This is a genomic window from Alphaproteobacteria bacterium (assembly GCA_030739735.1).
Lineage (GTDB): Bacteria > Pseudomonadota > Alphaproteobacteria > UBA7887 > UBA7887 > UBA7887.
In genome coordinates this window covers 1-57,671 of record JASLYQ010000007.1, presented here as the reverse complement: position 1 = coordinate 57,671, position 57,671 = coordinate 1, and the positions used below count along the sequence as shown (strand labels likewise).

Below are 57,671 nucleotides of genomic sequence, written 5' to 3'. Positions count from 1 at the left end.
TTAACCGCGTAGTGCCAAAGGCGCTGGATGCACTGGGCTACGACGAGGGCCAGATCGGGACTATCACTGACTACGTGGTAGGCAAGGGCACGCTCGACGGCGCGCCCCACATCAATCACCAGACGCTCGCCACTAAGGGCTTCGACGGCGCCGCGATCGAGCGTATCGAAGGCGCACTCACAGATGCTTTCGATATCCGCTTCGTCTTCAACAAGTGGACGCTCGGCGAGGACTACTGCCGCAATGCGCTCGAACTCGACGAGGCCTCGCTGGCCGACCCCGCCTTCGACATTCTTGCCGCGCTCGGCTTCACCAAGGGGCAGATCGAGGCTGCCAACACCTATTGCTGCGGCGCCATGACTGTCGAGGGCGCGCCGGAGTTGGACCCGACACATCTGTCCGTATTCGACTGCGCTAATCCCTGCGGGCGCACGGGCACCCGCGCGCTCTCCTGGACCAGCCATATCCACATGATGGCAGCAGCCCAGCCTTTCATCTCGGGAGCTATCTCCAAAACCATAAACATGCCGAACGCGGCCACAATCACAGACTGTCAAGAAGCCTATCAGCTGTCATGGCAACTAGGTCTCAAAGCGACAGCTCTTTACCGCGACAGCTCGAAGCTAAGCCAGCCACTTAGCGCACTGGTCAGTGAAGACGAGGTCGAGGAAAAGCAAGTCGAAGAAGCGGCGGTGCCAGCAAGCGCTATTGCCGAGCGTGTGGTCGAGGCCGTGGCCCGCGAGGCGCATGAGCGCGAACGCCTACCCCATCGACGCAAAGGCTACACTCAGAAAGCCGTGGTTGGCGGCCACAAGGTCTATCTGCGCACAGGCGAGTACGATGACGGCCGCCTCGGCGAAATGTTTATCGACATGCACAAGGAGGGCGCAGCCTTCCGCAGCCTGATGAACAACTTTGCCATCGCGGTCTCCATTGGCTTGCAATACGGCGTGCCACTGGAAGAGTTTGTCGAGGCATTCACCTTCACTCGCTTCGAGCCGAGTGGTCTGGTCGAAGGTAACGACACCATTCGCATGTCAACATCGATCCTCGATTACGTCTTTCGCGAGCTGGCAATCTCCTATCTTGATCGCAACGATCTGGCCCACGTCAAGCCGGAAGACCTGCGCCCCGACTCCGTCGGCAAGGGCGAACGCCAAAGCGAGATCATGGCCGCTGCGACACCTGACGCAGAGCGCGCTGCAGGCCTACAGGCGCTGGTCAGCCCCGGTTTCGTGCGTGGCCGCCTGAGAGTGCTCGACGGCGGTGCCGCAGCGGCGACGGCGACAGTCACTGCTGAAGCGATACCGGAAGCCGACATGGCGCTGCCGGCCGCGAGCGGAGCGGGACAGGCCGGGGTCTCGGTTGGTGTGGCGCTCAGCGCCGAAGACGGCCGCCGGGCCCAGGTCGTGGAGGCCCGCATCAAAGGCTATGAAGGAGATCCCTGTTCGGAATGTGGAAACTTTACTCTGGTCCGCAACGGTACATGCCTCAAATGCGATACTTGTGGCGGCACCAGCGGCTGCTCGTGACGGTCCGAGCACGCCATGGCGAAGCCCGCGACGGGTGACGCAAGGGCCCCGGAGGCCTAAACCGCCCACCTCGGTGGGACAACTCCTCCTGTAGACTGAGGGGCGCGGAGAGGCAGCCGCGCCCCCCCCTTTTCTTTACCTTATAAAGGCATGTCCATCAGCGACGTCCGCTCGGGAGAGACATAGAAATTTCAGATATTCGGCAGGATGCCCTCAAGCGTAACGTCGTGTTGAGCCCAAACTACATGGCAAACTCGGCTGCATACTCGTTGACGGAGACCCCCGGGATGAGCCGGTCGCAACCGATTTCTGGGTCGTTGTCCGACGAACAGACGATGTCACTAAAATTCACGCCAATACAGAAATACATTTGCCGATTCTCGGGCAGCGCGTCGTTACGTCCAGCTAAGATAGCCTAAATCTCGACCGCAGCCTCCACCACCTCGACAACGATAACGAAAATAGCGAGCACGCTGTCGCCCGTGATAGCCACTACGCAGCCGTTACAGGCTGCGATGCGCTTGGCAAAAACCTGACGGTACTCGGTAAGCACTCATACCGTGGCGCGCTCGACATCCACCATCAGATAGCTGGAGCCCGCCACGTCTCTTTTCCTCGTCAGCAACCATGCCGATCCCCGAACGGGGCAGAAATAGGGGCTATTGCACGGGTTACAAACCACAACCACCCCCAGATTAACGCCGCTAATACGTGATCACGCTCCGGATGCTCTCACCAGCTTGCATTAGGTCGAAGGCAGTGTTGATGTCGTCGAGCGGCATGGTGTGGGTGATCAGGGGATCGATCTTGATCTTACCGTCCATATACCAATCGACGATGCGCGGCACCTGGGTGCGACCCTTGGCGCCGCCGAACGCGGTGCCGCGCCAGACGCGGCCGGTGACGAGTTGAAAAGGACGTGTCTTGACCTCCTGGCCGGCACCGGCGACGCCGATGATAACCGATTCGCCCCAGCCTTTGTGGGCACATTCGAGGGCTTGGCGCATGACGTCCACATTGCCAATACACTCAAAGGAGTAGTCCGCGCCGCCACCCGTCAGAGCGACGAGATAGGGCACCAGGTCGCCCCTGACTTCGGTCGGATTGACAAAGTGTGTCATGCCAAAGCACTCGGCCAGTGACTTCTTGGCGGGGTTGGTATCGACGCCGACGATCTTGTCTGCGCCCACCAGCCGCAGCCCTTGAATAACGTTGAGCCCGATGCCGCCGAGGCCAAATACGACACAGTTGGCGCCCGCCTCGACCTTGGCCGTATTCATCACCGCGCCGATGCCCGTGGTCACACCGCAGCCGATATAGCAGACCTTGTCAAAGGGCGCATCCTCACGGATTTTCGCCAACGCAATCTCCGGTACCACAGTGAAATTAGAGAAGGTCGAAGTGCCCATGTAGTGCAGCACCTTCTTCCCACCGAGAGCAAAGCGACTGGAGCCGTCGGGCATCACGCCCTGGCCCTGTGTCTCGCGGATAGCTTGGCAGAGATTGGTCTTGCCAGATGTGCAATATTCGCACTCGCGACATTCCGGCGTGTAGAGCGGGATCACATGATCGCCTGTCTTAAGAGACTGCACGCCAGCCCCAGCATCCACCACCACACCCGCGCCCTCATGGCCAAGGATGGCTGGGAAGGCACCCTCTGGGTCCTTGCCGGACAGCGTGAACTCATCGGTATGGCAGACACCCGTCGCCTTAATCTCAACCAGGCACTCGCCCGCCCGTGGCCCCTCAACTTCGACTGTCTCGATGCTAAGCGGTGCCCCCGCCTGATGCGCTACCGCGGCCCTTGATCGCACGATTCGTTGTCCCTCCCGAGTCAGTTAGCGCTATTTGTCCACGTAAAGTGTCGACCTCGCAAGCGGAACGTGTCCGTGCATGCGGCCCATGCCATAAATCGAGGTATTTAAAGATCAGAAGATATTTTCACCCCATCGCCAGCGCCAGCGTGCGGCTGATCTCACTCAAGGACCGGCCGGATTCTGCCGCCCAGGCGTTGAAGGCCTCCTGTACGGCCGCTAGCTCTTTCTTGGCAGTGGGCTTGCGGGTGACGACTTCGGCCTCAATCAGGGCCATGGTGACGTCAGGCGTGATCATGAAGGTGTCTTTGCCGACCCAGCGCAGGAAATAGGGTGACGAGGCACCGCCCATCTGGGTGAAGCGCTTGCCGATATCCGCCCACAGCCCCACCGTATCGTCAACAGGCCAGGCGGTGACCCACTTGCCAAAGGAGCCGGTATCGGCCGTCACCTCGATCATGGCCCGCGCATTTGCCGGCACGCTCTTGATCTTCGGCCAATGACGGATCAGACGACGGTCCTGCATTAACGCCTCGACGTCTTCCTCGGGCATATTGGCAACACGCGCCGGCACAAACGCGAGAAAAGCTTCCTCGAAGGCGGGCCATTTCTTGGCCACCATATCGTGCTTGAGCCCGGCCGAGAACACGCGCTGGCTCATGCGCGAGAGATACCGGTCATCCTTGATGGCGCAGAGCGCCCGTGCCGATTTGACTTCGGGCATCCTCTCGACCAGCGCCTCTTCGGAGCCGCAATTGGCCAGCGCGCGCTTGCGATAGCTGTCGAAACTCTTCATGGCGCCATCTTTCCAAGCGCATTCCGCCTTGGCAAGTCGACAAACCCGATTAGGCTCTAAGACTTAGAGGAGACTATGGCTCGAAAACACCAGCTACGCGGCGTCGACATCCTGAACGACGCCAGGAAACTCAATAAGCCTACTGCCTTCACCGAAGAGGAGAGTCGACAGGCTTCACCTGCGCGAACTGCTGCCAATGGCAACCCTGCCGGAGCCGGTGCAGTTCGACCGCATCATGGCCAATCTGCAGCGCAAGTTCTCGGATATAGAGCAATACATCAAACTTAAGGGGCTACGGAGATGCAATGAGAGCCTGTTCTACCGCACTTTGGTCGGCTACACCGAAGAGCCGCTGCCGCCGGTCCATACGCCCACTGTCGGCGATCAACGGACTTGTCTGGAAGCTAGCGCTGATCCCAGTCTGGTAGGTCCAACGCTGCACAAGCGTGGCAACACTCTCGCGGTTGACCTGGTCGAGCCCCGAAAAGCGCTGGTTGTCATAGCCATTACCGTAAGTAACCCAGTCGTTGTGCTTGGCCGCATCGCCGACTAAGCGGCTATCGTCCACCGGTGCCGCTATCGCCACGCCAGCCAACGCAATTGTCATCACTCCCAAAGCCAGTGCTCATATTGCTGATCCCTTTCGCTCGATAAGATTTCGGCGCGAACCATGAAACGCATTGCCAAACCTGTCCACCGAGTTGGTAGACTCACGCCATGCTCGGAGACTGGTCACGCACAGCCGACAGCCTGCCGCGAAAGCCCGGCGCCTATGCCCTACTCATCATGCTCGTGCGAGAAACAGCAGAGTTCGCACCTGGCCGCTACGCCTATCTCGGCAGCGCCCGCGGGCCAGGAGGCATCCGCGCCCGCTGCGCCAGGCATTTGCGCAAGGATAAGGCGTTGCGCTGGCACGTAGATCGGCTGACCGTGGCGGGCCATGTCGCGGCTTTACCTGTACCGGAAGGCGACGAATGTGCGCTGACGGCGACGCTGCTTGCCCATGGCGCGACAGTGCCCGTACCCGGCTTCGGCAGCAGCGACTGCCGCTCCTGCTCGGCGCACCTGGTAGCACTCCCCTACTCGTTGAACGACACAGAACTGGCTGCGCTTCTCCGCTAGTGCTACCGTCTCCGCACGAGACGGAGGGGAAAACATGGCCAAAACGCACAAATTCAGCCTGACGCAGGAGATCCTTATCGCCATGGTGGCGGGTGCCATCCTGGGAGTGCTGCTCAACCAACTTTTCCCAGAGACCGCTTTCGTTGGCGATATCGTGGTCGGTGGCTTCTTTGCCACCATCGGCAAGCTGTTCGTCTCGGGCCTCAAAATGCTGGTGGTGCCGCTGGTCTTCGTCTCGCTGTTCTGCGGCGTCACCGCGCTTGGCGATATTGCAGCACTGGGGCGCATCGGGCTGAAAGCGATTCTGCTCTACCTCTTCACCACGGCTACCGCAATCACCATCGCATTGACCGTCGCCGTCGTCGTCTCGCCCGGCGAGGACTTCATCGTCGAGGGTGACGTGGCGTTCACGGGCCGCGAGGCACCACCGCTCAGCGAGGTCATCGCCAACCTCGTTCCGAGCAACCCAGTAGCGGCGCTTGCTGATGGCAACATGCTGCAGATCATCGTCTTCGCCATCCTACTGGGCATCGCCGCGACCCTTGCCGGCGAGCGCGGTGAACACGTGCGCTCGCTGTTCACGGACCTCAACGAGGTCATCATGAAGATGGTCGGTATTGTCATGCGTCTGGCGCCAATCGGTGTCTTCTGCCTCATCGGCAAGACCTTCGCAACGCAGGGGTTCGACGTGATTCTGCCGCTCGCCAGCTATTTCCTTTGCGTCGTCGTGGCGCTACTGCTGCATGCGTGCGGCGTCTTCACCTTTTTGCTGGTCTTCCTCGGCCGCACCAATCCGCTAATGTTCTTTCGCAAGATGCGCGCAGCGCTGGTCTTTGCCTTCTCGACCGCCAGCAGCAACGCGACCATTCCCGTAACGCTGGACACGGTCGAGCACCGCATGGGCGTGAAGAACGCGGTTGCCTCGTTCACCGTGCCGCTGGGAGCCACCATCAACATGGACGGCACGGCGATCATGCAGGGCGTGGCAACAGTGTTCATCAGCCACGTCTACGCCGTCGACCTTGGCATGACCGAATACCTGACGGTGATCCTCACCGCCACCCTGGCCTCGATCGGTACCGCCGGCGTTCCTGGCGTCGGGTTGATCATGCTCTCGATGGTGCTGATCCAGGTTGGCCTTCCGGTTGAGGCCATCGGCCTGATTATCGGTGTCGACCGCTTGCTCGACATGATGCGCACGGCCGTCAACGTCACGGGCGACGCCATGGTGACATTGCTCATCGCCAAGAGCGAGAAGGCCTTCAACGAGACCACCTTTGCCGATCCAGAAGCGGGCGTTATCGAAAGCGATGCCTGAGGCGTGCTTCATCGACTGCCCAGCGTTTCTCGCCGAACTTATCACGCCGGAGATGCGCGCGCTCGTGCCCGACCTCAACGTAGTGGTCACCGACCCCAGCGAAGACGAGGTCCGCACTATGGTGGTAGGCTGTCGGGTGGTGGTGAACGATCACACTTGGATGGGCGAGAGCCTGCTCGCCGCCTGCCCCGACCTGCACACTATCGTCTTCATGGGCACCGGCGCCTCGTCCTATATCGACTTGGAAGCAGCTGAACGCCACGGCATCGCTGTCAAGACCATCAGCGGCTATGGCAACCAAAGCGTAGCCGAACATGCCGTCGCCCTGATGTTCGCCGCCGCGCGCAAGCTCGCCGCCATGGACAGGTCCTTGCGCGCCGGCCAATGGTCAACCCTCGATAGCATCGAGCTTTCAGGCAAGACATTAGGTGTCGTCGGCACCGGCGGCATCGGCCGCGCCATGGTGCGGCTCGGCGCAGGGCTAGGGATGTCCGTGATCGCCTGGAACCGCAGCGGCGTGCCCAGTGACTTGCCATGTACGGCGCGCAAACTCCACGACTTGCTGGCCGAGGCTGACGTTGTCTCACTGCACGTCTCGCTGACCAACGAGACCGCAGGCATCCTCGACGCCCGCCGTTTGGCCCTCCTCAAGCCCAGCACCATCCTCGTCAACACTGCTCGCGGCGGCCTCGTCGACGAAGCCGCCCTGGTGTCAACATTACAAGAGGGCCGCATCGCCCACGCCGCCCTAGATACCTTCGCCGAAGAGCCGCTGACTCCTGACCACCCGTTGACAAAACTCAACAACGTTACTCTAACCAGCCACGCTGGCTTTATGACCCGCGAAGCCGCGACCCGGCTACTGCAGAGCGCGTATGAGCTGACCACTGAGGCGCTGGCGAAGACATAGAGTAATCTCATACAAAACTGCGGAACCGCGGAGAAAGCGTGACATTCCCGTACCCTATAAACCGTGACAACCAGTTGAAACAACAAAGAAGTCTGATGTGGAGTTCGTTTCGTAATTTACCACTCAGGAACGCGATAAAATAGTAATAGTTATCTAACAATTACGGTATTTATGGAAGATGTTTCTATCGACCATTTCCTGTCGACTTCTTGTATTATCGGAATCATGAAAGAACTTTTTGAAAAATAAGTAACTATTGCTAAATATTATCTTGCACTCGGGGTGAATTTGCCAAGTCCCGCACCATCTGCGCTGCCAGCGCCGAAACCGCGCGGCGGCGGTATTGGGGTTGGATGAGGCTGGTACGGACGGGGCTAACGACTTTTTGGATTTGTATTTCTAGATCCGTGGCAGAGCTCCCGGTGTCTCCGCCGGGGAGTTCGACGAGGAGGGGGGCAGAGTTCGTGCCGGTTATACCAGCGCGAACGGTATTGACAGTATCTCCCTCCGCGACAAGGCCGACGGCGACGCCGGCCAGCGAGAAGTCAATCGAGCCGCGCACGCGCAGCTCGCGATAGGCGCTGCAAAAGGACTCGGACTGTGGCGGCAGATGCACGGCGACAACCAATTCGCCATCTTGGAGTGCCAGGTAGTCCATACCGTCGTCACGCAGCAGCGCGTCGAGCGGAATGCTGCGCCGACCCTCGGCGCCAGCGATCTCAACATCGGCGCCGTAGAGTATCAGCGCCGCCGCGAGATCGCCGCTATAGACGGCGTAGCAGCGCTTGCTCGTAGGCACCACATGGCAAATTTCGCCACCATATTTGAGACAATAATCGTTACTCTTACGCCACCATTCACTCTGGTTATAAAAGATACAACGAGTATCGAGACAAAGATTGCCGCCGACTGTCGCAACTCCACGATGGGTCGGCCCCGCAACCGCCGCGGCGGCTTGAGCCAGGGCAGGATAATTTTCGCAGTTCGTAGCGAGCGTCTCTAGCGTCACCATGGCACCTATATGCCCGCCGTCGAGGGTGCGCAACTCATCGCAACCACTCAGATCAATTACCGTACCGGTCTCGACCAGGCCGCGACGCATATTGGGCAGAAGATCAGTGCCACCGGCAAGAATACGCGCACCAAGATGAGCACCACGCGCCGCCACCGCCTCCTCGACACTCGTTGGGCGCAGCAGCGTGAAGTCGGACAGATGCTCCATCAGCCCGCCTTCCTTTTCGCCAACGCCTTGAATAGCATATCCGGCGTCATAGGGCAGTCTAGCGGGCGATAGCCCGTAGCGTCGGCGATGGCGCCAGCGAGCGCCGGCAAAAAGCCCGAGAGCGAGCCCTCGCCCGCCTCTTTGGCACCGAAGGGGCCATTGGGGTCGTTGCTCTCGACAATCTCGACGGCAATGTCGGGAGAATCGACAAAGGTCGGCACGCGGTAGTCAATCAGGTTAGCGTGCACGGGTAAGCCGTCGTGATAGCGGTTCTCCTCGCACAAGGCCTGGCCCAAGCCCATCCACACCGAGCCCTGCACCTGGCCTTCAACGGCGAGCGGGTTGAGAGCCTTACCGCAATCATGCGCCACCCAGACCTTCTCAACGGTGACCTGCGCGGTAACGGGATCTACTAAAACCTCCACCGCCTGCGCCGCATAGCTGAAGGCCATGGTCGAGCCCACGGCGGCACCACGATATGCGTGCCCGCCCTGCGCCTCCTTCGGTGTCGAGAAATGGCCGCTCACAGTAAGCGTACCGTTCTCCGCCAGGGCGGCCGTGACAATCTCGCTGTATTCCAGACCTTTGTCCTGCGAGCCTGCCACGCGATAGACCTCGCCCAGCACTTCGATTTCGTCCGGCGCCGCTTCAAGCTTGTCAGCCGCCACCTTGACCAGAACCGTCTTCAACGATTCGGCCGCCTGGATCGCCGCGTTGCCAACCATGAAGGTGACGCGCGAGGAATACGACCCGTTATCCTTGGGCGTCACGGCACTGTCGCCGGCGATAACGCGCAGGCGCTCGATGCCCAAGCCCAGCACCTCGCCGACGCATTGTGCGACCATGGTCGAGGAGCCCTGGCCGATCTCGGCAGCGCCAGTGAGCACGGTGACCACGCCGTCCCAATCGAGCTTGAGCACCACGGTGGCGTGGGGCTCGCCGGTCCAGTGCACGGGCTTAGCGGCTCCGCTGACATAATGCGAACACGCCATGCCGATGCCGCGGCCCGGTGGCAGCTTGCCGTGCTTGTCGGCCCAGCCAGACGCGCGCTCGACCTTATCGAGACATTCTGGCACGCCGTAGCTGTTGACCATCAAATCGTTGACCGTAAAACCGAGCTTCCGCAGCAGGTTGGCACGACGCACAGCAAAAGGGTCGAGCCCCAACTCGTCCGCCATGGCATCGAGTAGATTCTCGAAGGCAAAGCGCACATTGACCGTGCCGTGACCGCGCATGGCGCCGCAAGGTGGCGTGTTGGTGAGCACGCGGACGCCGTGATACTTCACCGTCGGCAGCTCGTAGAGCCCGTAGAGCAGCGAGCCCGCGTAAAGGATGGTGACGATGCCGTAGCCGCTATAGGCACCGCCGCGCTGGATGGTCTCGCATTCCACCGCCGTTATGCTACCGTCCTTCTTGAGGCCAATCTTCATGCGCGTCTCAGTCTCCGGCCGGCCGCGATGGCAGAGAAAAGTCTCCTCGCGGCTCAACACCAGCGACACGGTACCGCCCGCAGCACGAGCCAGCAGTCCAGCGATCACTTCGAAGCCGAGCGCTTCCGTGCGCGCACCGAAGCCACCGCCTATGTGCGGCTTGACCACGCGCACCCTACCTTCGTCGAGGCCCAAGCATCTGGCCACGGTGCGGTGCACGTAATAAGGCACCTGGGTGCAGGTGTGCAGCGTCAACCGGCCATCAGTTTCGTCCCAGCTCGCCAGCGAGGCATTGGGCTCCATGTGCACATGGTTGATCTCGGCACAATGGAAGGTCTCCTCGCGCACGAGATTCGCGTCAGCGAACCCGGCGACCGTGTCACCGAGTTCGAACGTCACCTCGCGCTCGACATTACCGGGACGCTTTTCGTGCAGTTGCACGGCGCCTTCGGCGAGCGCAGCCTGCACGTCGTGATAGCCCGGTAGCGGCTCGGCGCGCACTTTGATCAGATCGAGCGCTGCGAGCGCCGTCTTCTCGTCCACCGCGGCGAGGGCGGCAATGGGCTCGCCGCGATAGCGTACTCGGTCGCGCGCCAGCGGGTACTCGGTCTCGGCGATGGGCAGCACACCAAAGGGCACGTCGCAGGCCTCGCCTGTAATCACCGCCGCGACACCGGGCAGTGCCCGTGCTTTTTCGACATCGACGCCGAGGAGGCCCGCATGGCTCCAGGAGCTGCGTAGAATCTTGCCGACCAGCGCGCCGGCGGGCGCCATGTCGGCCGTAAACAGCGCCTTGCCCGAGACCTTCTCCGGCCCGTCGACCAGCGGTAGCGGTGCGCCGATGCGTCCGATGCGGCTCATGGCTTGCGCTCGTCCACAGCCAGATGCACCGCCTTGAGGATCTTCACATAGCCCGTACAGCGACAAATGTTTCCAGCCAGCGCCAAGCGGATCTCGCTATCAGCCGGCTCCGCGTTCCTCCGCAGAAGGCCCTCCGCCGCCATGATCATGCCCGGTGTGCAATAGCCGCACTGCGCGCCCAGCGCCTCGTTGAATGCGCTTTGCAGGGGCGACAGCCTGCTGCCGTCGGCCAGGCCCTCGACCGTCTCGACCTCACTGCCGGTGCAAGCCTGGGCCAGTGTGATGCATGAAAGCCGCGGCTGGCCGTCGATCAGCACGGTACAGGCCCCGCACTCGCCGCCGTCGCAGCCCATCTTGGTGCCAGTCAGCCCGACGACCTCCCGCAAATAATCGACCAGCAGCAGATTGTCCGCTGCCGCGTCATCGCGCGCAACGCCGTTGACCGTGAGGGAGAGGATGGATTTCATTACCTGCCTACCGTCCTGTGAAATTTCCCGGCCGGCGCTCGATGAAAGCCCTGACACCTTCCTGCAAATCCTCGGTGGCGGCAAGGCGGGTCTGCACATCGTAGATTTTAGCGATAGCGGCGGCCGGCCCCTGCTCGAAAGCGAGACGCGCATTGAGAAGCGAGGCGCGCACCGCCAGCGGCGCCTGGGCGGCAATGCGCTCGGCGACCTCACGGGCGCGGACGCGGGCCTGACCAGTAGGTGTCAACTCCTGCACAAAACCAAGGCGCAGCGCCTCGTCGGCCTCGAACACATCGCCCGTGAGTAGCCAGCGCATGGCATTGCCCCAACCCGCCCGCTCGGCCATGCGGATGGTGGCGCCACCCGAAGCCATCAACCCGCGCTGCACCTCAATCTGGGTGAAGCGAGCAGTCTCTTCGGCAATCACGATATCGGCCGCCAGCATAACCTCGATTCCGAGGGTCAGGCACCAGCCCTGCACCGCCACCACCATGGGCTTAGTCAGGCGCGGTTCGCGCAAGCCAAAGGGATCGATGAGACTTTCCGGCACCAACCTCTCTCCACGCTGCATGATCGGTGCCATTTTTGGCAGATCGAGGCCGCCAGTGAAATGCTCACCCTCGGCCCAGAGCAGGCCCACCCGCGCTTCATCGTCGGCCTCGAAGGCAGTGTAAGCCTCGGCCAGAGCGCGCATCATGTGTGGCGTAAAACCGTTGCGCTTAGTCGGCCGATCGATGCCAATCTCGAATATGGCGCCCTCGTGAACGCTGTGGATGCGGCCTTCGTCGCTCATTCTGTGATCTCCCATCAGACTGTCGTGGCAGCGTCTTCGCCAAATCCAGCCGCCTCGTCAAGGACCTACAGCCACGCGACGCGCGGCAGCCTAAAGGGCCATTCTTGACGAGGCGATTGGATTTGGCACCCTGGTCACCATGATAACCAGGGCGGATTATGGCGGATTGCATTCACGAGAGGAGTAAAGCATGAGCGGCAGTTTCGACCTCAACGGCAAGGCGGCGTTGATTACCGGCGGCAATTCTGGCATCGGCCTCGCCATGGCAGAGGCCTTGGCGGAAGCCGGCGCCTCAGTGGCGATCTGGGGCAGCAATCCAAACAAGACCGGAGCCGCGGCTGAAAAGCTGAAAATACACGGTGGGCAGGTCTTGGCCCAAATCTGTGACGTCACCGACGAAGCCGCCAGTGAGGACGCCTTCGCCACCGCGGTGGCCGAATTCGGCGGTATCGACGCCTGTTTTGCCAATGCCGGCGTGAGCGGCCGAGGCGGGCCATTCATCGAGATGACCACCGAGGAATGGCACCGCGTGCTGTCGGTCAATCTCGACGGTGCCTTCTATACCCTGCGCGCAGCCGCACGGCATATGGTCGAGCGCGGCGAGGGCGGCTCTCTGGTGGGAACCGCCAGCCTGGCTGCGATCCATGGCCAGGCCCGCGGCCAGCACTACGGCGCCTCGAAAGGGGCGATGATATCGATGATTCGTGCGCTCGCCGTCGAACTCGGCCGCTACAAGATTCGCGCGAACGCCATCCTGCCCGGCTGGATCAAGACTGCCATGACGCGCGACTGGATGGCCCAGGAGGTGGTGCAGGATCGGGTGCTTAAACGCGTACCAACGCGCCGCTGGGGCCAACCCGAAGATTTTAGCGCCATCGCCGTCTACCTCACGGCCGACGCTAGCCAGTATCACACCGGAGATACCTTCCTGATCGACGGTGCCTATTCGCTCTTTTAGGAGAGGCGTGAGCGCGCCAGATCGGTTCCTGCAACAAGCGCCTGCAGCTTGGCAAAAGAGATTTCGCGGGCGATATATTTGAAGCCGCAGTCCGGCGCCGGGATGATGCGCTCGGGCGGCACGTGGGGATAAGCGCGCTCGATTCGCTCCGCCACGGTCTCAGGTGCTTCGATCGCCATGTCATTCATGTTGATAACGCCGAGGATGATGTTCTTGCCCGACAGCTCAGCAAGCACGGAGAGATCAAGGTCGGGCTGCGCCGTCTCCAGCGAAATCTGATCAACCGTGCACTCGGCCAACTCCGTCAAGAAGTGATATGCGTCGTAGCGCTGCTTGATCATCGCCGCGTAGCCCATGCAGAGATGTAGCGCCGTCGTGCCCTTGATACCTTCCAGCGCCTTGTCGATGGCGGGGATGGCATAGGCCCTGGCATTGTCGGGGCGCGCCTGCACGAAAGGCTCGTCTATCTGCACCACGTCGGCACCAGCGGCAAAGAGGTCGCGCATTTCCGCATTCACCGCCTCCGCATAGGCCATGGCGAGCGCTTCCGGATCCTTGTAATAGGCGTCCTCGGCCTGCTCGGACATGGTGAAGGGACCGGGCAGCGTCGCCTTGATCTGACGGTCGGTGTTGGCGCGCAGAAACTCGACGTCGCGCACGCCGATAGGCTTGCAGCGCTTGATGGGCCCGCTCACCAACGGCACGTCGTTGGGAGTACCTTTGCGCGAGGTGGCTGTGCCGACACGCTCGGTATCGATGCCGTCGAGCGCCGTCGAGAAGCGGTTAGAATAACTCTCGCGGCGCGTCTCGCCATCCGTGATGATATCGATGCCGGCGCGCTCCTGGTCGCGGATGGCAATGATCGTGGCGTCGTCCTGTGCCTCTTCCAGGAATTTCGGCTCGACACGCCAAAGCCCCTTGCGCCGCACGCGCGGCGGCGAGCCAGCGGCAAGCGCCTCACGATCGATCAACCAGTCCGGCTGAGCGTAGGAGCCAACGCCGGAGGTCGGAAGAAGCTTATTCGCCATAGAATCCTCCCGTTGTGCTCATGCTTATCGCAAACGGTTTGTACGCCACCTGCGGACCTCAGCCAAGTGCGCCAAGCAACGCCTTGTCGTTTTTCAGATGCGGTGTCTCGAAGTCTGCGGTGAACCAGCCATGTGCGTCATCAGTATATTTGGGACATGGGAGCCAGTTTTCTGACGGAGGCTCTAGCTCATCTCAGGTTTCATTATAGGCACTGGCCTTGAGGATACGCTCGCGTAGGCAGAGCGGCAGGTCGAGGGCGGTAAACTCCCTGCCATCGAGGCTGGCTAGATCCTCTGGCTTGATCTTCTCGCGCTCGCAGACCCCGGCGTAGCGGGTCGGTCCAATGGCATCGAGCCTGTCCCGAACAGCGCTTATCTCATGTCCCCAGCAGCAGCGGTGCCGGCGCGGGTGCAGGTCTAGCCTGTCCAGGGCTCTCCCAGCGCAGGCTGTCGACGGCACCACACGCAGGACATTGCAACGACCACTCAGCATGGCTGCCATAGCAACGGCCGCAGATCCAGGTCGTATCAGGCGGCGCCGCACTGGCACGGCGCCACCAATCCCGTGAAGCATCACTCGGTCCGTTCTCACCTTCCTCGACTAGGGCCATCAGGCGCAAAGCCGTGGTCGTTGGCAGCGATTCGATGACGCGGTTTAGATGCGACCGCGCCGACCCCCATAACCTAGCGGCAAGTGCGGCTTCTGCGAGCGCTAGGTGCCCGGCCGACGAATCGTCACGGGCCGCCACCAGTGTTTCAAGCGCCTTGACCCGGGCCAAAGCTTCACCGTCAGCCATCTTCGCGTAGGCGTCGGCTAGATCGGGGTGGGGCGACAGCGCCCAAGTCCGTTCGGCCAGGCGGCGAGCTTCGCGCGTGCGATCGCTGTCCTTCAACAGCCCAATTGCCAATACCGCCGCTGGCACGAAATTAGGCGCCTTGTCGAGCGCGGCGCGGGCTTCACTCAGCGCTTCCTTAAAGCGGCCCTCATTGGCAGCAACCTTGGCGCGCTGGTATGCGAACAGTGCCCGCTTGCGTTTACCTTCGGCGCGGCTCAACCGTTGTGCGCGTACGACCTTGTTGAGCGCCAGCTCCGCACCCCGCCAATTGCCGCCGGCAACCTCAAGTTCAACGAGATTATCGAGCACCCAGCCAGCGTCCGGATTGATCTCGAAGGCACGCCGCACTAGCGCTAACGCGGTTTCGCTGTCGCCCTTACGCACCGCCCGCACCAACAGGCCACGCAAGCCCAGAAACTCCGTCTCCTCGTGCTCTAGCATGCGCCGGAACGCGGTCGCCGCGGCCTGTTGGTCGCCATCGAGTTGCGCCGCCTGGGCGGTCAACAGCAGTGTTATCGGTGGCTCGCCAAGCAGGACCTCCGCCTCTTCTGCGGCTTTTCTGGCACCGGGAGAATCGCCGCCCGCGACGGCGACGAGCCCTCGCGTCAGCGCCCGCCAGCCACGCCGGTGGCGACGCTCCTCTCTGACTCGGAGAAAGCGTCGTGGACTTACGATCAGCCAGCGATAGAGTAGGATAAATCCGGTAAGGGTTACTGCCACAATAGCCAGCATGGCGGCAAACACAGCCACCGAGCTATCGATTTGCCAGCCCTGCCAGACAAGCGTCACACTGCCCGGCCGCTCAGCGATCCATGCGCCTACCGCGCTGAGCGCGGCGAGAAACGCGAAATAAGCGAGGACGCGGACCATGCCCGCCTCAGCCGCCCTCGCCGACCCGCGCCAACACGACGCTGCTGACCGCATCGAGGGCGGCACGCGCCGCCAGCGTCGCCCGCGCGTCGCCAAGCCAGTCCTCGGTCGCCTCGCTCTCGCCCAGGCTTTCGACCAGGGACACTGCCTCCACCAGCTTGCCGGCGCCAAGACGCACCTCGGTACGCGCCAACACCGCCTCGGCTTCGTCGCCCGGAATTTCACCGATTCGGCGTACCGAGATTAAGTCTTTGACCTCGGCCAGGGTCTCGTCCAGCCAGTCTGGATCCTCGAGCGTGGTCAGGCTCTGCAAGACCGCCTGCGCCAGCGCCGGAAAGCGCGCCAACAAAGCGGCCTCGTCGACCAGGCCAGCCTCCGACGCGGCCTCAAGCGACGGCAGAAAATTGGCAATATCGTCGTCGTCGTCCGCCAGGACGGCAAGCGTCGCAAGAGGCTCGACGAACGGCACGCCGCGCGCCATGACCGCACGAAGCTGGCCAACCGCGAGCAACAGCGCACCGCTGCGGAAGGCGCCCTCGTCGGTTCTGGCAATCTGATTTTCTAGCCTTGCAAGGCGCTCGCCGAGCGCCGAAAGCTGGGTCGCAAAAGCGTGGTTCTCGTGGCGCAGCGTGTCGCTTTCGACGGTGAAGCTTGTTGCCAGAGCAGCCAGGGCATCGGCGGTCACCGCCTCGGGGGCACGTGCAAGAAGGGTTTCCAGCATGCCCACACGAGATTCCATGGCATCGACGCGCGGGTCTCTCGTATAGACCGCCGGGGGCATTAGCCGCGCCGGCGCCGGCTCCGCCTCCAGCTGCGGCGCGACGATGGAAGGCGAGAGCAAGGGCAGCTCTTGCGAAACCCGCGCGCCAGCATAGGCGACCGCCAGAACCAGGACGCCGACCAAGCCCCAGGCACCGTAGCGCATCAAAGCCGACGTGCGGGCATGCTTCGCAGGCACTGCATCGAGCAGAGCCAGAAACGACTCGGTGTCCGGCGCCATGGCAACGGCGACCCGGCGCCAGCCTTCACCGGCCGCCTTGGCAACGGCATCGCTCAGGCAATAAGCCGTCATACGCCTCGGTGCCTCGCCGAGTTCCGCGGCCGCAAGGAGTTCGCGCAGTACGCGCGCGCTACGCGGTGAATAGAGTATCACACCGTCGAGCGCGCCTTCCGACAACGCCGTTCTCGCAACCTTCGACAAGGTCTCCGCCGAGCGCGCCTCGTAGAGTGTCACGCTGCGGTAGGAGAGCCCGGCAGCAGTGAGTTTTCCTTCCATATCGCCGGCCACATGACCGCCGGTGATGTGCAGCACGCCGCCGTTCTCGCTACCGGCTCGATCGACAGCCAGGCGGATCAGAGCATCCGAATCCCTTGCCGCGGAGGTCACGTCGCTAAAGCCCGCGGCACGCGCCGTTTCAGCCGTGACGTCGCCGACTGCAAGCAAGCGAAAATCGCGGCGCTCGCTGGCACGAGCCAGCGAGCGAGCACCGTTGGCGCTGGTCAGCAGTACGGTCTCGTTCTCGCCGAGCTCGGGCAGGTCAGCGGACAGCGGCGCAATCTGTAACACCGGCGCTATCAGGGTCTCGATACCCATCTTAGAAAGGCGCGCGGCCAGGGCCTCAGAATCCCGGCGTGGGCGGGTGAGTAAAAGACGCATCAGCCGGCTCCAATCACGAAGCCAGGGCCGGCCTGATCGAGCAGGGTCTCGGCGACGCGCTCACCAAGCAGCACGGCATCGGTGACGACCGCGCTGTCGCGCGCCTCGTGCACAGCCGTACCGTCCGGTGTGGCCACCAGGCCACGCATAATGAGGATCTCGCCTTCGACTTCCGCCAAGGCAGCGACCGGCGTGCGGCAGGAGCCCTCAAGGCGCGCCAGCATGGCGCGCTCGGCAACAACGGCGTGGTGGCTCGGCGCGTGATCAAGATCGGTGAGACGCGCTAGCATGGCATCGTCGTCCGCGCGGCAAGCGATGCCGATGGCACCCTGGGCCACTGCCGGCAGCATGTCCTCAGTGGCCAGAACTGTGCTTGCCGCGTCGGCACGCCCGAGACGCCTGAGCCCGGCCAGCGCCAGCAATGTCGCATCTATCTCGCCGCGGCCGACCTTGTCGAGGCGCGTGCCGATATTGCCACGCAGGGGCACCACCATCACGTCGGGGCGACGATGCAGCACCTGGGCACCGCGACGCAGCGAAGCGGTGCCGACCACAGCGCCTGAGGGAAGGCCTTCGAGGCCGCCGCCATGGCGCGAGATCCAGGCGTCGCGCGGATCCTCGCGCTCGAGCACACAAGAAATTACCGTGCCGGATGCGACCTCCGTCGGCACGTCCTTCATTGAGTGCACCGCGAGATCGATGCGACCGTCGAGCAGAGCCATGTCAATCTCCTTGGTGAACAAGCCCTTGCCGCCGATCTCCGCAAGGGACCGATCGAGGATAGCATCGCCCGTAGTCCGGATAACCTCGACCTCAAGCACCAAAGCGGCATCGACTGCGCTGAGGCGGTCGCGCACCTCTTCGCTCTGAGCCAGCGCGAGAGGGCTGCCGCGCGTGCCGATACGCAAGGAAGGCTTGGTCATGGGCGCATGCCGGTCTATTGGTTCCCACAAGAACGTTCCTGCGTAGCTTATACTAGCGCGAGAGCTAATGCTGGTACTGGGAATTGAAACGAGTTGCGACGAGACCGCCGCCGCCATTGTGGACAGCGAGGGGGAGATTTGCGCCAATCTGGTACTGTCGCAACTCGCCGACCATGCACCCTATGGCGGCGTGGTGCCGGAGATTGCGGCGCGCAGCCATATCAACCATCTCGACGGTCTGGTGCGTCGCGCCCTCGCCGAAGCTGACGTGGATTTTGCCGCTCTCGACGGTGTCGCGGCAACTGCCGGTCCCGGCCTGATCGGCGGCGTCATGGTGGGGTTGATGACCGCCAAAGCCATCGCCGCGGTACACGGGCTCGCCTTCGCCGCGGTCAACCATCTCGAAGCGCACGCACTCTCAGCGCGCCTCGTTGAGCCGGTACCGTTTCCCTATCTTCTGCTGTTGATCTCCGGCGGCCATTGCCAACTGCTGATCGTCGAAGGCGTTGACCACTACCGGCGTCTCGGCACCACTCTCGACGATGCGCTTGGCGAGGCTTTCGACAAGGCGGCACGTTGCCTCGGGCTCGGCTATCCTGGCGGCCCGGCGTTGGAACGCGTGGCACTGAACGGCACCGCCGGAAGCTACCCCCTGCCCCGACCCATGCTCGGCCGGCCGGGCTGTGATTTTTCGTTTTCCGGACTCAAGACGGCGTTGGCACGGCAAGTCGACAGCTTCGGCCACGAGCCAGATACGACTGAGATTGCGGATCTGGCTGCCGCCTTCCAGGAGACTGTGGCAGTGGTGCTGGAAGACCGTCTGCGCAATGCCGCAGCCCACTTTCGGGGTTCTGGCGACACGCTAGTCGTGGCCGGCGGCGTCGCTGCAAACCGGTATTTGCGTACCCGCCTCGGCGAGGTGGCCAAGACCTTCGGCCTGCATCTGGTGGCGCCACCGGCAGCGCTTTGTACGGATAATGGCGCAATGGTTGCCTGGGCCGGGATCGAGCGTTTGCGCATGGGCCTGGCCGACGACTTGGCGTCGCCGGCTAGGGCACGCTGGCCGCTCGACGATGCCGCGCCGGCCGTCCTTGGTGCAGGAGTGAAAGCATGAAGGTCGGTGTATTCGGCGCCGGCGCCTGGGGCACCGCGCTGGCAGTGCTTGCCGCCCGCCGCGGCCACCAGGTCGCGTTGTGGACGCGCAAGGCAGAGCTTGCAGAAACCCTGGCGATACAGCGAGAGAATACCGCATACCTGCCGGGCGTCAGCCTTGGGCCGGCGATCGCGCCCACGGCGAGCCTACTGGAAGCGAGTGGCGAGGTGATGTTATTGGCGGTGCCGGCACAGCATATCCGCACGCTGTGCATGCATCTTCGCGATATTCCCGGCGCGCCGGTGATCTGTGCCAAGGGCATCGAGATTGGGAGTGGCGCCCTGATGAGCGACGTGGTCGGCGACACCCTGCCAGAACGGCCCGTAGCCGTGCTCACGGGACCCACCTTTGCCGCCGAGGTGGCGCGCGATCTGCCCGCAGCGGCGACCGTGGCCGCGAGCACGCCCGAGCTTGGCGAGGCGGTAGTGGCGGTGCTTGGCGGGCCAACTTTTCGACCATATGTCAGCGACGACGTGGTCGGCGCACAAATCGGTGGCGCGCTCAAGAACGTGCTCGCCATCGCCTGCGGCATCACGATGGGCCGCGGCTTTGGCGACAGTGCCCGCGCCGCACTCATCACCCGCGGCCTGGTTGAAATTTCGCGTCTGGCGGTGGCGCTGGGCGGACGCGGTGAGACGGTCATGGGCCTGTCGGGCGTCGGCGACGTCAGCCTCACCTGCACCAGCACCCGGTCACGGAATTATGCGCTCGGACTGGCGCTCGGCAGCGGTGAGACATTAGAATCGCTGATGCGCGGCTGTATTACCGTTGCTGAGGGCGTTGCCACAGCGCGTGCCGTGACGCAGCTCGCAGCGCGCTTGAGGGTTGATATGCCGATCGCGACGGCGACCCACGCATTGTTGCACGAAGGCGCGGATCTGGAAAGCACGATCGGGGCAGTTTTGTCCCGTCCATTCCGCGGCGAGGCAGAGGGGGAGAGGCGATGAGTCCGGATGCGAACGGCGTTCATAGCAGCAATGTAACCATCGTCAACAAGCGCGGCCTGCACGCGCGCGCGGCCGCGCACTTCGTCAAGCTGGCCAAAGATTACGACGCGGAAATCAGCGTGCGCCGCGACAGCCAGACCGTGTCCGGCCTCTCTATCATGGGCCTGATGATGCTGGCGGCTGCACCGGGTTGCGAGATCGAGGTGCTGGCGAGCGGCGCCGAGGCAGAAGCGGCAGTGGTGGCGCTTTGCCGCTTCGTCGAGTCCCGATTCGATGAAGATTGAGCGCCACCGCCGGGGCGAGCGGTGCCTCTCGGGCATCGGAGTATCCGGCGGCATCGCGCTGGGGCCGGCACATGTGGTAGCCGGCGGCGGCATGGACGTGCCCGAGCGCCACCTACCGGCACGCGCCGTAGCCGACGAACAGACGCGCTTCGGCGGCGCTGTAGAGGCGGCCCGCGATGAGTTGACGACACTTATTGCAAAAGCGGAACGGCTACCTGGCGCAGCACGCGACGAGATGACTTTTCTACTCGATGCCCATTTGCAGATGCTGACTGGCTCGCGCTTGGTGCGCGGCGTCTACCGCCGCATCGACGATACGCGAATCAACGCCGAAGCCGCAGTCAAAGCCGAACTCAGTGCCATCGCCGATGCCTTCGCAGCGATGGACGATACCTATCTGGCGCAGCGCGCCCAGGACGTGCGCGACGTGGCCGGGCGGCTGATCCGTCACCTCACAGAGGCACCGGTGGATGCCTTTTCAGGCCTTGCTGCCGGTACCGTACTGATCGCCCAGGAGCTGTCGCCCGCCGATATAGCCCTCCTCGATCCCAATCGCATCGGCGGTTTCGCCACTGAGTTCGGCGGACCGCAGGGACACACCGCGATCATGGCTCGCTCGCTGGGTCTGCCAGCAGTCGTTGGCATCGCGGAGCTTAGCACGCGCGTGAAAGAGGGCGACAGCGTTATCGTCGATGGCGCTAGCGGCAGCCTGACCGTAGCGCCGAAGGCCGAAACCGTGGCGACGGCAAAGCGTCGGCGCACCACGCTGCGACGCGAGCGCCGCGCCTTGACGAAGCTGCGGGACATGCCGGCCGTGACCCGCGACGGGGTTTCGGTGTGCTTACGCGCCAATCTCGAGCTACCTGGCGAGCTTGGGGCAGCGCTCGAAAGCGGGGCCCAGGGCATTGGCCTGCTGCGCACCGAGTTCCTTTACATGAATCGCGACGACCCACCCGATGCCGACGCCCAATTCGCGGTCCTGCGCGACATGGTCGAGGGCATGGGTGGCAGCCCGGTGGTTGCGCGCACGCTCGATATCGGCACAGACAAGCTCGCATATGCCCTTGAAGAAAATGTTGCAGCACAGGTCGGAACCAATCCGGCCCTCGGTCTGCGAGCGATCCGCCTCTCGTTGAGCGACCGACAGCTCCTGGAGACGCAGCTCGAAGCGATGCTGCGCGCCGGCCGCTACGGCTCTTTGCAGATACTTCTACCGATGATCACAGCCCCGCAGGAAGTGCGCCGCACCCGCGCCGCCATGCGGCGTGTGGCGCGGAGACTACAGCGCGACGGTATCGCCATCGCCAACCCCCTGCCCGCGCTCGGTGCCATGATCGAGACACCCGCCGCGGCTCTGTCGGCCGACCGGCTCTGCACCGAATGCGACTTTCTCTCCATCGGTACCAACGACCTGACCATGTACACCCTGGCAGTCGACCGCGGCGACGAACATGTGGCGCACCTTTACGACCCGCTACACCCAGCCGTGCTCAAGCTCGTACAATTCACTGCCGAGGCGGCTAGGCGCGCCGGTCGGCCACTGACCCTGTGCGGCGAGATCGCCGGCGAGCCGCGCCTCGCGCCGCTACTGGTGGGCCTGGGCCTCACGGACCTGTCAATGGTGCCCGGCAACCTGCCCGCTGTGAAGCGCCGCATCCGTGCCGTCGACGCCGCCGCCGCTCAGGAACTTGCACGGCGGGTGATGCGCGAGACCGACCCGCGGCACATCGCCGACCATATCGATCGCTTCAACGACGCCCTGTGAGCTTGCCGCAAGAGGCAGCCGCTGCTACCTAACGGGCCTCGCAGCAAGACCACACAAATTGCCAATTTCGGCGAGCATCCCAGGAGAGGACCGGTATGAGCACCGACTACAAAGTTGCCGACATCGAACTTGCGGACTGGGGCCGCAAAGAGATCATGCTTGCTGAGACCGAAATGCCGGGCCTAATGGCGCTGCGCGAGGAATATGCCGGCAAGAAGCCTCTCGACGGCGCGCGTATCGCCGGCTGTCTACACATGACCATTCAGACCGCCGTGCTGATGGAGACCCTTGTCGCGCTCGGCGCTACCCTGCGCTGGTCGAGCTGCAACATTTTCTCGACTCAAGACCATGCCGCCGCGGCCGTGGCCGCTGCCGGCATGCCGATCTTTGCCTGGAAGGGCGAGACGGACGAGCAGTTCTGGTGGTGCGTCGATCGGACGATCGAGGGCCCAGACGGCTGGAAGCCCAATATGATCCTCGACGACGGCGGCGACCTGACCAAGGTCATGCACGATGATCACCGCGAAGCCTTGGCTGATATTCGCGGACTGTCGGAGGAGACCACCACGGGCGTGCATCGGCTCTACGACATGGAGAAGAACGGCAGCCTTGCCGTACCGGCCATCAACGTGAACGACTCTGTCACCAAGTCGAAGTTCGACAATCTCTACGGCTGCCGTGAGAGCCTGGTAGACGGCATTCGCCGCGCCACCGACGTTATGTTATCGGGCAAGGTCGCCGTGGTCGCCGGCTATGGCGATGTCGGCAAGGGCTCGGCAGCTTCGTTGCGCAATGCCGGCGCCCGCGTACTCGTCACTGAGATTGATCCCATCTGCGCCTTGCAGGCGGCGATGGAAGGTTACGAGGTAGTACCGATGGACGGCGCGGCGCCCCTCGGCGATATCTTCGTTACCGCCACAGGCAATGTCGACGTAATCACCCTCGACCACATGCGCGCGATGCGTGACCGCGCCATCGTCTGCAACATCGGCCACTTCGATTCCGAGATTCAGATCGAGGCACTGTCAAACATGACCTGGGACGAGATCAAGCCCCAAGTCGATCAGGTCGAGTTCCCAGACGGCAAGAAGCTGATCGTCCTGGCCAAGGGTCGCCTAGTCAATCTAGGCTGCGCCACCGGCCATCCGAGTTTCGTCATGAGCGCATCGTTCACCAACCAAGTCCTGGCCCAGATCGAGCTCTGGAACCATCACGACAGGTATGAGCGCAAGGTTTACACTCTGCCCAAGCACCTCGACGAGAAGGTGGCAGCACTGCATTTGAAGAAAGTCGGTGCCAAGCTCTCGACGCTGACCGAGAAGCAGGCAAGTTATCTCGGATTAGCCCAACAGGGCCCGTTCAAGGCAGACCACTACCGCTATTAGTTCATTGCCGCCGGTGGCGGCACCACGCTACAACCGTACCGATGTGCGCGACGCGCGAAATAGCGGACGAGACTGCCCTTGCTGCCTTGGCGGCGGAGGTTGCGGCGGAAGCGCGTGCGGGTGATCTGATTGCTCTGCGCGGACCACTCGGCGTCGGTAAGACGACCTTCGCGCGGGCGTTTATTCGTGCGCTGGGCGGTGACGAGGACGTGCCGAGTCCGACTTTTACCCTGGTGCAGACCTATGCGCTTGCGCCCTCTCCCGTCGCGCATTTCGACCTCTATCGGCTGGAGAATGCGGAAGAGCTTTGGGAGCTCGGCATCGAAGATGCCCTGGCCGAGGGTATTGTCCTGATGGAATGGCCCGAGCGCGCAGAAGCGCTATTGCCGCCGACGCGTCTCGATATCGAGATGGCCTTTGCCAACGGCGGTCGCCGCGTGAGCCTTTGCCGCATGGGAGCGGCCGCGTGACAGGGCGCAAAGCCGAGATCATCCGCTTCCTCGACACCATTGGCTGGAGTGCAGCGGCGCGCGCACCGCTGGCGGGAGATGCTTCGTTCCGGCGTTACGAGCGCCTACACCACAACGGTGGGACTGCCGTGCTAATGGATGCACCGCCGCCGGAAGACATCACCTCGTTTGTCGCCGTTGCCAGCTATTTGCGCGACGTCGGCTGCAGCGCGCCAAAGGTCATGGCAGTGGAAACCGGCTCGGGCCTCGCCCTTCTCGAGGACTTGGGCGACAATACTTATACCCGCGTGCTCAACGATGGCGCCAACGCAGCGCCACTTTACACAGCCGCCATCGATTTGCTCGTCGAATTGCAAACTCATGCACCGGCAGACTGGCTCGCACCCTACGATAAAGCCACCTACTTCGCCGAGGCCGACCTATTGCTCGACTGGTACATGCCGGCCATGGACGCCACACCCAACTCAGCTGCGCGCGAGGCCTTTCACGAAGCCTGGGACGGGGTCTTGCCCATGTCCGTTCTTGGTGCGCCGGTCACAGTCCTGCGAGACTACCACGCCGACAATCTGATGTGGCTATCGGGGCGTGAAGGCCTGGCACGGGTCGGCCTGCTCGATTTTCAGGATGCTCTGGCCGGCTCGCCCGCCTATGACCTGGTCTCGCTGCTGGAGGACGCGCGTCGTCAGGTTCCGGCTGATCTCGTCGAGGCAATGATCACGCGCTACCTCGCCGCCAGCCCGCAGCTCGACCCAAAAGCCTTTCGCGCCGCGTTCGCGATTCTTGGCGGCCAGCGCAATATCAAGATCATCGGGATCTTCACCCGCCTTTGTCGACGCGATGGTAAGCCCTCCTATCTCAGTATGATCCCCTATGTCTGGCGTCTTCTCGAAGGCGACCTTGCCCATCCTGTGCTGTCGGATGTCCGGGCCTGGTTCGATCGCTACCTGCCGCCGCCGCTGCGTGGGATACCGCATCCATGAGTGCCATGCCGACGACTGCGATGGTACTGGCGGCCGGGCGCGGCCAGCGCTTGAGCCCAATCACGGATACCCTGCCCAAGCCCTTGGTGGTAGTCGACGGCGCCACCATGCTCGACCAGGCCATCGACAGGCTCGCCGCTGCGGGAATCGCGCGCGTGGTAGTCAACACCCATCACCTGGCCGAGCGCGTGCACAAGCATCTCGAGGGCCGCACGGCACCAGAGATCGTCATTAGCCACGAAACCGAGTTGCTCGATACCGGTGGCGGGGTCGCTAACGCTCTTCCCCATCTCGGCGGGGCACCGTTCTTCGTACTCAATAGCGACGTGGTCATGCTCGACGGGCCTAAATCCGCACTGCTGCGGCTCGCCGAGACCTGGTGCGATGCGCGTATGGACGCGCTCTTGCTCACCAATGCCACCGTCCGGGCCCACGGCTACAGCGGCCGTGGCGATTTCGTGCTGTCTCCCGACGGCGCGGTACGCCGGCGGCGCGAAAGGGAGATCGCACCCTATCTGTTTACAGGCGTGCAAATTTTTCACCCGCGACTGTTCGCGAATTGCCCCGACGGCGCCTTCTCGCTCAACTGGGTCTACGATAAGGCTGCCGAAGCGGGCCGCCTGTATGCCATCGTGCATGACGGCGAATGGCTTCATGTGGGCACGCCTACGGCCCTGGAGCACGTCGAACAGACGCTCGCGGAGATCCGCTGAGAATGGCCCGAGCGGGAAAGCTCTTCACAATTCCCGCCGGCGTCTCCTTCGTCAATGCCCTGGCGGAGGGCGTGCTTGCCGAGCATGGCGATACACCGCTATCCTTGAGCGGCGTTACGCTGCTACTGCCGACGCGGCGGGCGGTGCGCAGCCTGCGCGAGGCATTTCTGCGCTTGAGCAGCGGGCCGATGCTGCTGCCGACGATGAGCGCCATCGGCGATGTCGATGAGGACGAGTTAGCACTCAGTGAGGATAACGATACGGGTGAAATAGCACTCGACTGTCCACCCGCGATCGGCGAGCTCGAACGACAATTGCTGCTGGCACAACTGATACGGCAATGGGAATCTGGGCGTGCCGGCGCACGCTCCAACCAAGGCCAGGCCGTGCGCCTGGCCGGCGAGCTGGCGCGGTTGATCGACCAGGTACAGACCGCGCGCCTCGACTTCGCCGGCCTGAAAACGCTAGTCGAGGGCGATCTCGCCGAGCATTGGCAGCAGACGCTTCACTTCCTGCGCATCGTAACGGAGGCCTGGCCGAGCCTGCTCGCCAGCCGCCACGGCATCGACCCAGCCGAACGCCGCAACCGTATGCTGGCGGCGCTTGCCTCACATTGGCAGGAACATCCGCCGGAGATACCGGTGATCGCCGCCGGCTCCACTGGCAGCGTGCCGGCTACAGCCGATCTGCTTGCCGTCGTGGCCACGCTACCGCAAGGATCCATAGTCCTACCCGGACTCGACCGTGGGCTCGACGACGAGAGCTGGCGCGCGCTCGGCGAAACTCACCCACAATTCGGTATGGCTCAACTGCTCGAGCGCCTCGGCATCGAGCGCGAAGACGTGCAGGCCTGGCCCTGGGGCGGCGGTGGCGATGACGACCGCGCCGCGCTCGCGCGTGAGGTCATGCGGCCTGAGGCCACAGCCCACGCCTGGGCTGACCTCGCTTACCTAGACGCTGTAGCGGCGACCAGCGGACTCAGCCGCATCGATTGTTCCGATTCGCGCGCCGAGGCCGGTGTTGTTGCCCTTCTCATGCGGGAGACTATGGAGCAGCCGGGTCGCACCGCCGCCCTAGTCACGCCCGACCGCGATCTCGCACGTCGCGTTCGCGCCGAACTTGGCCGCTGGAACATCACCGTTGACGACTCCGCCGGGCGGCCCCTGGCCAAAACCATACCCGGCACCTTCCTGCGCCTAACGCTCGACGCTTTACGGGAAGAGCTGGCACCGGTGCCACTACTGTCACTGCTGAAGCATCCCCTGGCAGCGGGCGCCGAGAAACGAGCCGCCTTCCGTGCCCGGGCGCGAGAACTGGAGCGTGCCTGCCTACGCGGACCGCGGCCGGGCCCGGGCTTCGCCGGCTTGCACCGGGCACTCGGCGACTACAAGAGTCTGCGCGCCTGGCTAAGACCACTCGAAGAGGCAGCAACACCCCTGCTGCGCCGGCTCAAGCGCACACGCCCGGTAGCCCTCACCGATCTGGTGCACGACCACTTGGTATTTGCTGAATGGCTCGCCAGCGATGACGAGCAAGACGGCGCCGGTGCCCTGTGGCAGGGCGAGGCCGGCAGCGTCGCGGCAGCGCTTTTCGAGCAGTTGCTAGCGACGGCTGAAGACCTGCATGCCATTTCGGCAGCCGAATATCCGGCACTGATTGAGGCCTTGCTGGCACGTGCGGTGGTGCGGCCACACGCAGGTGTTCATCCGCGTCTGGCCATATGGGGACCGTTGGAAGCGCGCCTACAACACGCTGACCGCATCATTCTGGGCGGGTTAGTCGAAGCGAGCTGGCCAGGCGAGGTGACAGCCAATCCCTGGTTGAGCCGGCCCATGCGTCATTCCTTTGGCCTGCCCTTGTCAGAGCGCGCGGTGGGCCTCGCCGCGCACGACTTCGCGCAACTGTTTTGTGCACCCGAGGTGGTGTTGACCCGCGCCGAGAAGGTGGACGGCACACCGACGGTTCCCTCGCGCTGGCTGGTGCGCCTCGATACCGTACTCGAAGGCGTGAGCGGCGCCGGAATCATCCGCGACCCCCTTTGGCAGCAGTGGTACAATGCGCTCGACGCGCCCGAGGGACCGCCACAGCCCCTGCCACCGCCCGAGCCGCGGCCACCGGTCGCCGCCCGCCCGCGCCGCCTTTCTGTCACCCACATCGAGCGCTGGATGCGCGACCCTTATGATATATTCGCCCAGCACATATTGGGTCTAGAGGCACTAGATCCGATCGATGCCACGCTCGGCCCGACCCAGTTCGGTCGATACATCCACCACGCTTTGCACGAATTTATCAGCCGGACGAGCGAGCCATTCCCCGATGACGCTGAAGACAGGCTGCTCGAAATAGGACGACAGGCCATGGTGGAGGCCGAAGCCTATCCCGGTCTTTGGGCCTTTCTCTGGCCCCGCTTCGAGCGCATTGCGAAATGGTTCCTGGCAAGGGAAGGAGAACGTCGCGGCGCCGGCCTAGTCAGCCACACAGAGATTGTCGGCAGCCTGAACCTCACCGGGGCAGAGCCTTTCAGTGTTAGCGCTATCGCCGATCGCATCGATCTCGATGGGGAGGGCAAGGCGTATATCATCGACTACAAAACCGGTGGCGTGCCGAGTGAGACCGAGGTCGCGGCCGGCTTTGCGCCTCAATTACCACTCGAAGCGGCGATCGCCCTTGCCAGTGGCTTTCCCGGTCTTTCCGTGCACGGCCTCGGGCCGCTCGCCTACTGGCACATTGGCGGGGGACGCGAAGTAGGCACAATCCGTGCCCTGAAGCACGATGCCTCGGAGTTAGCGGCAGAAGCGGTGGCCGGGCTGAATAAGCTTGTTACCGCCTTTGACCAAGACCAGACCCCTTATATCGCCCGCCCAACCCCAGCCGCCGCACCGAGCTATAGCGACTACCAACATCTGGCCCGTGTCGGCGAGTGGTCAGCGACCGAGCGGGAGGGTAGGTGATGAGCGAAAGCATCTCCCGCGCCGATGCCGCCCAGCGCAGCGCGTCCGATCCCACAGTCTCGATCTGGGTCGCGGCCTCAGCCGGCACCGGCAAGACCAAGGTGCTGACCGATCGCGTACTGCGCCTAATGCTCGGCGGCGACGAAACGCCGACGCTGCCCAACCGCATCCTTTGCCTCACCTTCACCAAGGCCGCGGCGGCCGAGATGGCCAACCGGCTCGCGCACAGACTCGGCCGCTGGGCAGTCATGCCGGCTGACGAACTCAAGTCGGAACTTCAGCATCTGTCGGGCGCCGCACCGTCACCCGAGCTGGTCGAGCGCGCCCGCCGCCTGCTCGCCGCGGTGCTGGAGACGCCGGGCGGCATGCGCATCCAAACCATCCACGCCTTCTGTCAGACGTTGCTCGCACGCTTCCCGCTCGAGGCCGGCGTTTCACCTCACTTCGAGGTGGTCGACGAGCGCTCGGCGGAAGACCTCCTGGGCACAGCACGTGAGGAACTGATCGCGCACATCGACCCGGACAGCGGTGATGCACTGGCCCGCGCACTCGACGTAATCACTCGCAATGTGCATGAGACGCGGCTTGCCGACCTGCTCGCGGAACTAACCCGCGAACGCGGTCGTCTAGCGCGCCTGCGCCTCAGGCACGGCGGGGTGGTGGGGCTGCTAACGAGCCTGCGTGACCGTCTCGAGTTGGCAGCCGGCGAAACGTCAGACAGCGTGCTACGTGAGGCCTGCGCCGATGGCACTTTCGCACGCGACCCCTTGCGGGCTGCCGCCGCCGCGCTAACCGAAGGCTCCGCCAGAGACGCCGAACACGGCCGCGTCATCGCCGACTGGCTTGCTCTTGATGATGCCGACGCACGACACGATAACTTCGCAACCTATCGACTCGCCTTCTTTACCAAGGATGGAAAGCTTCGTGCCAAACTTTTGACCAAGAAGGTCGATACTTCTGCCGAGGAGCCCCTAATCGCGGAGGCTAAGCGTCTTCTGGCGCTTGATCAGCGGCTGCGAAACGCCACGATCGCCGAAGCGACGGAAGCAATCCTGATCTTCGCTACCGCCTTGCTCGACGCTTATGATGCGAAAAAGCGCGCCCGCAACTGGCTTGATTATGATGATCTAATCCTACACACACAGGCCCTCCTAGCGGCGGGCTCTGGCCGCGCCGCTTGGGTGCTCTATAAGCTCGACGGCGGCCTTGACCATATTCTTGTCGACGAGGCACAGGATACCAACCCAGACCAGTGGGCCGTGGTTGAGGCCTTGGCGAATGAGTTTTTCGCCGGAGCCGGAGCACGCGATATCCCGCGCACCATATTCGGTGTCGGCGATGCCAAGCAGTCAATCTACGGCTTCCAACGCGCCGACCCGCGTATCTTCGCCGGTACCCGCGAGCAGTTCCGCGCCCGCGTTCAGGCCGCCGAACGTCGCTGGGAGCAGGTGCCGCTGGACGTTTCGTTTCGCTCAACCACCGCCGTTCTGGATACAGTCGATAGAGTCTTCGCCGATGCCGCAGCGCGCGACGGCTTGCTCTTCGGTGAAAGCGACGTCGCACACGAATCCGCGCGCATCGGCCAGGCCGGACTAGTAGAGCTCTGGGCACCCGTCGAGCCGGAGGCTGAGGATATGCCCGCTCCCTGGAAGCCGCCCGTCGAGCGCGGAGAGGGCGAGAGCTCACAAAGCCGTTTCGCCGATATCCTGGCCGGACGCATCGCCGCAATGTGCAACGGCAGCGACCGGCTCGAGTCCCACGACCGCACCATCCAGCCCGGTGACATCATGGTGTTGGTGCGCCGCCGCAACACCTTCATGGACGAGTTGGTACGCCGCCTCAAGGAACGCGATGTGCCGGTCGCCGGTATCGACCGGCTGGTGTTGACCAATCACATTGCCGTTATGGACCTGCTCTCGCTCGGCCGCTTCCTACTGCTGCCCGACGACGATCTCAGCCTGGCCGAGACACTGAAGAGCCCGATGTTCGGCCTCGACGACGACGATCTTTTCTCACTGGCTTATGGCCGTGGAGAGCGCAACCTGTGGCAGGTTCTGCTGGGACGCCAACATCTCAAGGCGAGCTGGGGTGTTGCGGCGCGTACGCTGTCGGACCTGCTCGCGCGTGCCGACCGGATGACACCTTATGAGCTGTTTGCCGAAGCCTTGAGCCGACCTCACGGCAGACAGGCCATTCTCGCCCGCCTCGGCACGGAGGCCATCGACCCACTTGACGAACTGCTGGCTCAGGCCTTGGCCTTCGAGCGGGCACACTTGCCCAGCTTGCAGGGCTTCCTGCATTGGCTCGACAGTGGCGACGTGGTGGTCAAGCGCGACCTTGATGTCGGGGGGGGCGGCGGCGCCGTCAGGGTAATGACGGTGCATGGTGCAAAAGGCCTGGAAGCGCCTATCGTATTCCTACCCGACAGCCTGCAAGCTCCTGCCCACTCGCCGATGCTGGCCTGGGACCCGGAGAATGAGGGCGTGCTTTGGCCGCCGTCAGCGGCCATGCGCAACGGATTGTCGGAGGCCTGGATCGAGGAAGCCAAGGGCCGCGACCGTGAGGAGTACCGCCGCCTACTCTATGTGGCGATGACCCGCGCGGCCGACCGGCTCTACGTCTGCGGTTGGCGCGACCGTCGTAAAGAGCCTGTGGACTGCTGGTATCATCTGGTGCGCACCGGACTGGAAGAGCTAGGCAAGCCGGTCGGCGACGGCACACCGGGCACACCTATCCTGCGCCACCAGGTCAACCAAGCGGCAGAACCCGATTCGGTCTCGCAGCCGAGCGACGTATCGCGCAGCGCCAAGGCTCCGGATTGGACGCGTTATCTGCCACCGCCCGAGCCAACACCACCGGTACCGCTGGTGCCGTCGGCCATGCTGGCGGAGGAGCCCCCAACACGATCGCCGCTGGCGCCGGAGGTGGGAACTGCGGCGGAGCGCGGTCGCCTGATTCACCGCTTGCTGCAAAGCCTGCCCAACCTGGCACTAACCGAGCGGGCGGAGGCCTGCCGACGCTTTCTTGCCCGTCCAGCTCTGACACTGTCCCCAGAGGCATGTGAGGAGATCACCGCAGCCACCCTCGCCGTCATGGATAGTGCGGATTTCGGCCCAGTATTCGGCCCCGGTAGCCGGGCCGAGGTGCCCATTGCCGGCGCCCTGCCCGTGAGCGGTGCCGTACTGTCAGGCCAGATCGACCGTCTCGTCGTGACCGACGATGCCGTGCTGGCGGTCGATTACAAGACAGGGCGCGGTGCGCCCGCCACACCAGCTGACGCACCCGCGCCCTATTTGCGTCAAATGGCCGCCTATAGGGCTGGGCTGCGCCTCATTTATCCCGGCCATCGCATACATTGCGGCTTGTTGTGGACCGAGCAACCGGCCCTGATGGCGCTACCCAATGCGCTGCTTGACGCGCATGCTCCAGCTTGACGCGCCGCCGATCGGTACCTACATTTTTCCTTCAAAAGCTGAGTTCAGGAGCAATTTATGGCAACCACGATCGTCTCGGACGCTACCTTCGAGCAGGACGTTCTCAACGCTGAAACCCCCGTTCTCGTGGATTTCTGGGCAGAATGGTGCGGCCCGTGCAAGCAGATCGCGCCACTGCTCAAGGAGATTTCGGACGAATATGGCGAGCGGTTGACTATCGCCAAACTCAATATCGACGAGAATCCTAAAACCCCCAACAAATACCGGGTTCAGGGCATCCCAACCCTGCTACTGTTCAAGAGTGGTGAAGTGGCAGCCATGAAAGTGGGCTCCATGCCCAAGAGCACGCTCGACGCCTGGGTCGAGTCGAATATCTAACGCCTTGGTTTATTGGGGTGGCGTGCCGTTCTCGGCAAGTGCCTGCCCCACCAGATAAAGCGAGCCGCAGACAAGGATGCGAGCGTCAGCCGGACAGGCTGTCAACGCCTCTTGTAGGTCGTTGGCTTGTTCGCAGGCTGGCAGCGCAGTGGCAATCTCGGCCGCTGACAGGCTTTGCGCATGGCCTGGAATGGCCAGCGCCACGGCGTGGTCGGCAAGAGCAGCAAGCGACTCGAGAAAGGCCTCGGACGACTTGCTATCGAGCATGCCGACAACGAGTGCCAGCGGCCGGTCAGCCCAGGCCGCCTTAGCGTGAGCCGTAAGCGCCACCCCGGCATCGGCATTGTGGCCGCCGTCGAGCCATAGCTCGCAACCCGGCGGCAGGCACTCAATCAGGGCACCGGAGTCGAGCCGCTGCAGCCTGCCTGGCCAGACTGTACTAGCAAAACGCGGCGCATCTATGCCCAGCAATTCAAGACAAGCTACCGCCTGGCCCGCCGTGGCGATCTGATGGGGTCCGGGAAGTGGCGGCAGGGGCAGACGCAACTCGCGCGGGCCGGCACGATAGGTCATGCCATCAACATCGCCTGCGATCGACCAGTCACGCCCTTCCAAGATCGTCGGCGCGTCCCGTTTCGCGATGGCGTCCCAGGCTTCTGGTTGCTGCATGGCGACCACGCAAGGCACGCCCGGACGCGTGATCGCCGCCTTTTCCGCCGCGATCTCGGCCAGGCTATCGCCAAGGAATTGCTGATGGTCGAGGCCTATCGGTGTGATTGCCGTCAGCCGCGGCGCATCAAGAACGTTGGTGGCATCGAGGCGCCCACCAAGCCCGGTCTCGAGCAGCAACATATCGGCTGGGCTACGGGAGAAGGCGAGCATTGCCGCTGCAGTGGTGATCTCAAAGAAAGTGATGGCCGCGCCGGCATTAGCCGCTTCGCACTCATCGAGCAAGGCCGCAAGCGCATCGTCATCGATTAGGCGCCCGGCAAGACGGATGCGTTCGGCGAAGGCGACTAGGTGGGGCGAGGTGTAGACATGCACCTTGTGGCCCTCCGCCTCCAGCGCTGCGCGCAGGAAGGCAATCAGCGAGCCCTTGCCGTTGGTGCCGGCGACATGCACCGTCGGCGGCAGGGTCTGCTCCGGATTACCGAGCGCCGTCAGAAGCCGCTCGATGCGGCCGAGCGACAGGTCGATTCGCTTGGGGTGCAGGCGCAGAAGGCGGTCGAGGACCGCTTCACTTCTCGGCAAGGGGGGCGTCATCGTCGTGAGGCTCTGGCGGCAGCATTTCCGCTTTCGGCACGACCTCGCCCAGCTCCGGAATGGCCACGCTGCGCTCGACTAGGTCGACCACATCGGCGTCGGGCAGCGGCGACGTAAGCAACGAGATCAGGCGAATCAAGGTCGGCCGTATCTCGTGTCTGTGCACTACGGCATCGACCATACCGTGCTCGAGCAGATACTCGGATTTCTGAAAGCCCTCGGGCAGGGTCTGATGCAGCGTGCTCTCGATGACCCGCGGGCCAGCAAAGCCGATCAGCGCATCGGGTTCAGCAAGGGTGATGTCACCCAACATGGCGAAGGAGGCGGTAACGCCGCCAGTAGTTGGGTTAGTTAGTACAACAATATACGGCAGGCCTTTCTCACGTACCTCATTGACGGCGATGGTGGTGCGCGGCATCTGCATCAACGACAAAATACCCTCCTGCATGCGGGCGCCGCCAGAGGACGGGAATACCATCAACGGTGCCTTCTGCAGAATAGCCAACTTGGATGCCGCCACTAGACCCTCGCCTACAGCCATACCCATGGAGCCCCCCATAAAGCTGAAATTGAAGGCGCAGGCCACCACCTGACACCCGCCAATGGCGCCATGCACAACACTCACCGCATCCTGGCATCCGCTCTTGGTCTGAGCATCCTTGAGCCGGTCCACATAGCGCTTGGTGTCACGAAAACGCAGAGGATCGACAGGCACTTCGGGCAGCGCGATCGCGGTGTAGCTGGCATCATCGAAGAGCACCGCGAAACGGTCCTCACTGCCGATCGCCATGTGGTAATCGCAATGGGGGCAGACATAGAGTTTCGATTTTAGGTCGCGGTGGAAGATCATCTGGTCGCAGGATGGGCACTGGTCCCACAGATTATCTGGCACATTACGACGTGTCACCAGCGCCCTGATCTTTGGCCTGACGTAATTATTGAGCCAACTCATGCTTCGCTCTACTTTTTCCTTATGTTCGCGCGCCACGCACGCCAGCAGCCAACGACTCGACCAGCTCGACCACCGACGCAATGGGATCGCCACCGTCACGCTCGGCCATAGCAATACGGTCGACGAAGGCCGAGCCCACCACTGCCGCATCGGCATGGCGCGCTACCGCCGCCGCCTGCTCCGGCGTCTTGATGCCAAAGCCGACCACCACCGGCAAGTCTGTACGATGCTTTAGCCGCGCCACCGCCGCGGCCATCGCGTCTTGGTCAGCCGCCCCGGCACCGGTGATGCCGGTGATCGAAACATAATACAGGAAACCGCTGGTGTTACGCAGCACTACCGGTAGGCGCTCATCGTCCGTGGTCGGCGTCGCCAGACGGACGAAGGCGACGCCCTTCTCGAGGGCGGGAAGACAAAGCTCCTCATCCTCCTCCGGCGGCAGATCGACGACGATCAGGCCATCCACGCCGGCGACCAGGGCGTCATCGAGAAAGCGCTCAACACCGTAGACATAGACAGGATTGTAGTACCCCATGAGGATAATCGGCGTGTCGTCGTCACCATCACGAAACTCCCGCACCATCGCAAGCGTCTTGGCCAGAGTCTGGCCCGCTGCGAGGGCGCGCTGCCCGGCCAGCTGGATGGCCGGTCCGTCGGCCATGGGATCGGTGAACGGCATGCCGAGCTCGATGACATCGGCACCAGCGGCCGGCAGGCGCTTGACCAGTGCCAGCCCGCGCTTGGCATCCGGATCGCCCGCCATGACGAAAACCACAAGGCCCGCACGACCATCGTCCGCCAGGGCCGCAAAGCGCTTCTCGATCCGACTCACAGCCTCACACCCAGCTTCTCCGCCACGGCGAAGATATCCTTGTCGCCTCTGCCGCACATGTTCATTACCAAGAGATGGTCGTTCGGCAGGTCGGGTGCAATCTTGATCACATGGGCAAGCGCATGCGCCGGCTCCAACGCCGGGATGATGCCTTCGAGGCGCGAACAGAGCTGGAAGGCGTCTAGCGCTTCGCTGTCCGTAACCGAGACGTAATCCACGCGGCCCTGCTCGTACAGCCAGGCATGCTCCGGACCGATGCCAGGATAATCGAGCCCAGCCGAGATGGAATGGGCGTCGGCGATCTGGCCATCATCATCCTGCAGCAGATAGGTGCGGTTGCCGTGCAGCACGCCAGGCGTACCGCTGCTGAGCGAGGCCGCGTGGCGTCCGGTCTCGACGCCCTCACCGCCGGCCTCAACGCCGATGATGCGCACGTCGCGATCGTCGAGGAAGGGGTGGAACAGGCCGATAGCATTCGAGCCGCCGCCGATACAGGCCACCAGGGTATCCGGAAGACGGCCCTCGGCAGCCTGAATCTGCTCGCGCGCCTCGCGCCCAATCACCGACTGGAAGTCGCGCACCAGCTCAGGGTATGGGTGCGGACCGGCCACAGTGCCGATGATGTAATAGGTATTTTCAACATTAGTTACCCAGTCGCGCAGTGCCTCATTCATTGCGTCCTTCAGGGTTGCCGTGCCCGAGGTCACCGAGCACACCTCCGCGCCCAAGAGCTTCATGCGAAAGACATTGGGTTGCTGACGAACGATATCTGTCTCGCCCATATAGACCGTGCACGGCAACCCGAACAGCGCACAGACGGTTGCTGTGGCAACGCCATGCTGGCCAGCGCCAGTTTCGGCGATGATCCGCGTTTTTCCCATGCGCCGCGCCAGCAAAATCTGACCGATGCAGTTATTGATCTTGTGGGCACCGGTGTGATTGAGTTCATCGCGCTTGAAATAGATACGCGCACCGCCAAGCTGCTCGCTAAGATGCTGAGCAAGGTAAAGCGGGCTCGGCCGACCCACGTAATGGGCCATCAGGTCGTCGAACTCCGCCGCGAAGGCAGGATCGACCTTGGCCTCGCCATAGGCGCGCTCGAGGTCGAGGATCAGCGGCATCAGGGTTTCGGCTACGAAGCGGCCGCCGAAATTGCCGAAATGGCCCTGCTCGTCGGGACCCTCGCGATAGCTGTTGATTGCCGTCATTTACGCTCACTCTTTGGTTCGCGTCAGGGCCGCCACCGCGGCCAGAAAGGCGCCTATCTTAACCGCGTCCTTTTGCCCTGGCCGCACCTCGACACCGGAGCAGACATCGACATGCTCGGTGCCGGTGAGAGCCACCGCGTGGGCGACGTTATCGACATCGAGCCCACCCGAGAGCAGCCACGGCAGCCGCCACCGGCGATCACTCAACAGCCGCCAGTCGAAAGCTACGCCGCGCCCGCCTGGCAGGGCCGCACCGGGCGGTGCCTTGGCATCGAACAACAGCCAATCGGCTACACGCTCATAGGCTTCGGCGGCAGCGAGGTCGGCAGCGGTAGCCAAGGGGATGGCCTTGATCACCTGCCAGGCGTAGCGCTGCTTCACATCGGCGACGCGACTGGGGCTCTCGCTGCCATGCAGCTGGACCATTTCAAGGGGCACCTTGGCCAGCAGGCGCGCTAGCTGATCGTCGCCAGGATCGACCATAACACCGACCCGGTCGACGCCCTCTGGCACGCGCGCCGCCAAGGCCGCCGCTCGCTCCACTTCGAGATACCGAGGTGAGCGAGGAAAGAAGATAAACCCGACACGCCGCGCGCCACCGGCGAGCGCTGCCGCCAAAGACGCCTCGTCGCTCAGGCCGCAAATCTTTGCGCTGACTACGCTGATCATCGGTCAACCGGATATCGTCGCCATCTCGTCGGCAATACGCTCAGCGGCAGCAGCCGGATCGTCCGAACTCGTAATGGGTCGGCCGATGACCAGATAGTCGGCGCCGTTGCGCACCGAGTCCGCCGGCGTGACGATGCGCTTTTGGTCATCCGCAGTCGACCAGGCCGGACGGATGCCGGGTACCACTACCTTGAACTCGTCACCACAGAGCTGACGGATCGTGGTGATCTCGTGAGCCGAGGCCACAACACCGTCCATGCCGCAATCCTGGGCCAATTCGGCGAGCCGCCTGACCTGGTCGGCAATGGGTCCGTGCATACCAACGGTAGCGATGTCGTCTTCATTAAAACTCGTCAGCACGGTCACGGCCAGCAGCAACGGACACCGCCCGTCCGCACCATCGGCGATCCGCATGGCCGCGGCTGCGGCCGCCCGCATCATCGCCGCGCCGCCACTGGCATGAAGCGTGATCATCATGGGATCACACGGTGCTGCAGCGTGAAGCGCGCGGGCGACCGTATTGGGAATATCGTAGAGCTTGAGGTCAAGGAAGATCGGCAAGCTACCCGCGGCGACCTGGCGCACGCCGTCCGGACCATTGGCGGAAAAGAACTCTAGACCCAGCTTGAGCGCGCCGACACGACCGGCGAGTGCACCAGCCAGCATGCTGGCTTCGTCGGCGTCGCTGGTATCGACGGCACAAATGATCTGCCCGGCGCGGTCGGCTGCGGTCATGGGCTATCCTCCATGACAGTGTTCCTCGAACCCCGGCGGGCGTAACACATCCGATCCCGTGGCGGCAATATCAAGACATCACAACGCGTCGCGCCGCGGCTTGGCAAGTGCGCGGCCCTCACGCAATTCCACAACCTCGCGCTCCAAGGCCGCAGCTTGGCGTTGGCTGGCGCGCGCTGCTCGGCGTCTACCACCGGTCGCAAGCCAGTTGCTGAGACCGCCGAACGCTGCACCGAGCGCCAGTACGCCCAGCACGAGAAGGTAAAGCGGCAATTCGACACTAGCGGGGATCGGCGACAGGGAGATAGTGACGGACTGGCGATTGGCGACGGCGAAGGCTACCGCAATGGCCGCGAAAATCAGCGCCGCCGCACGCCACAGCAGCTTCACGTCCAGGCCCGAGCGCTCACGCCTCGTTAACCCGCTGACGCAACTCCTTGCCAGACTTGAAGAACGGCGCAAATTTCTCGGGTACCGCCACCGCCGCGCCGGTACGCGGATTGCGGCCCACACGGGCGGCTCGCGCCTTAACTGAAAAGGCACCGAAGCCTCTCAACTCGACACGATCACCGCGCGCCAGAGCGTCTGAAATCTCACCAAACACGGTCGAGACAATGCGCTCTACATCGCGATGATAGAGGTGCGGATTGTCCTGGGTCATAGCCTGAATCAATTCGGATTTGGTCATGACACGTGCCCACTCATCAGATGCGCGTCCATCGCTTCAACCCCAGGTCTCGACAAACAGGTGCTGCGACAGGCGGCTAGAGTCCCCCAAAAATTTCTATTCGATACCGCGAGGTTGCCAAAGCGAGACCAGCCCGTCAAGTCTAAGTCTTTCAAGTAACTGGGATTTTCCAATCGATTCCGAAAGAAGTTTATCGAGCAATTCTTCCGGATAGTCGATTTGCACGTCGAGCAGCGGCAGCTCGGGCTCAACATCGCGCGCCACTTCCAGCCAGGCAATGGCCACTTCCTCGCCGCCGATGGCGTCGATGAGCCCGTTCTCCTTAGCCATCGCCCCGGTGTAGATGCGCCCGTCTGCGAGGCGTTGCGCCTCGGATTCGCTCATGCCACGGCGCTCGACAACCATGCTGACGAACATGACGTGGATATCATCAACGACCTGACGCGTGGCCGCACGGGCCTCCGGACTGAGCCGGCTCAACGGGTTGGGTTGTGCCTTCAACGGCCCGCTGGTGATGGTATCGTTCTCAATACCCAGCTTCTCCATCAGTCCGACGAAGTTAGTCGCTTCGAGGACCACACCGATCGAGCCCGTGATGGTCGACTCTCGGGCCACAATGTAGTCAGCGGCCAATGCGGTCATGTAACCGCCCGAGGCCGCCAGCTGGTTCATCACCGCAACCACCGGCTTGACCTCCCCGACTTTCAGCAAGCCGCGATACAGGGCCTCGGAGCCAAACGTGGTGCCGCCGGGACTGTCAATATGGACCATCACGGCGGCGACTGAGGGGTCGTCGACCAGCGCCTCGATGGCGGCGTCGCGGTAGGGATCGGTAAAAATGATATCCTCGACCCACAACACGGCGATATGTTGGCTGCCAGGCAGACTCGGCACGCGCAAGAAGGCCACCGCGACAACGGCAAGCAGAGAGATTAGCGCCAACAGGCGCCACGTAGCCAACCGGCGCTTGAGGCGCCGTCGGTCTATCAGCACATCGCTATCGAACGCCATCCTGAGTGCCTCGCGGCAGGCGCGAGCGAGAGCTGCGGCGACTTAGGCGCCGGCTTCCTTCTCAGCGCCATCATCGACAGTCTCCTCTGCCGCAGCCTCGGCAGGGGTCTCCGCTTCCGCTTCCGCTTCCGCTTCAGCCGCCACCTTGGGAGCCTCATCAGCCTCATCAGCCTCGTCGACCTCGTCGGCCTCGCCATCCACGGCTTCGGCCTTGGCCTTGATCGCGGCACCGAGGATGTCACCCAGGCTGGCGCCGCTGTCCGACGAACCATATTCGGCCATCTGCGCCTTCTCCTCGGCGATCTCCAGAGCCTTCACCGACAAGGTGAGGCGCCGGTTGGCGCTGTCCATCTGGGTGATTCTGGTGTCGATCTTGTCGCCAACCGCGAATCGCTCGGGGCGCTGGTCGCCCCGATCGCGCGCCAGGTCCGCCTTGCGAATGAAGCCGACGGCGCCGTCGTTCACGGTCACTTCGAGGCCCGCATCGAGCACGGCCGAGATCACGCCAGTGACCACGGAGCCCCTCTTCAGCTCGGCCATTGCCGAAGCAAACGGATCCGCTTCGAGTTGCTTGATACCAAGGCTGATACGCTCCTTTTCGACATTGATATCAAGAACCTTGGCTTTGATCGTATCGCCCTTCTTGTAGTTATTGAGCACTTCCTCGCCGGACAGGCTCCAGTCAAGATCGGAAAGGTGAACCAAGCCGTCTATTTCGCCCGGCAGACCGACGAACAGACCGAACTCGGTGATGTTCTTGATCTCGCCCTCAACCAGAGAGTCGGTCGGATGCAGGTCGGCCAAGGCCTCCCAGGGATTGCCCACGCACTGCTTCAGGCCAAGGCTGATGCGGCGCTTGTTAGGATCCACGTCCAGCACCATCACCTCGACTTCCTGACTGGTCGAGATGATTTTACCGGGGTGCACGTTCTTTTTGGTCCAACTCATCTCGGAGACATGCACTAAGCCCTCAACGCCCGGCTCCAGCTCCACGAACGCGCCATAGTCTGTAATATTGGTGACGCGGCCCTTGAACTTGGTGCCCAACGGGTATTTGAGGTCGACACCCTCCCAGGGGTCTGCCTCGAGCTGCTTCATACCGAGGCTGATACGCTGGGTCTCGACGTTGAAGCGAATGACCTGCACCTTGAGGGTCTGGCCGATGCTGAGAACCTCGCTCGGGTGGTTGATGCGCCGCCAGGCGATGTCGGTAACATGCAGCAGACCGTCTACCTCACCAAGATCGACGAAGGCGCCGTAATCGGTGATGTTCTTGACCACGCCTTCGAGCACCTGGCCTTCGCTGAGGCTGGCGACGAGCTCGGCGCGGGCCTCGGCCCGGGTCTCCTCCATCACAGCACGGCGAGAGACCACAATATTGCCGCGGCGGCGATCCATCTTGAGAATTTGGAAGGGCTGCTTGGTATTCAGCAGCGGCGTGATATCGCGCACCGGACGCACGTCGACCTGACTGCCCGGCAGGAAGGCAACAGCGCCAGCGAGATCAACCATAAAGCCGCCCTTGACACGGCCGAAGATCACGCCATCGGTGCGCTCGTTGTTATTGAAAGCCTTTTCGAGCACCACCCAGGCTTCCTCGCGGCGGGCGCGCTCGCGGCTCAATACGGCCTCGCCACGGCGGTTTTCCATGCGGTCGAGAAAGACCTCCACCGTGTCGCCAACCTTGATCTGAGCATCGTCGGTGGGCGAGGAGAATTCCTTCAGGGCCACCCGGCCCTCGGCCTTGAGACCGACATCGATGACCGCCATCTCGTTATCGATAGCAATCACGGTCCCTGTGACCACAGTGCCCTCGATTTTTTCGGCATTGTCGTAATAGCCCTGCAGAAGTGCCGCAAAATTCTCGCCCGTCGCCGGGACATCACCCTCAGTGCTGCCGACATCGCTCATAATGTTGCGCCTCAAGTTCGGTTAGCCGGCCGGTTCTCTTACTCGGCTCGGTGTTCCGGTACAGCTCGCTGCTGCCGCGCCAAAACAAGTTTCACCGCTGCCGCAAAAGCGGCATCGGCATCCAAATTCGTCGTATCCAACAGCAGCGCGTCGGGCGTCTGCACCATCGGAGCCGTATCACGCGATTCGTCTCGCAAATCCCGTTCCGCGAGCTCCCGCAGAACGGCGGCTCTTATACTCTCCGTGCCCCGCTGCCGCAACTCCTTATGGCGCCGGTCCGCGCGGGCCTCAGCGCTGGCGGTGAGGAAGAACTTCACATCCGCCTCCGGTAACACCACGCTGCCAATATCGCGGCCATCAAGCACAGCACCGGCAGCACCACACGGCGGGCTATGTGCAAAATCCCTCTGAAAGGCGAGAAGGGCCGCGCGCACACCTGGCACCCCGGCCACGAGGGACGCTGCTTCACTAACATCAGAATCGCGCAAACGCGGACTGTCGAGGCCCGTCACGTCCAAGGCTTTGGCGGCGGCTTCGGCTGTGGCGGGGTCAGCGGGATCGGCGCCAGCATCGAGCACTCTCAAGGCCGTGGCGCGATAGAGCCCACCGGTATCGAGATGGGCGAGATCGAAACGCTCGGCCAAACGCCGCGCGAGCGAGCCTTTACCGGACGCCGCCGGGCCGTCAATGGCGATAATCATGGCTGGGTGATGCAGGCGCCTAGACCGCCCATCAGTTCGGCAAAGCCGGGAAAGCTGGTGGCGATCATGCTGCCGTCGTCGATGGTCACCGGCCGCCGTGTGACCAGGCCCAAGATTAGGAAGGCCATGGCAATGCGGTGATCGCCATGGGTTACGACCGTACCGCCACCAGGTGGCGGGCCGCCGGCGCCCATTATGGTCAGGCTATCCGCATCACCTTCAACCGTGACACCGTTGGCGGCCAGGCCGTCGGTGATCGCCGCCAGCCGGTCGCTTTCCTTGACCCTGAGTTCACCCAGACCCTCAAAGCGGCTAGTGCCACTAGCGCAGGCGGCGGCGATAGCCAGGATGGGGTACTCGTCGATCATGCGTGGAGCTCGCTCGGCGGGGACCGTCACACCGCGAAGCGCGCTAGCACTGGCGTGGAGGTCCGCTACGCTATCGCCGCAGGCTTCGCCTGTCTCGGCGAACTCCAATGTGGCCCCCATCTCGCTCAGACTTTCGTATAGGCCGGTGCGCAACGCGTTGATGCAGACACCGCCAACGGTCACGCGCGAGCCCGGCACCAGCAATGCCGCGACCAGGGGAAAGGCAGCCGACGAGGGATCCCCCGGCACCGTCAACGATCCAGGCGAGACAAGCTCGGGCTGGCCCTCCAGCGTAATTCGCTTGCCACCATCCGCCTCGGTATCGCTGCTCACGTTGGCACCGAACAAGCGCAGCATGCGCTCTGAGTGGTCGCGCGTTGGCTTGGATTCGATGATGGTTGTCTGGCCTGCGGCCGAAAGACCCGCCAACAACAACGCGGATTTGACCTGCGCTGAGGGCACGGGCAAGCGATAGTCCAGCGCCAGCGGATCAGCCGTACCGGTCACGGTGATGGGCAGCCGCCCTCCGTCAGCGCAGACGAAATGCGCGCCCATGCGCGAGAGCGGCTCCGTAACGCGAGCCATGGGGCGCGAGCGTAAGGAGTCGTCGCCCGTCAACACCGCGCTCAGCGGATGCCCAACCAAGACGCCGAGCAGGAGGCGCGCGCCGGTACCACTATTGCCAAGATCAAGCACCCCTTCGGGCGCACTGAGGCCGCCGACACCGACACCGGTGACGTGCCAACGTCCAGCCTCATCGTAACTGGCCGGCGCACCCAGCGCAGAGATCGCCGCCGCCGTAGCTAGCGTATCCTCGGCCGTGAGCAGGCCGTCGATCTCGGTTTGCCCCACTGTCAGGGCGCTAAGCAGGAGCGCGCGGTGGGAAATAGATTTATCGCCGGGCGCGACAATGTCGCCCCCAAGTGTGCCGGTTGCTGTTGATTGCAAGGGTTGCACGCTGTTTCTACTGTCGCTCGATTGAATTGCTTCTTTGCGCGAGCCCTAGCATGGATGGCGCGCATATGCGAGAGCTGGCGCCGGGGCAATTTTGCTTTGACAGGCGGTTGGCGATCATGGCAAAGGCGACCTCCGACCACGCTGTGGTGAGACGCGTTGAGAAAGGATAGCACGATGGCTACGAAAGACTTGGGTAACAAGCATCTCTGCACAAGCTGTGGCGCCAAGTTTTATGACATGGGAAATTTGCCACCCACATGTCCGAAGTGTGAGACCGTGGTCGAGGCCGTAATCAAGCCAAAGCCGACGCGCGCAGCGCCAAAACCCGCCGAACCCGCGCCCTCGAAGAAACCGAAGAAAGTGGTGGATGACGACGCTGAGAACGACACCGAGAACGACGTGGATGACGCCCCCCTGACCACCAAGGACGACAAGGACGACGCCAACGTGTTGGTCGGCGATAAGGACCGAAAGAACTGATCCGGCACACCATCAAACTAGTTCCAAAGGCGCGGCAAATGTTCTAGTTTGGCGGCTGTAGAGGCGCCCGAACGCCCACCAAACATACGGGGCCATAGCTCAGTTGGGAGAGCGCTTGAATGGCATTCAAGAGGTCGGCGGTTCGATTCCGCCTGGCTCCACCAGATAAATCAAGGGGTTGCGAGAGATCATAACTCCTTGATCCTTTCTGGATCGAGCGTTTGGCAACACTCTGGCAACGAATGGTTAACCGCTGAGGCTTGCAATCTCAGCCCAGGATCCGGTCGATGATCGAAGCTCGTGACGGGGTTGCCGATAGGCCCTGTTGCGCTTTCATTGAATCACGAACACATGTTAATCCCTGTGATTCCACGTAAGCATACTATGTATAAAAACGTGCACAGGCACTCATACCCATCAATAAAAAGAGATGGCGTGGTGATGCTGAGCTCCGGCACGTCCCCGGCCTCTAAAGTATAAGAATACGTCACTCTACCGTCGCCATGCCACTCCCCACCATTTATTATAATCTCGCTTTCCTTCATATTCTCTCCTGAGACCCATGTCAGCACTGCATTAGGTGGGTTTTCCCTAAACGTCCCACCTTCGCCCCACAGTGAAGCAAACGTTTCAGTCGTGATGTATGCGTGCTTACGATAAGGACGGTCGGTGAAGGCAAAGATGTCGCGGCCTGACAGCATCACCAAAGTTGTTTCGGAAGTGACTTCTGCCTTCTCTGCCGTCTGCATGAATTGCCATTCTGGCTTGGCCTCGTCCGCCACAGTTATATTTACTCCACAAACCACCGTGACCAAACATGTTATTATAAAGATTACTGTGAGTTTCTTCATGATTTGTGTTTTCCTATATTTGGTACATGCACTTTGTTTTGTATAACAACAAGTTTCGTTGCTAAAAAATAGAGTTCATGCTCTGTAAATTACCCGGTTGATACCATGAACCCCATTGATGACCTTACCGAGCCGACCTCCCAATAGTCTGGATTAGTCAGCCGCTGCTTGCTGAAACTCAGGAAATGCTTTTGGCCACAGGCTTGGGCGCGAACGCATGTATTGTGGCGGATAGGACGCCTCGACACCAAGTACGTCAGCCGCATGCATTGGCCAGTGTGGGTCGTAGAGCATGCCGCGCGCCAACGCCACCAGATCGGCCTTACCCGATGCCACCACATCCTCAGCCAAATGGGGGTCACGGATCATGCCGACCGCCATGGTCATGATACCGCTGCCCTTCTTGATGGCTTCGGCGAAGGGCACCTGGTAACCCGGTCCGGTAGTTCCTACCGGCGGACGGGTCGCCAAGTTGCCGCCGGACGAACAATCAATGAAATCACATCCAAGCTCCTTCAGCGCCTTCGAGACCTCGACGGACTCTTCTATGGTGATGCCCGGCTCGTCGTAATCGGTAGCGGACAAGCGCACTCCCAAGACCTTGCCTTCCGGCCACACGGCGCGGACTGCATTAAATATCTCAAGAGGATAGCGCATGCGGTTTTCGAGGCTGCCACCGTACTCGTCTGTGCGGTGATTGGCGATTGGCGAAAGGAACTGGCTCATCAAATAGCCGTGCGCACCATGCAGTTCGACTACCTTAAAACCGATCCGGTCGGCACGTTTGGCAGATGCGACGAAACAATCGCGAATGCGGTCCATGTCCTCGCGAGTCATTTTTGCCGGCGTATGCCAACCGTCTTCAAACGGCTCGGCAGACGGGCCAACTGTATTCCAGCCGCCTTGATCTGGGCTCAACGGCTTGCCACCGTTCCACGGCATATCGGTCGAAGCCTTGCGCCCGGCGTGAGCAAGCTGGATACCCGCTTGGGCAACACCAAAATCATCAAAAAACTTCACGATGCGAGCGAAGGCCTCTTCCTGCTCATCGGTTTCGAGGATCGGGCAGCCTGGGGATATACGGCCGATGGCCTCAACCGCCGTTGCCTCGGCAATTACTAACCCAGCTCCGGATACGGAAAACTGGCCCAAGTGCATCAGGTGCCAATCGTTGGGCACGCCTTTCTTGGCGCTATATTGGCACATGGGTGCAATGACAATTCGGTTTACCAGTTCGACATCTTTTATCTTCAAGGCTGAAAACAATTGGCTAGTCATATATTCCTCTCTATTTGGTCTCATTCAGGTGCACCCTGCCAGTGGGAAACACCAAACGGAGGTAAGCGCGTCAGTTGATCGTCGGCATTGGTGCAACGTTCTCGCTCTTCAAGACCGTCGCGAACGCGTGGACTAGCGGATCAACAAGAAGCGCAACACTGAAGAACAAGTATGCACCCAACAATCGCATGAGAGAATGATAACTCTACCCCAAGGTACATGCCAAACGATTCAGCCTGCATTATTTGAGGTGGCGCGCCAATTGACTGGAGGCGAGCGGTATTGGCCGGGTTGACGGCGACATTCGAGGCGGCCTTGGTATACTACTTGACCGCCCCGGCGGCGTTCTCCGGGACGCCCTCGCCTTCCTCTCTTTACCGCCCCAACTCGCTCGTCGCGACATAGAATGGTCGGTCTTGGGAAAGTTCACCGTCCCACGGCCCTGGCACCACGGTCCGGCACCGCTATCGCGACCGTGGCCATGGCTCTCGGGAAAATTAGCGTCTCAGAACCCTAATAAAACTGCTTTGTGACAGGCGTCACTTCTCCATCACGCTTTCCAGCATAGCTTCTGGTTGTTCAAGACAACACGGCAGCGCACGGGGCGGTGCCAGGACGTAGAGAGGAGAATACCATGCGTATCACCACCACGAGCAGTTTTGCCATTGCCGCTGCCCTCAGTCTGACCTTCGGTGCCGTGCAGACAGCCGCAGCCCAGAAGACTTTCAGCCCGCGCTCGATTACTATGCCCAACCCGGCCGGGGCGATAAGCGTTACTAGAATGAGGATTCCCATTGTCACGGCCGTGCCGAGGATGCCTACAATCTCGCGTGGACTTTCGACGCCAATCGGAGAAATCAGCCGCAATACCGCCACCTCTGTGGCCAATACGCCTGGCACCTCTGTAGTAAATCCAGATTCGATGATGCCCGGCAGGTCAAACGCTCGGCGGTGATGTTGAGGGTAGGCTTCAGATATTCCACGCCGACCATGACGGCATTCCCCTGATTAGTCTTTCCCGGTACTCACTGATGGTAGCATAAGGCACTCAAACCACACATCTCCTTCGGTTAAGATAGGGCTAACTCTCGAAAGCAAGACGGGACTGTTTATAGATCTTCCATGTAGGGCTGGTGACTCGATACCTACCATTCCGTACGCCGGTCTCGGCATTCCTCTCTTTGCCGGCCTGATTGGCCAAGAAGGCAGGAGAAAATCAGGCAGCTACCGAATTCGACCCTGGATAAGGTAACTATCGTCCCGATGGACCAGAGGCTGGTCATGAACTAACAATCAAACTGGCCCGGTCGTTAGGGGCTGGTCACGATTCATTTTAACGATTCAACAGGCTGTCGGTGATGACTCCATCAGAATCAACCCTCTGTGTCGTAGGGGCCAGTGGCCTAGTGGGCTCAAATATCGTCAAAGCCGCGCTCGATCGAGGCTATCGGATTCGCGGTACCATGCGCGACAAGGACGCGCCAAGCAAGGCGCCCTATTTAATGGCGCTGCCCGGCGCATCAAAGCGTTTGACCTTAGCGAGTGCCGACATGGCCAATATTGGGGATTTTGATGACGCACTCGATGGCGTCGACTGTGTGTTCATAGCCTGTCTTATTCCGACATATGCCGGTCCCTCGGGCATACCGGCGCGGGAAATGGATGACGAACAGGGTTGTGCCGAAATCATCATGCCTACGGTCAATGGCTGTATGAATATTATGCGCGCCGGTGCGCGCCAAGGCATCAAAAACGTGGTGATCTGCAGCAGCACCAGCAGCACCAATCCCTTGCCCCCGATCCCGGTTAAGAACGAGGTCGACCATTGGTCCGATGAAAAGGTGCAATGTCGATCCAAGAAGTATACCTCAGCCACCAAAACCGTGATGGAGAAGGCTGCAATCAAATTTGCGGAAGAGAACAATATTCGACTATCGATTCTCTTGCCGACCGGCATGTTCGGGCCCGTGATTTTGCCAGCGCAGATGAATGGCAATCCTCATGTCTGGCTTAAGGCTCTGATCGAAGGGCGGGAGGGCCGTCATGAGACAGTGCCCAACACTTCGACCTCAATGATCCACTTGCATGATCTGGCGGCGCTGTTTATGGCGGCCTACGAAAATCCAGGTGCATCAGGGCGCTATTTCGGCGTGTATGACAGTTGGCATTGGCAAGATATTTATGCCGAGATTCAAATAATTCTCCCCGACATGAAGATGCCCGCGCCGCTGACCGAGAAACCGGTCACTTCCACTGGGTTCGATTTCACCCGGCGCGATAGCCTAGGCGTAAAGGTGCGTGGTATCCCAACCTTGTTGCGCGAAACAATCGATTGGATCCGGACCGATCCATTCGGCTAATGGCTCTTGAATATGGCCCACCTCAATGTATTTGGTCAATGTTCTGCCATCGAGAATGCCATAGTTGGACGGCTTGAGGCCGACACTGCCGAGCCATGCGGAAGCGTCCTCAAAGGGCGACCCACACAGTCCGTTAATCAGCGCAATGATGCCTGCGAACAACTGCCGACGTGGTGCCGCCTCGACAAACTGACACACAGCATCACGGGCATCTAGCGGTGACCAGATTCAAGTTCGAACCTGGGGGTGGAGCCGATGATTCTAAACCAAGTCGTCTGGTCTTGCTTTTGTAGCAAACTACTTTCTGTCTGAACCAGATTCGTAATTTATAGCCACAGCACTAAATCGCTAGCGCAATATTGGGGTAGTTGCGGGGGCTCTATGCGACCTTTACAGAGCTTGGGCAAAACGTTGGGGGGATCGATACCTAGCATTCCGTACGCCCGTCCCCGCCGTCCTCTCTTTGCCGGTCTAACTCTCTCATAAAGGCTGGACCACCTGAATCAGGCTAGTCACCTGTGGTTCCTGGCGCTATTCGCCGGTGATTGTGGCGATGCCCTTGAAGCCGGTCTGATAGGCGTCGATGACGAGCTTCACAACTTCCTCGTCCGCCATGCCCGCAGCGTCAAAGGACGACGACCAGGTTATGGTCGAGCCAGTGCCGGACTCACTCACCGCGATGGTCGCGGTGTAGTTCGCGATCGGGAATACGCCGTCGACGATGCTGTAGGTGTACGACTTGCCGGCCCACGAATAAGCCTCCAAGCTCTCGACGACCCAGGCGCCGTCACTGGCCACGACCAAGCGATGCAGAGCACCATTCTCAGTGTACAATGTGGAGTCCGCGAACCACGGATGCCATTTTTGCAAACTACCGAATTCGTTGATAACGTGCCAGACCTCATCCGCGCTCGCCTTGAATGAAGCTGATTTCTTGACATTCAGGGCCTGGGCGTGCGGCACGCTGCCGTTTGTCGGCGGCCGGCACACCACCGCATATGTGTCCACGTTGCGGCCAAATATTTTCTAAGTCAAGGCGGCCTCCGGCTAACCTTCCGCCAGCCGCGACTTCAGAAATTCGCGGAGATCGACAGTTTTTTTGCTGTCCATAGAGACGTAAATGAAGGCGAGGTTGGTCCGCTCGGTAATCATCTCTCCGGGAAATGGCAGATAGCTGAGCTCGTGGCTGCCGAAGTAGGGGCTTACGGTGCCGACCTGCCACTCCGAGGTCGAGGTGATGTCGACGAGCTTCAGCGCACCCCGGCTATCGCCGTCGTCAAGCCCGAAGCGGATTCATGCGAGCCGCAGAGCCCGTGACCTTTTAGGTCTGAACGATCAGGCCGTCGGCCAAAGTGTTGCGATAGGCGCGGGTCGCTGGAATGATACCGGCGAGGCAACCTGCCAGAACGACTAGGCCAAGCACGGTCCACTGCCAGAGCGAAGGCGCATCAATGGTTAGATGCAAGCCGAAGCTTGCCTGGATGAAAGGCTGAAGGACTCCCAAGAGAGCGTAAAGCATAGCCAGGCCAGCCAGTGCTCCGGCCAGCGCCAGTATGCCGGATTCGAGCACAAGCAGGCCGAATATATGGGCCGGGCGCGCGCCAACCGATCGCAGGATCGCCATCTCGCGCCGACGCTCGTTCAAGGCGGCAAGGCTGACCGTCATCATGCCTAGCAGGCCCGTGCCGACGACCATGACCGAAATTGCCAGCAGGGCGGATTCCAGTGTGCCGATACTGTCCCATAGTTCCTGCAGCGTGGCGCCCGGCAGGATCGCGAGCAGGGGCTCGACTTCGTATGTATTCACCTTGCGCTGGATATCGAGCGTCGCAAGCTTCGACGTTACGCCGAGAAGGATAGCCGTGATCGCCAGCGGCTCGGCTTCCATGTCGTGCTCGTGTTCCCTCTCGATATCGTGCCCCGGCCGAGGCGGCATGCCGTCCTCCCAGCCGTCATGAATCTGCTCGATCGCCTGCAGGCTGACATGGACGGTGCGGTCAATCGGGGTGCCTGTGCGGGCCAGCACGCCGGTGACATGAAATGGCTCGTCGTCATGATCGGTTTGGCCCAGGGAATCAAGCCCGTGCGCGACCACGAGTGAGCTGCCGATGCTATAACCTAGCGCGTCCGCCACATCGGCGCCAATCACGGCGTCATGCGCGTCGGCGAAAGGCGCGCCTTCGGCAAAAGCCAGGGGTTGTTTTCTTCCATATCGATAGTATGAAAAATATTCATCTGTGGTTCCGAGGACGCGGAAACCGCGATGGGAATCGCCAAGGGAGAGCGGCACGGCCCAAGCCACGTTGGGCCAGCTCGCGACCTCCTCGTAGCTTTCATAGGATATGCCATTGGTCGCATTGCCAATGCGGAACACGGAGTAGAGCAACAGTTGAGTCGGTCCCGTACGGGCGCCCACGATTAGATCCGTGCTCGAGATCGTGTTGGTGAAGCTCAGCCGTGCCCCGGAACGGACCGTCTCGACACCCAGCAGCAGGGCGACGCTGAGGCCAATGGTGAGCACGGTCAGGCCGGCCGTAACCCGCCGGTTGAACAGGCTTCGCCGTGCCAGACCAAACAGCGGCGCGGTCATGACCCCAATGCTCCGGCAGGTTGGTTGATCTTGGGCAGTTCGACCGTGCGATCGAACATACCGGCAAGGCTCCGGTCATGGGAGACAAACACCAATGTCGCCCCAGAGGCGGCCGCCTCGGCAGAAATCAGCTGGAGAAAGGCGCGCGCCGCGTCGGCATCGAGCGCAGAGGTCGGCTCATCACATATCATGAGTTCAGGCTTGCCGATCAAGGCACGGGCCACTGCAACCCGTTGCTGCTGGCCGGCACTGAGGCGCGTGACGGAGCCGCGCAAGAGGTGCTCGGAATCGAGCTGTAAATGAGAAAACAGGCGATGCGCCTCTTCCTGCGGCGTGGTGCCTGCTTCCGCCAGCGCAGCGCGACGCGCATGTGAAAAACGGCACGGCAGCAACACGTTCTCAATCGCTGACAGGTAGGGAATCAGATTGAACATCTGAAAGACCAAGCCTATATGGGCGCTCCGAAAGGCGTCGCGCTCGGGGCCACTCAAGCTGGCGATATCCGTGCCAAGAATAACGATATGGCCGGAATCAGGCGTCACCACGCCTGCGAGCAGATTTAAGAGCGTGGTTTTGCCGCTGCCGCTCGGGCCTTCAATAAAAATGCGCTCACCGCGTTGGATCGAGAGCTCGCCAATGCCCAGAACATAGGGCGCCCGGACACTCCAACGAAAGCTCAGGTCCTGAACCGCAACGATCGGGAGGGCTTTTTCACCCTCGCCATACGATTCCGATTCTAGACGAGGGTTATCACGTTCTGCCGTCAGTCCCATGGAACTCTACTCAAAACTCTTCTTCGTACGGGGCCACCACCGCTCCCTCTATCCTGTATCCGACATCGATAGGTGCTCTACCATCTACTAGGGAGAGTTCGTGCGAGTCAAGAGTTGTATTCAGAACTCCTTCGACCCACACCGGTGTGAACAACCCTTTGCTGGAGAACGGCTCCGATACCTTGATGAACACGATTTGATTGGGCGGCGGTGGCGGCGAGTGAATACAGGCCCCGACATAGGGCACGAGCAAAAACTCACTGACCGCGGTACCATCGAACTCGAGTGGTAAGGCATATCCCGGAATACGCACGAGATGGCCGTTGTTCCGGTCATCGACCACGCCGTCGAGCCCCTCCATCGCATCGCGCGTGCTATCTACCTCGTCCCAGAACGCCACCGCGTCCGGATTCACCTCACCTGGCTTGTCAGCGAGCAATTGGCGGTCCCAGTCGCTCAACTCCTCTTCCGTGATCAGGCCAGAAGCCAGTTTGTCACGCACCAGACGCTCGTCGGCCACACGCCGGTACGCTTCCACCGCTTGGGGTGTGAGCTGGTTCATCTTTTCCTGCAGGGCCACAGCCCTGACTTCCACATCGTACAGGGCCTCCGGCAGCAAATCCTCCCACTGGAGGGTCCTGGCCTGATCGGCCTCAGCCGAAGCGACCACCACCATAGCGAGCCAAAGCCCCGCCACACCACGCAGTCCATCCCGGATGGAAAATCTCACAGTACCAACCATGTCACGAAAATTCCTTGCCCATTCCTAAGGTTGTTTGGCCCATTCATCGATTCCGAAGCCGAACCGGCTGATATTGAAGATTATAGGCGGCGCGCTCGGAACAATCCATGCCGCCCCATCCTTGATGCCCTGAACGCATTTCTGCGCAGCCTCCGTCGCAGCAGGATCGCCCTTACGCGAGTCTATCACGAACAGGACTAGAGCTTGATGTTTTAGCGTGCACCTGGGTGCGAATCACCGGGTCAGCCGAGATAGCCGTCGTCGATTCTGGCGCGCACATTGTCGTAGTCGAGCGCGATAGCCTGACCGTGTTGTAGTGCTGCACCATGGATCACGCTCCTTGATCCAAGGGTAAGTGGTAGATCTGCTAAACGCGTGATATGACGAAGAATAGGGGGGAGGCAGTAAATAATGTGGAACTTCCAAAAACTGACTGCTCTCTTGGTTTCGGCGATGGCCCTCTGTGGCAGCGGAGCTGCCACCGCATTTGATGAAACTGACCTCCTGAAACTTCAAGCGCTCAATGGCTGTGCAGAGTGTGATTTGAGTGGGGCCAACTTGAGTGGGGCCAACTTGAGTAGTGCCGACTTGAGTGAGGCCCACTTGAGTAGTGCCGACTTGGGTGGTGCCGACTTGTTTTTGGCCAAGTTGGGTGGTGCCGACTTGGAGAATGCCAACTTGAGTTCTGCCTACTTGAGTTTTGCCAACTTGGAGAATGCCAACTTGTTTTTGGCCAAGTTGGGTGGTGCCGACTTGGAGAAGGCCAACTTGAGTGAAGCTGACTTGCGTGAAGCCGACTTGGAGAATGCCAACTTGTTTTTGGCCAAGTTGGGTGGTGCCGACTTGGAGAAGGCCAACTTGAGTTCTGCCTACTTGTGGAGTGCCAACTTGGAGAAGGCCAACTTGAGTTCTGCCTACTTGAGTTTTGCCAACTTGGAGAAGGCCAACTTGAGTGAGGCTAACTTACGTGAGGCCGACTTGGAGAATGCCAACTTGAGTAGTGCCGACTTGGGTGGTGCCGACTTGAGTGGCGCCGACTTGTTTTTGGCCAAGTTGAGTGGTGCCGACTTGGAGAATGCCAACTTGAGTAGTGCCAACTTGAGGAGTGCCAAGTTGGGTGGTACCAACTTGAGTGGTGCCAACTTGAGTTATGCAGACTTGTGGAGTGCCAACTTGAGTGGTGCCAACTTAATTGGTGCTAACTTGCGTTTTGCCGACTTGAGGAGTGCCGACTTGAAAGAGGCCCACTTGCGTGATGCCGACTTGGGTTCTGCCAAGTTGGTTGGTGCCGACTTGGAGAATGCCAACTTAAGTTCTGCCTACTTGATTGGTGCCGACTTGATTGGTGCCAACTTGAGTTCCGCCGACTTGATTGGTGCCGACTTGGAGAATGCCAACTTGCGTTTTGCCAACTTGAGTAAGGCCAACTTGAGTTTTGCCGACTTGCGTTTTGCCAACTTGAGTAGTGCCAACTTGAGTGAGGCCGACTTGAGTGAGGTAGACTTGAGTGAGGTAGACCTCTCCACCACTAACTTGCATGATACCAACATTGAGCACGCTATTTTCTGCAAGACGCTGACGCCTTGGGGTGAAGATAACTCAGGTTGCTGAAAGTAAGGGACGAAAGGGCACGTGTGATTGAGAAAACCGAACTGACACGAACCGAAATCGGTCAACTATTTAAGCGACGAATATGTCTTCGCGGTGATAGGCGATCGCAGCCTTCGACGGATATGACGTTCGTTCCCCCCGGGAGCCTTAGCGTTTTCCCTACAACCGCCCGTAACCCCTGGACATATCCAAGACGCGATCGCTAACGATCGCTGAATAATCGTCGGCCAGGGTGATTAGGCCTGCATCAAACATGGAGTTAACATCAACCCCTAACCGTCAGGTTCGATGCCCTTTTGCCTGCACTTTCCAAAAACGCGTGCAAGCATTCTGTAAGCAGACACGAAAAAGCCGCCCCAAAGAGCGGTTAAGTCATTGATACAATTTGCTGAAGGGGTTCGACACCTACCATTCCGTACGCCCGTCTCCGCGTTTCTCTCTTTGCCGGCCTAAGTGGCTCGTAGCGACATAGAATGGCCGCGCTTGGGAAAGTTCACCGGCACATGGCCATGGCACCACGGCGTCGCGGGCGATAAGATTCTTACGCCCGTTGGAGAAATAAAAATACTTTCCATCTCTGCCTCCCGGCTCAAACCACCCGCCTCGTTCTCCGAGCGGCGTCACCTGTACCTAGTTATCGCCGCCCGCATGGCGGGGCGACATTATAATGGTGACGGTGGTGCCAGAAAGGTTGCGGCCTTCGATCCGGATGGTGGCAATGCGCTCTCCTTGAGAGAATGCCAGCACGCTTGATTCAGACTGCGCACTGGTGATTAGGCGCCAGCCAAAACGCCGCATTTCCTGATGGTAGAGGGCGAACGCTTCGGAGGGGGATTCGCCGACATTGAACACCAGCCGCCCGGTCCAATTGTCCTGCCCGCCGAGCACCAGGCTGCGCTCGCTGTCGAGTCGCGCACCGTCTGGGATCGGCACATCGGTAACCGGCTGAAAGGCGGCGCCGGTGTCCCCTTGGGCGGTCATTGGCGCCGTGCTGGCCGGCAATCTCTGGCCGTTGCAGGCGGCCAGCACCAACGCGGCGAGCGCCGTGAGCGTTAGCGTAAATCGCACGTTCATCACAGCAGCGTAACACGCTCTGGCGAAAAACCAAAAGATAGTTGAAATACGTGGTCGTTTCTTCACCACCTCACCAACACCCTCTGACCGTCGCCCTGAAGCTGCGACGAACCAAACAATTAACAGAACAAAAACGCTTAGCGAACAAGCCATATGCCGACTTTATTGGTGCCGACTTTATTGGCACCAAGTTGTATAAGGCCAACTTGAATGAGGTTACCTTGTGTGGGGTAGACTTGAGTGGAACTGACTTGAGTGAGGTATACATCTCCACAACTAACTTAAAAGGCACCAACATTAAGCAGGCTATTTTCTACAAGACGCTGACGCCTTGGAATGAAAATAACTCAGATTTCTGAAAGTAAAGGATGAAAGGACACGTGCGATTGAGAACACCGAACTGACACGGACAGCGCCAAAAAAACGCGTGCAACCGTTTTGCAACCGGACACAAAAAAAGCCGCCCCAAAGGGCGGCTAACTCATTGCTTTATCGTGAAAAGGTTGGTCGAGGAGATTCGATGCGACCTATACCGAACTTGGCCAAAACGTTGATGCGGCGGCTCGATACCTACCATTTCGTGCGCCCGCCTCCGCCTTCCTCTCTTTACTGCCCTAACTGCCTCGCGGTGCCGCTATCGCGGCCGCGGCCACGGCTCTCGGAAAAATCGGCGCTCAGCGCCCTAGTAAGATTACTTTGTGACAGGCGTCACTTCTCCATCACGCCTTCCAGCATAGCTTCTGATTGTTCAAGACAACACGGCCCCGCACAGGGCGGTGCCAGAAGACAGATAGGAGAGTACCGTGCGTATTACCACCACGAGCAGTTTCGCCATTGCCGCTGCCCTCAGCCTCGCCTTCGGTACCGTGCAGCCAGCCGCGGCCCAGAACGCACGTATTGCCGCGGCCCCGATAGCCCCCGGAGCGGTACGCGTTATAAATCCAGATTCGATGATGCCTAAAATTTCACGTACACTCTCGACATCGATCGGAAAAATTAGCCGCAATGCCGCCGCCTCTGTGCCCAATATGCTTGGCACCTCTGTGGCAATGCCGCCGCCTCTCGCGCCCAACCCCTTTAAAACAAGTGGCTACATACCGGGCATCACACCAGATGACATAGCCAAGGGCGGCAACTCCCTACCCGGCCCGGACGACCCCATGTTTATCGACTTGATAGAAGACATTCCCGGCATGTCCAATAACCCCGGCTCTAAGAACGACCCTCAAACCTAGGGATCAGATTAGAAACCGGAATTTCCTAGATGGGGCTTAATCCATGCCGATACGGGTCAACCTTTGAACCCGCGCGCACTTTTCTGGGAGTCGGCATTAGCGTCAAAAAGAAAAAAGCCACTAACCCATTGGATTAGCGGCTTAATTATTGGTTGCGGGGGCTCGATGCCACCTTTACCGAACTTGGGCAAAACGTTGATGCGGAGGCTCGATACCTACCATTCCGTACGCCCGTCTCCGCCTTCCTCTCTTTGCCGGCTTAACTGGCCCGTGGCGACGTAAAATGGGCGGTCTTGGGAAAGTTCAGCGCGCCACGACTACAACACCATCCGCCCGCACTCGGCGCTCAAAGGAGACACGCCCGCAGAGGCGCGCCGAGCGCTTG

Annotated in this window: 53 protein-coding genes and 1 tRNA gene (1 of these 54 running past the window's edge); 22 read left to right on the top strand and 32 right to left on the bottom strand. The window is 61.4% G+C overall.

Annotated elements, in window-relative coordinates:
• Positions 1-1,532: the 3' portion of a vitamin B12-dependent ribonucleotide reductase gene (locus QF629_05360; GenBank protein MDP6012959.1), read on the top strand. It extends 2,095 nt beyond the left edge of the window; only the last 1,532 of its 3,627 coding nucleotides appear in the window; the start codon falls outside the window, past its left edge; it ends in the stop codon at positions 1,530-1,532.
• 415 nt (positions 1,533-1,947) lie between these two features.
• Here the strand turns inward: QF629_05360 and QF629_05355 are convergent, their stop codons facing one another.
• The 4 genes from QF629_05355 to QF629_05340 form a co-directional block, all read right to left on the bottom strand.
• A complete protein-coding gene (locus tag QF629_05355) occupies positions 1,948-2,085 on the bottom strand; it encodes a hypothetical protein (GenBank protein MDP6012958.1) in 138 nt (45 codons plus the stop codon).
• A 151-nt stretch (positions 2,086-2,236) separates the two neighbouring features.
• The gene (locus QF629_05350; protein ID MDP6012957.1) at positions 2,237-3,346 is read right to left on the bottom strand and encodes an S-(hydroxymethyl)glutathione dehydrogenase/class III alcohol dehydrogenase; all 1,110 of its coding nucleotides are present in this window, start codon (positions 3,344-3,346) and stop codon (positions 2,237-2,239) included.
• 127 nt (positions 3,347-3,473) lie between these two features.
• Positions 3,474-4,142, bottom strand: coding sequence for a DNA-3-methyladenine glycosylase I (locus QF629_05345; protein MDP6012956.1), 669 nt, complete (start codon positions 4,140-4,142; stop codon positions 3,474-3,476).
• A 292-nt stretch (positions 4,143-4,434) separates the two neighbouring features.
• Positions 4,435-4,749, bottom strand: a complete 315-nt coding sequence (locus QF629_05340; GenBank protein ID MDP6012955.1) for a hypothetical protein — start codon at positions 4,747-4,749, stop codon at positions 4,435-4,437.
• Between the two features lie 110 nt (positions 4,750-4,859).
• On the opposite strand from QF629_05340, the gene QF629_05335 reads away from it, so the two are divergent.
• From QF629_05335 to QF629_05325, 3 genes are read left to right on the top strand one after another with little or no spacing between them, the layout of a single operon-like run.
• Positions 4,860-5,264: a GIY-YIG nuclease family protein gene (locus tag QF629_05335; protein ID MDP6012954.1), complete on the top strand. Its 405-nt coding sequence runs from the start codon at positions 4,860-4,862 to the stop codon at positions 5,262-5,264.
• A gap of 34 nt (positions 5,265-5,298) precedes the next feature.
• Entirely contained in the window at positions 5,299-6,582 is a 1,284-nt protein-coding gene (locus QF629_05330; GenBank protein ID MDP6012953.1) for a dicarboxylate/amino acid:cation symporter, read from the top strand.
• Positions 6,575-7,492: an NAD(P)-dependent oxidoreductase gene (locus QF629_05325; protein MDP6012952.1), complete on the top strand. Its 918-nt coding sequence runs from the start codon at positions 6,575-6,577 to the stop codon at positions 7,490-7,492. The genes QF629_05330 and QF629_05325 overlap by 8 nt, the downstream gene beginning before the upstream one ends.
• Before the next feature lie 259 nt (positions 7,493-7,751).
• Here the strand turns inward: QF629_05325 and QF629_05320 are convergent, their stop codons facing one another.
• The 4 genes from QF629_05320 to QF629_05305 are packed head-to-tail and all read right to left on the bottom strand — an operon-like array spanning position 7,752 to position 12,265.
• The gene (locus QF629_05320) at positions 7,752-8,714 is read right to left on the bottom strand and encodes an FAD binding domain-containing protein (GenBank protein MDP6012951.1); all 963 of its coding nucleotides are present in this window, start codon (positions 8,712-8,714) and stop codon (positions 7,752-7,754) included.
• Entirely contained in the window at positions 8,714-11,005 is a 2,292-nt protein-coding gene (hcrA, locus tag QF629_05315; GenBank protein ID MDP6012950.1) for a 4-hydroxybenzoyl-CoA reductase subunit alpha, read from the bottom strand. The genes QF629_05320 and hcrA overlap by 1 nt, the downstream gene beginning before the upstream one ends.
• Positions 11,002-11,472, bottom strand: coding sequence for a 2Fe-2S iron-sulfur cluster-binding protein (locus tag QF629_05310; GenBank protein MDP6012949.1), 471 nt, complete (start codon positions 11,470-11,472; stop codon positions 11,002-11,004). The genes hcrA and QF629_05310 overlap by 4 nt, the downstream gene beginning before the upstream one ends.
• A 7-nt stretch (positions 11,473-11,479) precedes the next feature.
• Positions 11,480-12,265, bottom strand: a complete 786-nt coding sequence (locus QF629_05305) for a crotonase/enoyl-CoA hydratase family protein (GenBank protein MDP6012948.1) — start codon at positions 12,263-12,265, stop codon at positions 11,480-11,482.
• 190 nt (positions 12,266-12,455) lie between these two features.
• Between QF629_05305 and QF629_05300 the strand changes: the two genes are divergently transcribed.
• Complete coding sequence (locus QF629_05300; GenBank protein MDP6012947.1) at positions 12,456-13,223, top strand: SDR family NAD(P)-dependent oxidoreductase; 768 nt, start codon at positions 12,456-12,458, stop codon at positions 13,221-13,223.
• Here the strand turns inward: QF629_05300 and QF629_05295 are convergent.
• The 4 genes from QF629_05295 to hemC form a co-directional block, all read right to left on the bottom strand.
• The gene (locus tag QF629_05295) at positions 13,220-14,251 is read right to left on the bottom strand and encodes a uroporphyrinogen decarboxylase family protein (GenBank protein ID MDP6012946.1); all 1,032 of its coding nucleotides are present in this window, start codon (positions 14,249-14,251) and stop codon (positions 13,220-13,222) included. The genes QF629_05300 and QF629_05295 overlap by 4 nt on opposite strands.
• Before the next feature lie 377 nt (positions 14,252-14,628).
• On the bottom strand, positions 14,629-15,957 hold the full coding sequence (locus QF629_05290; protein MDP6012945.1) for a heme biosynthesis HemY N-terminal domain-containing protein: 1,329 nt from the start codon (positions 15,955-15,957) through the stop codon (positions 14,629-14,631).
• A gap of 7 nt (positions 15,958-15,964) precedes the next feature.
• Positions 15,965-17,614: a uroporphyrinogen-III synthase gene (locus QF629_05285; protein ID MDP6012944.1), complete on the bottom strand. Its 1,650-nt coding sequence runs from the start codon at positions 17,612-17,614 to the stop codon at positions 15,965-15,967.
• Positions 17,614-18,537, bottom strand: coding sequence for a hydroxymethylbilane synthase (gene hemC / locus QF629_05280; protein ID MDP6012943.1), 924 nt, complete (start codon positions 18,535-18,537; stop codon positions 17,614-17,616). Before hemC ends, QF629_05285 begins: the two co-directional genes overlap by 1 nt.
• A 67-nt stretch (positions 18,538-18,604) precedes the next feature.
• Between hemC and tsaD the strand changes: the two genes are divergently transcribed.
• The 11 genes from tsaD to trxA all read left to right on the top strand — a co-directional run bounded on the left by tsaD (position 18,605) and on the right by trxA (position 32,997).
• Complete coding sequence (tsaD, locus tag QF629_05275) at positions 18,605-19,651, top strand: tRNA (adenosine(37)-N6)-threonylcarbamoyltransferase complex transferase subunit TsaD (protein MDP6012942.1); 1,047 nt, start codon at positions 18,605-18,607, stop codon at positions 19,649-19,651.
• A complete protein-coding gene (locus tag QF629_05270) occupies positions 19,648-20,637 on the top strand; it encodes an NAD(P)H-dependent glycerol-3-phosphate dehydrogenase (GenBank protein ID MDP6012941.1) in 990 nt (329 codons plus the stop codon). Before tsaD ends, QF629_05270 begins: the two co-directional genes overlap by 4 nt.
• Positions 20,634-20,921 carry an HPr family phosphocarrier protein gene (locus QF629_05265; GenBank protein MDP6012940.1) on the top strand — a complete coding sequence of 96 codons (288 nt, stop codon included), beginning with the start codon at positions 20,634-20,636 and terminating at the stop codon, positions 20,919-20,921. Before QF629_05270 ends, QF629_05265 begins: the two co-directional genes overlap by 4 nt.
• Positions 20,911-22,686 (top strand): phosphoenolpyruvate--protein phosphotransferase, encoded by a 1,776-nt coding sequence (gene ptsP, locus QF629_05260; GenBank protein ID MDP6012939.1) that lies wholly within the window; start codon positions 20,911-20,913, stop codon positions 22,684-22,686. The genes QF629_05265 and ptsP overlap by 11 nt, the downstream gene beginning before the upstream one ends.
• A 95-nt stretch (positions 22,687-22,781) precedes the next feature.
• The gene (ahcY, locus tag QF629_05255) at positions 22,782-24,071 is read left to right on the top strand and encodes an adenosylhomocysteinase (protein MDP6012938.1); all 1,290 of its coding nucleotides are present in this window, start codon (positions 22,782-22,784) and stop codon (positions 24,069-24,071) included.
• 41 nt (positions 24,072-24,112) lie between these two features.
• A complete protein-coding gene (gene tsaE, locus QF629_05250; protein ID MDP6012937.1) occupies positions 24,113-24,541 on the top strand; it encodes a tRNA (adenosine(37)-N6)-threonylcarbamoyltransferase complex ATPase subunit type 1 TsaE in 429 nt (142 codons plus the stop codon).
• Positions 24,538-25,521, top strand: coding sequence for a phosphotransferase (locus QF629_05245; GenBank protein MDP6012936.1), 984 nt, complete (start codon positions 24,538-24,540; stop codon positions 25,519-25,521). The genes tsaE and QF629_05245 overlap by 4 nt, the downstream gene beginning before the upstream one ends.
• The gene (locus tag QF629_05240; protein MDP6012935.1) at positions 25,518-26,234 is read left to right on the top strand and encodes a nucleotidyltransferase family protein; all 717 of its coding nucleotides are present in this window, start codon (positions 25,518-25,520) and stop codon (positions 26,232-26,234) included. Before QF629_05245 ends, QF629_05240 begins: the two co-directional genes overlap by 4 nt.
• Positions 26,235-26,236: 2 nt before the next feature.
• Entirely contained in the window at positions 26,237-29,185 is a 2,949-nt protein-coding gene (gene addB, locus QF629_05235; protein ID MDP6012934.1) for a double-strand break repair protein AddB, read from the top strand.
• Positions 29,185-32,619 (top strand): double-strand break repair helicase AddA, encoded by a 3,435-nt coding sequence (gene addA, locus QF629_05230; GenBank protein ID MDP6012933.1) that lies wholly within the window; start codon positions 29,185-29,187, stop codon positions 32,617-32,619. The genes addB and addA overlap by 1 nt, the downstream gene beginning before the upstream one ends.
• A 57-nt stretch (positions 32,620-32,676) precedes the next feature.
• Positions 32,677-32,997: a thioredoxin TrxA gene (gene trxA / locus QF629_05225; GenBank protein ID MDP6012932.1), complete on the top strand. Its 321-nt coding sequence runs from the start codon at positions 32,677-32,679 to the stop codon at positions 32,995-32,997.
• Positions 32,998-33,006: 9 nt separating this feature from the next.
• Here the strand turns inward: trxA and QF629_05220 are convergent, their stop codons facing one another.
• The 12 genes from QF629_05220 to aroA all read right to left on the bottom strand — a co-directional run bounded on the left by QF629_05220 (position 33,007) and on the right by aroA (position 44,292).
• On the bottom strand, positions 33,007-34,260 hold the full coding sequence (locus QF629_05220; GenBank protein ID MDP6012931.1) for a bifunctional folylpolyglutamate synthase/dihydrofolate synthase: 1,254 nt from the start codon (positions 34,258-34,260) through the stop codon (positions 33,007-33,009).
• The gene (accD, locus tag QF629_05215; GenBank protein MDP6012930.1) at positions 34,235-35,212 is read right to left on the bottom strand and encodes an acetyl-CoA carboxylase, carboxyltransferase subunit beta; all 978 of its coding nucleotides are present in this window, start codon (positions 35,210-35,212) and stop codon (positions 34,235-34,237) included. The genes QF629_05220 and accD overlap by 26 nt, the downstream gene beginning before the upstream one ends.
• 19 nt (positions 35,213-35,231) lie before the next feature.
• A complete protein-coding gene (trpA, locus tag QF629_05210) occupies positions 35,232-36,044 on the bottom strand; it encodes a tryptophan synthase subunit alpha (GenBank protein ID MDP6012929.1) in 813 nt (270 codons plus the stop codon).
• Positions 36,041-37,252, bottom strand: coding sequence for a tryptophan synthase subunit beta (trpB, locus tag QF629_05205; GenBank protein ID MDP6012928.1), 1,212 nt, complete (start codon positions 37,250-37,252; stop codon positions 36,041-36,043). Before trpB ends, trpA begins: the two co-directional genes overlap by 4 nt.
• Before the next feature lie 6 nt (positions 37,253-37,258).
• Entirely contained in the window at positions 37,259-37,921 is a 663-nt protein-coding gene (locus QF629_05200; protein MDP6012927.1) for a phosphoribosylanthranilate isomerase, read from the bottom strand.
• 3 nt (positions 37,922-37,924) lie between these two features.
• On the bottom strand, positions 37,925-38,656 hold the full coding sequence (pyrF, locus tag QF629_05195; GenBank protein MDP6012926.1) for an orotidine-5'-phosphate decarboxylase: 732 nt from the start codon (positions 38,654-38,656) through the stop codon (positions 37,925-37,927).
• 78 nt (positions 38,657-38,734) lie between these two features.
• Complete coding sequence (locus QF629_05190; protein ID MDP6012925.1) at positions 38,735-39,046, bottom strand: lipopolysaccharide assembly protein LapA domain-containing protein; 312 nt, start codon at positions 39,044-39,046, stop codon at positions 38,735-38,737.
• A gap of 16 nt (positions 39,047-39,062) precedes the next feature.
• A complete protein-coding gene (ihfB, locus tag QF629_05185; GenBank protein ID MDP6012924.1) occupies positions 39,063-39,344 on the bottom strand; it encodes an integration host factor subunit beta in 282 nt (93 codons plus the stop codon).
• Between the two features lie 96 nt (positions 39,345-39,440).
• A complete protein-coding gene (gene sppA / locus QF629_05180) occupies positions 39,441-40,355 on the bottom strand; it encodes a signal peptide peptidase SppA (protein ID MDP6012923.1) in 915 nt (304 codons plus the stop codon).
• Positions 40,356-40,397: 42 nt separating this feature from the next.
• Positions 40,398-42,266: a 30S ribosomal protein S1 gene (rpsA, locus tag QF629_05175; GenBank protein MDP6012922.1), complete on the bottom strand. Its 1,869-nt coding sequence runs from the start codon at positions 42,264-42,266 to the stop codon at positions 40,398-40,400.
• Between the two features lie 38 nt (positions 42,267-42,304).
• Positions 42,305-42,967, bottom strand: coding sequence for a (d)CMP kinase (cmk, locus tag QF629_05170; protein MDP6012921.1), 663 nt, complete (start codon positions 42,965-42,967; stop codon positions 42,305-42,307).
• Positions 42,964-44,292: a 3-phosphoshikimate 1-carboxyvinyltransferase gene (gene aroA / locus QF629_05165; GenBank protein MDP6012920.1), complete on the bottom strand. Its 1,329-nt coding sequence runs from the start codon at positions 44,290-44,292 to the stop codon at positions 42,964-42,966. The genes cmk and aroA overlap by 4 nt, the downstream gene beginning before the upstream one ends.
• Before the next feature lie 174 nt (positions 44,293-44,466).
• On the opposite strand from aroA, the gene QF629_05160 reads away from it, so the two are divergent.
• Together QF629_05160 and QF629_05155 are read left to right on the top strand one after the other, a co-directional pair.
• Positions 44,467-44,772 (top strand): FYDLN acid domain-containing protein, encoded by a 306-nt coding sequence (locus QF629_05160; GenBank protein MDP6012919.1) that lies wholly within the window; start codon positions 44,467-44,469, stop codon positions 44,770-44,772.
• An 88-nt stretch (positions 44,773-44,860) separates the two neighbouring features.
• Positions 44,861-44,936 (top strand) — tRNA-Ala (locus QF629_05155).
• 177 nt (positions 44,937-45,113) lie between these two features.
• Here QF629_05155 and QF629_05150 read toward each other — a convergent pair.
• The 3 genes from QF629_05150 to QF629_05140 all read right to left on the bottom strand — a co-directional run bounded on the left by QF629_05150 (position 45,114) and on the right by QF629_05140 (position 47,768).
• On the bottom strand, positions 45,114-45,623 hold the full coding sequence (locus QF629_05150; GenBank protein MDP6012918.1) for a hypothetical protein: 510 nt from the start codon (positions 45,621-45,623) through the stop codon (positions 45,114-45,116).
• 153 nt (positions 45,624-45,776) lie between these two features.
• On the bottom strand, positions 45,777-46,901 hold the full coding sequence (locus QF629_05145) for an NADH:flavin oxidoreductase/NADH oxidase (protein MDP6012917.1): 1,125 nt from the start codon (positions 46,899-46,901) through the stop codon (positions 45,777-45,779).
• A 579-nt stretch (positions 46,902-47,480) separates the two neighbouring features.
• The gene (locus tag QF629_05140) at positions 47,481-47,768 is read right to left on the bottom strand and encodes a hypothetical protein (GenBank protein MDP6012916.1); all 288 of its coding nucleotides are present in this window, start codon (positions 47,766-47,768) and stop codon (positions 47,481-47,483) included.
• Positions 47,769-48,259: 491 nt separating this feature from the next.
• On the opposite strand from QF629_05140, the gene QF629_05135 reads away from it, so the two are divergent.
• Positions 48,260-49,261 carry an NAD-dependent epimerase/dehydratase family protein gene (locus QF629_05135; GenBank protein ID MDP6012915.1) on the top strand — a complete coding sequence of 334 codons (1,002 nt, stop codon included), beginning with the start codon at positions 48,260-48,262 and terminating at the stop codon, positions 49,259-49,261.
• A 531-nt stretch (positions 49,262-49,792) separates the two neighbouring features.
• Here the strand turns inward: QF629_05135 and QF629_05130 are convergent.
• From QF629_05130 to QF629_05115, 4 genes are all read right to left on the bottom strand, one after another.
• Positions 49,793-50,269, bottom strand: coding sequence for an SRPBCC family protein (locus tag QF629_05130; protein MDP6012914.1), 477 nt, complete (start codon positions 50,267-50,269; stop codon positions 49,793-49,795).
• Between the two features lie 313 nt (positions 50,270-50,582).
• A complete protein-coding gene (locus tag QF629_05125; GenBank protein MDP6012913.1) occupies positions 50,583-51,851 on the bottom strand; it encodes an ABC transporter permease in 1,269 nt (422 codons plus the stop codon).
• Entirely contained in the window at positions 51,848-52,624 is a 777-nt protein-coding gene (locus tag QF629_05120; protein MDP6012912.1) for an ABC transporter ATP-binding protein, read from the bottom strand. Before QF629_05120 ends, QF629_05125 begins: the two co-directional genes overlap by 4 nt.
• A 10-nt stretch (positions 52,625-52,634) precedes the next feature.
• Positions 52,635-53,366 (bottom strand): DUF3299 domain-containing protein, encoded by a 732-nt coding sequence (locus QF629_05115; GenBank protein ID MDP6012911.1) that lies wholly within the window; start codon positions 53,364-53,366, stop codon positions 52,635-52,637.
• A 543-nt stretch (positions 53,367-53,909) separates the two neighbouring features.
• On the opposite strand from QF629_05115, the gene QF629_05110 reads away from it, so the two are divergent.
• Positions 53,910-54,977: a pentapeptide repeat-containing protein gene (locus QF629_05110; GenBank protein MDP6012910.1), complete on the top strand. Its 1,068-nt coding sequence runs from the start codon at positions 53,910-53,912 to the stop codon at positions 54,975-54,977.
• A gap of 630 nt (positions 54,978-55,607) precedes the next feature.
• On the opposite strand, the gene QF629_05105 is transcribed toward QF629_05110, so the two are convergent.
• The gene (locus QF629_05105; protein MDP6012909.1) at positions 55,608-56,051 is read right to left on the bottom strand and encodes a hypothetical protein; all 444 of its coding nucleotides are present in this window, start codon (positions 56,049-56,051) and stop codon (positions 55,608-55,610) included.
• A gap of 50 nt (positions 56,052-56,101) precedes the next feature.
• On the opposite strand from QF629_05105, the gene QF629_05100 reads away from it, so the two are divergent.
• Together QF629_05100 and QF629_05095 are read left to right on the top strand one after the other, a co-directional pair.
• The gene (locus QF629_05100; GenBank protein MDP6012908.1) at positions 56,102-56,410 is read left to right on the top strand and encodes a pentapeptide repeat-containing protein; all 309 of its coding nucleotides are present in this window, start codon (positions 56,102-56,104) and stop codon (positions 56,408-56,410) included.
• 444 nt (positions 56,411-56,854) lie between these two features.
• On the top strand, positions 56,855-57,286 hold the full coding sequence (locus tag QF629_05095) for a hypothetical protein (GenBank protein MDP6012907.1): 432 nt from the start codon (positions 56,855-56,857) through the stop codon (positions 57,284-57,286).
• The last annotated feature ends 385 nt before the right edge of the window (positions 57,287-57,671 follow it).

Coding starts and splice junctions, on each gene's coding strand:
- QF629_05160 (MDP6012919.1), top strand. CDS start 44,467: ATGGCTACGAAAGACTTGGGTAACAAGCATCTCTGCACAAGCTGTGGC.
- sppA (MDP6012923.1), bottom strand. CDS start 40,355: ATGGCGTTCGATAGCGATGTGCTGATAGACCGACGGCGCCTCAAGCGC.
- QF629_05320 (MDP6012951.1), bottom strand. CDS start 8,714: ATGGAGCATCTGTCCGACTTCACGCTGCTGCGCCCAACGAGTGTCGAG.
- QF629_05305 (MDP6012948.1), bottom strand. CDS start 12,265: ATGAGCGACGAAGGCCGCATCCACAGCGTTCACGAGGGCGCCATATTC.
- QF629_05240 (MDP6012935.1), top strand. CDS start 25,518: ATGAGTGCCATGCCGACGACTGCGATGGTACTGGCGGCCGGGCGCGGC.
- hemC (MDP6012943.1), bottom strand. CDS start 18,537: ATGACCAAGCCTTCCTTGCGTATCGGCACGCGCGGCAGCCCTCTCGCG.
- QF629_05200 (MDP6012927.1), bottom strand. CDS start 37,921: ATGATCAGCGTAGTCAGCGCAAAGATTTGCGGCCTGAGCGACGAGGCG.
- QF629_05145 (MDP6012917.1), bottom strand. CDS start 46,901: ATGACTAGCCAATTGTTTTCAGCCTTGAAGATAAAAGATGTCGAACTG.
- QF629_05120 (MDP6012912.1), bottom strand. CDS start 52,624: ATGGGACTGACGGCAGAACGTGATAACCCTCGTCTAGAATCGGAATCG.
- QF629_05220 (MDP6012931.1), bottom strand. CDS start 34,260: ATGACGCCCCCCTTGCCGAGAAGTGAAGCGGTCCTCGACCGCCTTCTG.
- QF629_05135 (MDP6012915.1), top strand. CDS start 48,260: ATGACTCCATCAGAATCAACCCTCTGTGTCGTAGGGGCCAGTGGCCTA.
- QF629_05310 (MDP6012949.1), bottom strand. CDS start 11,472: ATGAAATCCATCCTCTCCCTCACGGTCAACGGCGTTGCGCGCGATGAC.
- QF629_05295 (MDP6012946.1), bottom strand. CDS start 14,251: ATGGCGAATAAGCTTCTTCCGACCTCCGGCGTTGGCTCCTACGCTCAG.
- tsaE (MDP6012937.1), top strand. CDS start 24,113: ATGTGCGCGACGCGCGAAATAGCGGACGAGACTGCCCTTGCTGCCTTG.
- QF629_05290 (MDP6012945.1), bottom strand. CDS start 15,957: ATGGTCCGCGTCCTCGCTTATTTCGCGTTTCTCGCCGCGCTCAGCGCG.
- pyrF (MDP6012926.1), bottom strand. CDS start 38,656: ATGACCGCAGCCGACCGCGCCGGGCAGATCATTTGTGCCGTCGATACC.
- QF629_05270 (MDP6012941.1), top strand. CDS start 19,648: ATGAAGGTCGGTGTATTCGGCGCCGGCGCCTGGGGCACCGCGCTGGCA.
- addB (MDP6012934.1), top strand. CDS start 26,237: ATGGCCCGAGCGGGAAAGCTCTTCACAATTCCCGCCGGCGTCTCCTTC.
- hcrA (MDP6012950.1), bottom strand. CDS start 11,005: ATGAGCCGCATCGGACGCATCGGCGCACCGCTACCGCTGGTCGACGGG.
- QF629_05265 (MDP6012940.1), top strand. CDS start 20,634: ATGAGTCCGGATGCGAACGGCGTTCATAGCAGCAATGTAACCATCGTC.
- accD (MDP6012930.1), bottom strand. CDS start 35,212: ATGAGTTGGCTCAATAATTACGTCAGGCCAAAGATCAGGGCGCTGGTG.
- ptsP (MDP6012939.1), top strand. CDS start 20,911: ATGAAGATTGAGCGCCACCGCCGGGGCGAGCGGTGCCTCTCGGGCATC.
- trxA (MDP6012932.1), top strand. CDS start 32,677: ATGGCAACCACGATCGTCTCGGACGCTACCTTCGAGCAGGACGTTCTC.
- QF629_05325 (MDP6012952.1), top strand. CDS start 6,575: ATGCCTGAGGCGTGCTTCATCGACTGCCCAGCGTTTCTCGCCGAACTT.
- QF629_05300 (MDP6012947.1), top strand. CDS start 12,456: ATGAGCGGCAGTTTCGACCTCAACGGCAAGGCGGCGTTGATTACCGGC.
- QF629_05340 (MDP6012955.1), bottom strand. CDS start 4,749: ATGACAATTGCGTTGGCTGGCGTGGCGATAGCGGCACCGGTGGACGAT.
- QF629_05115 (MDP6012911.1), bottom strand. CDS start 53,366: ATGGTTGGTACTGTGAGATTTTCCATCCGGGATGGACTGCGTGGTGTG.
- QF629_05330 (MDP6012953.1), top strand. CDS start 5,299: ATGGCCAAAACGCACAAATTCAGCCTGACGCAGGAGATCCTTATCGCC.
- QF629_05150 (MDP6012918.1), bottom strand. CDS start 45,623: ATGAAGAAACTCACAGTAATCTTTATAATAACATGTTTGGTCACGGTG.
- rpsA (MDP6012922.1), bottom strand. CDS start 42,266: ATGAGCGATGTCGGCAGCACTGAGGGTGATGTCCCGGCGACGGGCGAG.
- cmk (MDP6012921.1), bottom strand. CDS start 42,967: ATGATTATCGCCATTGACGGCCCGGCGGCGTCCGGTAAAGGCTCGCTC.
- QF629_05125 (MDP6012913.1), bottom strand. CDS start 51,851: ATGACCGCGCCGCTGTTTGGTCTGGCACGGCGAAGCCTGTTCAACCGG.
- ihfB (MDP6012924.1), bottom strand. CDS start 39,344: ATGACCAAATCCGAATTGATTCAGGCTATGACCCAGGACAATCCGCAC.
- addA (MDP6012933.1), top strand. CDS start 29,185: ATGAGCGAAAGCATCTCCCGCGCCGATGCCGCCCAGCGCAGCGCGTCC.
- QF629_05345 (MDP6012956.1), bottom strand. CDS start 4,142: ATGAAGAGTTTCGACAGCTATCGCAAGCGCGCGCTGGCCAATTGCGGC.
- QF629_05335 (MDP6012954.1), top strand. CDS start 4,860: ATGCTCGGAGACTGGTCACGCACAGCCGACAGCCTGCCGCGAAAGCCC.
- QF629_05285 (MDP6012944.1), bottom strand. CDS start 17,614: ATGCGTCTTTTACTCACCCGCCCACGCCGGGATTCTGAGGCCCTGGCC.
- trpB (MDP6012928.1), bottom strand. CDS start 37,252: ATGACGGCAATCAACAGCTATCGCGAGGGTCCCGACGAGCAGGGCCAT.
- QF629_05105 (MDP6012909.1), bottom strand. CDS start 56,051: ATGAACGTGCGATTTACGCTAACGCTCACGGCGCTCGCCGCGTTGGTG.
- ahcY (MDP6012938.1), top strand. CDS start 22,782: ATGAGCACCGACTACAAAGTTGCCGACATCGAACTTGCGGACTGGGGC.
- tsaD (MDP6012942.1), top strand. CDS start 18,605: ATGCTGGTACTGGGAATTGAAACGAGTTGCGACGAGACCGCCGCCGCC.